Source organism: Deltaproteobacteria bacterium, from assembly GCA_016933965.1.
Taxonomy (GTDB): domain Bacteria; phylum Desulfobacterota; class Syntrophia; order Syntrophales; family UBA2210; genus JAFGTS01.
The window spans coordinates 1-57,671 of record JAFGTS010000045.1 but is presented as its reverse complement, the minus strand read 5'-3'; the positions used below and the strand labels follow the sequence as shown (position 1 = coordinate 57,671).

The following is a 57,671-nucleotide window of genomic DNA, read 5'->3' as shown; positions in this document are numbered from 1 at the left end:
CCCGGGTGCGTATATGCCGACCCGGTCGAGGGGCCTGATGACCTGCCCGACGGTAATGCCTTCCTCATCCCGGTCGAACCACGAATCGGCGCGTTGCCGCCGATGGAACCGCTCGATCCGTGCAGCCGCTGTTTCCAGGATATGGCGGTGCTCATCGGGAAGATCCTCCAACGCCCGCCCGGCCTCAGCGGCTGAGACCTCGACCGTCGCCGCATCAAGGGCATGGCCGTCATATTTCTCCGTGTATTCGAACAGGGCCTCGTCACCCCGAACGGCCACATCCTGCAGAATGTGCTCGACGGTCTCCACGATGGAACGGTCGACCTGCGTCCCCCGTCTGCGTATGCGGTTGAATTCCCGCTCAAAACGTCTGTCGTCGGAATTGAGTATTTTCATGGATCATCCATCTTGTTCTTTTATTCTCCTGATATCGGCCCCCAGGAGCGACAGTTTTTCCTCGATCTTTTCATATCCCCGGTCGATGTGATAGACCCGCGACAGCTCCGTTCTTCCCTCCGCCACCAGTCCCGCCAGCACCAGTGACGCCGATGCCCGCAGGTCGGTGGCCATGACGGGAGCACCGCGCAGCCCGGGTACTCCCTTCACGATGGCGCTGTTCCCCTCGATGGTGATGTCGGCACCCATGCGCAGCAACTCCTGGACATGCATGAACCGGTTTTCGAAAACCGTTTCCGTCACGACACTGATCCCGTTGCCACGGGTCATCAGCGCTATTATCTGCGCCTGGAGGTCCGTCGGAAAACCGGGATAGGGCAGCGTCTTCACATCGATACTGCGAAGGGGGCCATCACCGGTCACCCTGAGCCCCCCATCGACCGGTTCTATGACCAATCCCGCCTCACGGAGCTTCATTATGGGAGCGTCGAGATGGGACGGTTCACATCCGCGGATGACGATATCCCCCCCCGTGATCCCGGCGGCCATCATGAAGGTGCCCGCCTCAACCCGATCGGGAATCACGGCCGCTTCAACGGGATTCAGGCCGTCCACCCCGTCAATGGTAATGACGTCCGTTCCGGCGCCGCTTACCTTCGCTCCCATCCGGTTCAGAACGTCGGCAAGATTCACCACTTCCGGTTCACGCGCGGCATTCTCGAGGACGGTCCTCCCCCGGGCCAGGGAGGCGGCCATCATTATATTCTCCGTACCGGTCACCGTTGAAATATCAAAATATATGCTCGTCCCGCGAAGCCGGGAAGCTTTTGCTTCAATATACCCGTCCTTCAAGGATATATCGGCACCCAGGGCCTGAAGGGCTTTCAAGTGAAGATTGACGGGACGGGCCCCGATGGCGCAGCCGCCGGGAAGCGATACCCGCGCCTTTCCCTTCCTCGCCACCAGCGGACCGAGCACGAGGACCGATGCCCGCATGGTCTTCACCAGGTCATAGGAGGCTTCACAGTGATCGACGTTCTCCGCGTTGACCTTCAGAACGCCTTTTCCATCATCAATCATCACACCCAGGCTCGCCAGCAGTTTCTTCGCCGTCCTTACATCGACGAGGGCCGGGATATTCCGAAAGGTGTTCCACCCCTCCGTCAGGAGCGACGACACGATGATGGGGAGGGCGGCATTTTTCGATCCGCTGATCGTGACCTCACCCTTCAGGGCATTGCCGCCTTGAATAATGATCTTATCCATCTGCCGTTCCCTTTCTCCGGGCTGATACCACGCGGACGATACCGGCAAGGTCACGGTAAAAAACAATGCCGTCGTATCTTCCGTCCTGCTTCAGCATTGATCCGATGCGTTTGTGCTGCCCCGCCCCCATTTCCATGAAAAGCCATCCGCCCCCTGTCAGGCAGCCGGCGGAGGAATCGATGATGGACCGGTGCATTTCCGTCCCCTCCTTACCGCTCACCAGCGCCGCCTTCGGTTCGAATATCCTGACATCATCGGCAAGATGAGAAAACTCCTCCTCTGCGATATAGGGGGGATTCGACAGGACTATATCAAATTTTCCGGTCAGGGGCTCACATAAATTGCCGCAGACGAAATGTACCCGGTCCGTTACACCGTGCCGGCGCGCATTGAGACGGGCCATCCGAAGCGCCGCGGGGGAAATATCGACGGCGACCAGGGACGCACGGGGACGTTCAATGGCAATAACCACGGCAACGGCACCGCTCCCCGTGCCTACTTCGAGCAGCGTCAAAGGACCGTCTTTCATGCCGGTGCACTCCAGGACTTTCTCGACAAGCAGTTCCGTTTCGGGCCGCGGGATCAGCACGTGGCGGTCGACCGTGAAATCAAGGGACCAGAATTCTTTTCTTCCCGTAATGTAGGCGACGGGCTCCCGGTCGAGACGCCGGGCGATCAACGCATCGAAACGCCTTGCCTGCCTTTCCGGAAGTTCCGACCCGGCCTCGTGGAAGAGAACGGAGCGCTCAACACCGAGACAGAACGCCATGATGACCTCCGCATCGAGCCGGGGATTGTCTATTCCCTGTTCTCGAAGGGCTTGTTCGGCCTTGTTCAGAGCTTGTCTGATATTCATCATCGATCCGCCGCGCCAGTCGGTCCCGCGGTATCCCGCCGGAGCGACGGCACGGGAAACACGGTATTGATCTGCATATATATCATGGAAAAAACTTCCCGGGGAGGGCTCACGTTTTGTGATCGCGGGTTACAGTGAGGCGGTTTTCAGGCTTTCCGCCTGGTAGTGGGTCATGAGGGCGTCGATGATGTCGTCGATGTCACCGTCGAGGATGTTCTCAAGGTTGTAAAGCGTGAGGCCGATGCGGTGATCCGTCATTCTGCCCTGGGGGAAATTATATGTCCTGATCCGCTGGCTCCGGTCGCCGCTTCCCACCTGTTTTTTCCGCGACTCCGAAATGGCCGCCTCCTGCTCTTCTTTCATCCGGTCAAGAAGCCGCGCCCTCAGAACCTTCATCGCCTTCGCCTTGTTCTTGTGCTGCGATTTTTCATCCTGGCAGGTGACGACGAGCCCCGTGGGAAGGTGGGTTATCCGCACCGCCGAATCGGTTGTGTTCACGCTCTGACCGCCGTGGCCGGTGGAGCGATACACATCAATCCGCAGTTCGTTGGGATCTATGGTGACCTCGACCTCCTCCGCTTCGGGAATGACGGCGACCGTCACGGCCGAGGTGTGTATTCTGCCCTGGGCCTCCGTCACGGGTACCCGCTGAACCCGGTGGACGCCGCTTTCGTATTTGAGCCTGCTGTAAGCGCCCGCCCCTTCAATAAGGACGATGATCTCCTTGAATCCCCCCGTGCCCGATATATTGGAGCTCACCACCTCCACGTTCCATCCGAGTTTCTCCGCATACATGGCATACATGCGGTAAAGGTCCGCGGCAAAGAGCGCCGCTTCCTCACCGCCGGTCCCGGCCCGTATTTCAAGAAAAACGTTCCGGTCGTCGCTCTCATCCTTCGGGAGGAGGAGAATCTTCAACTCTTCTTCGATACCGGCGATCGTCTCGCGAAGGTGCAGGATATCATCCTTGATGAGCGCCCGCAGCTCTTCGTCGCTTTCTTTCAGAAGCTGCTGATTTTCCTCGATTTCCTTTCTTGCCCGCTCATACTTCCTGAAGGTCGTGACGATATCGTTCAGGCCCGAGTGCTCCTTCGCATACTTCTGGTATTCGCCGTAATTTCCGATCACGGCGGGGTCGCTCAGAAGCCGTTCCAGTTTGGTGTATCGTGATTCTATTTCCTTTAATTTAGAAAACATCTCTCATTCACGATGATCTCTGTTGGGATGGGATTTGTTCTGTGCAGCGTGTGAGGACAACACCGCCGACGGCGGTCCTTGTCCTTTGACGGGACATGAATCCGTTGAAACGGTGATCGCTATGAAGATTTTTTTGCCTTTTTCCCCTGTTCCCGGTCCGCGTATTTCCTGCGGAACTTTTCAACCCGGCCCGCCGTATCAACGATCTTCTGCTTCCCCGTGATGAAGGGATGGCATTTTGAACAGATTTCCACCTTGATGTCCTGTTTCGTCGACCGGGTTTCAATAACATTTCCGCAGACACAGGTTATGGTTGTTTCTTTATATTCGGGATGAATATCCTTTTTCATCGTGCCTTCGTTCCTCCTCAATTATTGAAAGGGCGCTATTATAGTCATCTGAATTGAAATTTCAAGGAAAAACTGTCGTCTTGCCGGGCTTTTTCCTCCGCCGCGGGGAGAACGACCACGCACCGCCCGGCACCTCCCGGGATCGGCCGTCCCTTCCTACTGATTCATCGAATCGAGAAAATCCTGGTTCGTTTCGGTCTTTTTTATCTTGTCGATGATGAATTCCATGGCGTCTATGGGGGTCATCTCCTGCAGCAGCCTTCTCAGTATCCAGATCCTGTTGAGATTGTCCTTGGGTATGATGAGCTCCTCTTTCCTGGTTCCCGACCGTATCAGGTCGAAAGCCGGGAATATGCGGCGGTCGGCGATCCGGCGGTCGAGATGGAGTTCCATGTTTCCCGTTCCCTTGAATTCCTCGAAGATAACTTCATCCATCCTGCTCCCCGTGTCGATCAGGGCCGTTGATATGATCGTCAGGCTTCCCCCTTTTTCAATGTTCCGGGCAGCCCCGAAGAACCGTTTCGGCTTGTGGAGGGCGTTCGAATCGACACCGCCGGAAAGGACCTTGCCGCTCGGCGGGACCACCGTGTTGTACGCCCGCGCCAGCCGGGTGATGCTGTCAAGCAGGATAACGACGTCCTTGTTATGCTCAACCAGCCGTTTGGCCTTTTCAAGCACCATTTCAGTAACCTGGACATGGCGCGATGCCGTCTCGTCAAAGGTCGAGGACACGACCTCGCCGTCAACGCTCCGCTCCATGTCGGTGACCTCTTCCGGCCGTTCATCGATGAGCAGGACCATAAGGATGACTTCCGGATGATTCACTGAAATACTGTTCGCGATATCCTTCAGAAGGACCGTCTTCCCCGCCCGGGGAGGCGACACGATAAGACCCCGCTGCCCCTTGCCGATAGGGGTGAACAGATCCATGACCCGGGTCGAGTAATTCTCAGGGTCCAGCTCAAGGTTTATTTTTTCGTCGGGATACAGCGGGGTGAGGTTGTCGAAGAGGATCTTGTCCCTCACCACTTCGGGCGATTCAAAGTTGATGGAGTCCACCTTGAGCAGGGCGAAATACTTCTCACCGTTTTTCGGCGGTCTGACCTCGCCCGATATGGTGTCGCCCGTCCTGAGACCGAACCTGCGTATCTGCGATGGCGACACATAGATGTCATCGGGACCGGGCAGATAATTGTAGTCCACTGAACGGAGAAAACCGAACCCGTCCGGCAGCGTTTCCAGGACCCCCTCACCCGTTATGACCTCGTTCTGTTCAGATTGGTACTGCAGGATCGCAAAAATGAGATCCTGCCTTCGCATCTCGCTCGCACCTGGCAGATTGAGCTGTTTTGCAAGCTCGTTCAGCTCGCTGATGGATAATTTTTTCACCTCTGCAATATTCATAACCGTTCCTCTGGCTGATTATTTTCCGTGACCGGGACCATCAGGGCGCACTTCTCCTGCATGCACCGTCGTGCACTTCGGCAGACCGCATCCCGTCCGGGGGACTGAAGAATTTTTCACTGGACACCACGACTCTGTCTGATCTTTATGAAATATCCGGAAATACCGATTTGAGACTTATTCAAGACTCCCTATCGCAACAGTTTCTCTAAAACAGGATACCCCGCTTGTTCGACATGATCTCACGCGTGATCCGGGATCGTGAACACATAATGTTACAGGCTTCGGAATTGTCAAATTATCAGGAGTACCAGCAATGCTTTTTCCAATGTTCCTTATGTGACTCGGCAGCTAAGTTGAACCTTTGATATACGAGGATAAGGAAGGAATCTGGCTCACAGATTTCCCGAGTTTCTCACTTCACATCGCCTCCGGGACCGCTTTCAGGACCCGGGGCACTTCTCATTGACGCGAATCACCGGGAAACTTAGGGAATCACATTTATCTCAATCACCGACACCTGTCAAGATAATTTTTACCCTCTTTCCGGCCGATTATTCCGTTACTTCCGATGTCATCGTCAAAAAACCGCAATCCGCTCATGAATACGGTGGATTCGACCTTATGTCCGCAGGTCCGGCACGTGCATCCCGGGGCATGGGGCATACACACACATGCACGGCGATGATGAAGGATAAAACGGGGCTCGGCGCATACATTTCTTACGACCCTGTCATCATTATGAAACTCAATTGCCGCCCCGTCCCACCCGGTTCCCCTCGATGAGAGAAGAACATATCAGTCCGGCACGCCGTGCAGACGCGCGCGACGGCAATGCGCTCGGGATCAACGCCGGATGCCGTGAGCTGCCGCCGGTTCACCTCGACAAGGTCCATCATCCATCTGCCCCGCCCGGTAACGGGACGGAACAGGAGCTCGTCACGACCATCGTCACCCATGGCGTCACGGACCCGCTCATCCACTTCATAACAGCAGGGCCCGATGGCGGGACCGATGGCGACCAGAAGTTCGGAGGGCTTGACAGAAAAGGTTTCACGCAGCATGCGGACGGCCTTTCCCGAGATATTCAGGGATGTCCCCCGCCACCCCCCGTGAACGGCGCCGATCACCCGCCGGGCCCTGTCTGCAAGAAGGATCGGCACACAGTCAGCCGTTTTTATGCCGATGGCCAGTCCCGCACGGGTCGTGATTATCCCGTCTCCCGCAGCAATCTCCGGCGTATCAGGGTCATCCGTGACGACCATGATCTCCTGACCGTGCACCTGGTGAAGCGTGACGAACCGGTCCCGCCGGACACGAAAGGCGGCGGCCAGCATGGACCAGTTTTTCTCGACGACCCGCCCGTCGTCTCCCTCGGCGGCGCTTACGTTCAGATCGGCGAAGGCGCCCGCGCCGGCACCTCCCCACCGGGTGCAGAAGGCGTGCGTGACGCCGTCACAGGCATTGAGCAACGATGCCTGGAGGAACCACACACCGCCGGACCGCCTCAGAACGAATCCCTCCGGCGGGGAATATTCGAAAGCGCGCGTTTTCACGGTCATACCACGGAAGTCCTGTATGCGTTCAGTTCCCGTAACAGGCGGGCCATATCATCGGGCAGGGGGGCCTGGAATTCAAGATAGCGGCCGTCGACGGGGTGCGTAAGACCGAGCAGACGGGCATGGAGCGCCTGGCGCCCGATGCCCCCGAGAACCGCCCTGACCCTTCCATCCCTGAGAGATTCCGTCTGTTTTCTCGAATTGCCGTACCTGTCGTCACCCACGACGGAATGACCCATGGCGTGCATATGGACCCTGATCTGGTGCGTCCTTCCCGTTTCGATACGAACATCAAGAAGGGTGACCGGCCCGAACCGCTCGACCACGGTCCACCGGCTCAACGCTTCCTTCCCGCCGGCCCTCCCGGCGGACATCTTTTTTCTGTCCCCGGGATGCCGCCCCACGGCAAGATCGACGACTCCCGAATCCCGGCGCACGTTTCCATGGACGAATGCCGCGTATATCTTTGTAATTTCATGTTTTTTGAACTGTTCCGCCAGGCCAAGGTGGGCATCATCGTTCTTTGCCGCCACGATAAGGCCCGAGGTGTTCTTGTCGAGGCGATGCACGATACCGGGACGTTGAACCCCGCCGACACCCGAAAGGTCCCGGCAATGATGAAGAAGCGCGTTCACCAGCGTGCCCCGGTAATTCCCGGCGGCGGGGTGGACCACCATACCGGCCGGTTTGTTCACAACGATCAGATGTTCATCCTCGAAAACGACATCGAGAGCGATGTCCTCGGGCTCCGCCCGCGCCGGAAGGGGAGGTTCCTTCTCCACTTCCACGGCATCATGTTCCCTGACACGGTACGCGGCCTTCACCACCGTGCCGTTGACCCGCACCCCTCCACGCTCGATAGCCCGCTTGATCTGCGATCGGGTCGGGAAGACACCCTGCCGGGCGAGGAACACATCGACCCGTTCGCCGCCGGACGCACCGGAAACGCCGAACGTGAATCGTTCCCTCTCTTCGGTCATCGGAAAGCTCCTGCCGGAACGGCCGTTCCGAAGTGAACGGGCGGCGTTCTACCGCTTTCTCCCCGCGATGGAACCAAGGCCCGTTTCAATGAAGGGAAATTCTTCCTCCTCGATGGTCCGCAGGTCGAGGAGGATCTCATCCTCATGGATCCTGGCGATTATGGGAACGTCCAGGGCCCGGAATCGTTTTTCCATGCCGCTCGCGGAAAGGGATTTCGATGTAACGGCTATCAGGGCCGTGGGGATCTCCTGGGTCGGCAGTGAGCCGCCCCCCGCCAGGGATTTCCCCTCTTTCAGGGTAAAGGTGAAATCCTTCATTGATAGGGATCGCAGCCTGTCAAGCAGCTTCCTGGCACGTTCGCGGACGGCAGTGAGCGGTTCGGTCAGCGACCGAAGCACCCTCAGCCGTTCATAGCCGCCTCGCTCATCAAGATATGCCTTCACGGTACCTTCCAGGGCGGCAAGGGTCAGCTTATCGATACGAAGGGCCCTGTTGAGGGGGTTCTTCTTGACCGCCCCGATGATATCCCGTTTCCCCAGGATGACGCCCGCCTGCGGACCGCCGAGCAACTTGTCCCCGCTGAAGGTGACCACGTCGACACCGGATTGCAGGGCCGCCTGGACGGTCGGCTCCCGCTCAAAACCGAATTGCTCGAGCTCCACGAAACAGCCGCTTCCCAGATCGTTCATGACGGGGACCCCGTGCCGGAAACCAAGCTCGACAAGGCTCTTAAGGCCGATCTCTTCAGTGAATCCCACGGTCCTGAAATTACTGGTATGGACTTTCAAAATGACGCCCGTCCGCTCCTGTATGGCATGCTCGTAATCCGACAGGTGAGTCCTGTTGGTGGTTCCCACTTCGCGCAGGATCGCCCCGCTTTTCTCCATGACCTCGGGGATCCGGAATTCGCCGCCGATCTCTATCAGTTCCCCCCGGGAAACGATCGCCTCCCTGCCCTGTGACAGGGTGTTGAGCACCAGGAGAACGGCGGCAGCGTTGTTATTCACGATAAGGGCATCCTCGGCCCCGGTGAGGGCGCAGAGGATATCCGTCACATGATCGTATCGGATCCCCCGCTTTCCCGCGGCAAGATCGAATTCGAGATTCGAATATCCCCGGCTTACCTCGATGATCCGCTCGATCGCTTCTTCGCAGAGCGGGGCCCGTCCAAGGTTGGTGTGAAGCACGATGCCCGTGGCGTTCACGAGACGGCGAAGGCTGAAGCTCCGGTATGACGTAAGCTTCTTTTTTACCTCTTCCGCAACGTCAACGGCGCTCTTTTCCGCTACGACCCCGCCGAGAATGGCTTTTCTCACATCCCCCACGGCCCGGCGGCATGCGTCAACAAGCATATGCCGGGGAAAACCCTTCCAGGCTTCCTCTCCTTCAAGAACGAGCAGGACCTCGTCGATCTTGGGAATCCGCCTCAAGGCCATTTTTGTCTTTTCTTCCATGATCATCCCCGCCGCGCCGGACCCGGAAACATCCCGGCCGCACGGTTTCTTCAGGGCATCCTGTTCATGCAGAAATCCCTGAAATTATTCACCGCTGTAAAAAACTCGCGCATCATGATGACCCAGAAATAACGGCCACGCGCCGTACAATGCAACCGGCCGTCGTCGTATGAAAGCCCCCCCGCCAGGACAAAAGCGGCGATATCGCTCCAGAGCAGCCGGTACAGGGCGGTGCCGTACTTCTCTTTCAGCGATTGCAGATCCAGTTCCAACCCGAAGAGCTTCATGACAAAATCATAGCGGGCCCGGTCCCGCATTGAAAAGGACCGCGACGCCATGAGGGGGATCCGCCCTTTCTCCACCGTCTCGATATAGGCGGGAATGGAAAAGGTGTTGGCATAACATATGCCGTGCATGTACCCGATAGAACCGCTGCCGAGGCCGGCGTACTCATCGTAATCCACAATGTATTCATCAATCATGGCCTCTTCCCGCGAAAAGCACCATGCCGAAGCGAAGCGGTACCGTTCGCCCAGTCGCTCAGAGATACGGGAATAATACCGTCGCTCTCTCCCGTAATCAACACGGCCGAGGGTATGTTCGACACGCCTGCGTGTGGAATCGGACACCATCAGGGGATAATAGGTGATCTGTGCCGGCCCCGTTTTCAGAAGGACCGCAAGGTCTTTCTCGAGAATATCCGCCGTCTGGGACGGCATGTTGAACATCATGTCCACATTCAGGGTTTGAAACCGGCCCTCCATCTCTGCGAGGCGCCCGGCTATCTCGTCGCCTCCGCCGTAACGATCCCGGCCCATTACCCTGAGCAGCGTATCATCAAAACTCTGAACCCCCACGGACAGCCTCTGTATCCCGGCCCGTTGCAGGGCCGCGACATGACGGTCCGTCAGGTGATTGGGATTCGTTTCGACCGATATCTCCCTGATACTGAAGGTGTCGCGGGCCCGGAGCAGCAGTTTCTCCAGTTCATCGATCATCACCGTCGGCGTCCCGCCTCCCACGTAAAGGCCGCCGAAATCATAGCCCGCCTCTCGATAGAGACCCATCTCACGGCCAAGTGCCTCGAAGTATCGACGGCAGAGCGACTCGTCAAAAAGCACTCTGTTGAACGAGCAATAGGGGCAGAGAGCCTCACAGAAAGGGATATGAACATAGAGAAGGCGGTCGGGCTTTCCATCGCCGGGCGGCAGTGACGGTTCCCTGCCCTGATCGAACCTGATCGCCCGGGAAAATTCTTTTTTCGCTGCCGCCGATAGTATCGTTTCAATCAAAGATGCGCATCCTGAAAGTATGTGTGCATTCCCGCAACGGGGAAAGCCGGAGTGAAACGCTATCAGATATCGGGGAAACTATCAAGCTTCATGGCGATCGGTCCAAGGACATTGAAAAAGGCCTCTCGTAATGTTATAAATCGATGAAAAAAAGAGGACATCGGAAGATCGATCATGCCGGAGAACAAGACCTGGAAGCTGTGGGAAGACGAGAAGGTAAAGGAAAACGAGGCGCTCCTTCTTCGGAAACGGGCATCGGAACTGCCGATCCCGTTGGATAATGAAGCCAGAAAGGACGTAGAGACCCTCGTCAGCACGTTCCTGCGGCGCGACGACGCGGCAGGGCTTGCGGCACCGCAGATCGGGATCAGCAAACGCATCGTGGTCTTCAAGACCAAAAACATTCAGAGCGGTGAGCCGGTGAAGGATGACAGTGAGTACGAAGTACTGATAAACCCCCGCATCACCCAGGTCAGGGGTGATCGCGAAACGATGCGGGAAGGCTGCCTTTCCTGTCCCGATATCAGTGTCGAGGTACCCCGGTACCCGTCGATAAAGGTGAAAGCTTACGACCGGAACGGCAATAAGATCAACAAGCGTTATTCGGGATTCCTGGCCCGGGTGGTCCAGCACGAGGTGGACCACCTGGAAGGCAAATTGATCATCGACCGGGGAACGACCATTTATTACCCGCAGGAAAAGGAGCTTTTTTTCGAATCCCTTTTCAAGAAATGAAGAATGACGACTTTCACGTCATGGTCCCGGACGCTTACCGAAAGGGCATGGGTGTAACTATGGAAATCACCGGAACCCAGCTTGAAAGATACGCCGACGTGCTGCTCTGGGGGCTTGGAACGGCCCGGACGGAGAAATTCACGAAGGGTGATATCATCATGGTCCGCTACGACGCGCCGGCGGTCCCCCTGGCGGAAATACTTCAGCGGAAGATCCTTGAACGGGGAATGCATCCGGTCATGCGGGGTACACCCACCTGCGCCATGGAGCGGAATTTCTTCGAGAAAGCGAACAGCCGCCAGCTGGTGTTTCAGCCACCCGGAGAAAAGACACTTCTTGAGAACCTGAACGGAAGCATATACCTCCATGCGCCGGAAAGCCTCACCCACCTGAGGCATATCGATCCGAAGAAGATCGGAACGGCCCTGGTGGCGCGCAAGGCCCTGCGGAAAATTCTCGAAAAACGTGAGGAACAGGGGCGGTTCGGCTGGACGCTGTGCACCTTTCCCACACCGGAACTGGCAAGGCAGGCACGAATGACATTATCGAGCTACGCCCGTCAGATCATCAGGGCCTGTTACCTCGACCGGAAAAACCCCGTAGCGGAATGGAAGGCGATCCACTGGAAGGCGTCGGAGATCAAGGACCGGCTCAACAGCCTTGACGTAAAGGAACTGCACGTCCGGTCCGCATCCATGGACCTTCGAATAACCCCGGGACGGAAGAGGAAGTGGATCGGCATCTCGGGACACAACATTCCCAGCTTTGAGCTCTTCATGTCCCCGGACTGGCGGGGGACTGAAGGTGTCTATCGTGCCAACCAGCCGTCCTTCAGGAGCGGGAATTATGTTGAAGATGTTCTCCTGACCTTTCGCGGAGGAACGGTAACAGCGGTCCAGGCGCGGACCGGCAGGGAATTCATTCAAAAACAGCTCGCCATCGACGCGGGGGCGAACAAGATCGGTGAATTTTCGCTGACCGACCGGCGTTTTTCCCGGATCAACCGGTTCATGGCAGACACGCTCTTCGATGAGAATTACGGAGGACGGCAGGGCAATTGCCACATAGCCCTGGGCTCTTCCTATTCCGACACGTACGATGGCGATCCGGCCCGGCTGACGGAGAAAAGAAAAAAGGACCTGGGTTTCAACGATTCCGCCCTCCACTGGGACCTGGTCAATACGGAACGGAAGACCGTCACGGCCCTCCTTCGGTCAGGGGAATCCCTTGTCATATATAAGGATGGTATGTTCCAGGTCTGACAAAGATGCACCGGACCGGATATGTCCCGCGGAGCCCGGCACACCCGGTAAATGGTCACATTCTTCATATTGACTTGTTTTCCCGTTTTGCTATACTGATTTCGACTCCAGTCGGCTTCAGCAGGGGATTTCATGTCATCCTGATTTGTTAAAACGGGGCGGGATCCGATTTTTCAACTCTCTCGCGAATTACTAACATGTCAGAGCACTCAGGTTTCGGGCGGCACTCCTGCAGGCCGCGACGGGAGATATGGTTTTTCTTTTCGCTGGCCTCGTAAAGCGGTCAGGGAAATACGAGCACCAACGCATGTCGGCGGTCACCATTGGGAACTCATGGTGAGGGAGTGGGAAGGCTGAGATCATCTTCTGTTCGAAATCATCGGTACCCGGAAATGCGCGGGGAAGGAGTTCGACATGGGTGACAAGAAAGCAGACAGCGGGAAGGAGCGGGTTTTTAAGATCGCCCGCGAACTGTCGGAGCGGAGAAAGCCTGGTTACGACCGACGGAAAAGTGAACAGATGTTCAAGATCATCCTGAGCGGATCACCGATACCCGCTTTCGTCATCGGAACGAATCACCGCGTCATATACTGGAACCGGGCCCTTGAGGAGCTGAGCGGCATCAAGGCGGAGGAAGTGATCGGCACCGACGGGTACTGGAAGGCCTTTTACAAGGAGGAACGTCCCTGCATGGCCGACCTCCTTGTCGATGACCGGATAGAGGAGATCGCCGGCTGGTATGAGGAAGGCTATGCAAAATCGCAGCTGATCGACGAGGCCTACGAAGCGACCGATTTCTTCCCGGCCCTCGGAGAGAAGGGGCGCTGGCTGCGGTTCACCGCCGCGATACTGCGGGATTCCGATGGGAAGATCGTCGGTGCCATCGAAACACTCGAGGACATTACGGATCGGAAGATCGCTGAAGCGGCGCAGAAGGAAAGTGAACAGAAACTGAACGCGATCCTCGAAGGATCGCCGATCCCGGCCTTCGTTATCGGCACGGATCATCGGATCATCTATTGGAACCGGGCGCTGGAGGAACTGAGCGGCATCAAGGCCCGGGATATGATAGGAACCAACAGGCAATGGATGGCTTTTTACGATAAGAACCGTCCCTGCATGGCGGACCTTCTCATCGATGGCCACGAGGAGGAAATTCTCACCTGGTACAGCGAAAAATATAAAAAATTGAAGTTTCTCGGCGAAGCCTATGAAGCGACGGATTTCTTCCCCGCCCTGGGAAAGCGGGGACGCTGGCTGCGGTTCACCGCTGCCCTTCTGAGGCTTTCCGAGGGGACACCCGTAGGCGCCATCGAAACCCTTGAAGACATCACCGAACAGAAATGCGCCGAAGGGGCGTTGATCGAGAGCGAACAGCTCCTGCGCGTTGTGATCGGGGGGTCTCCCATACCGACCTTCGTCATCGGCAACGATCATCGGCTCATATACTGGAACCAGGCCCTTGAGGAACTGAGCGGTATCAAGGCCGATGACGTGATCGGCACGAAAAAACACTGGATGGCATTTTACAACCAGGAGCGTCCCTGCATGGCGGATCTCCTCGTCGACGGCCGCCTTCACGAAGTTCCAGCCTGGTACAAGGATAATTACATGGAATCCCGCCTGATCCCTGATGCCTATGAGGCCACGGACTTCTTTCCCGCCCTGGGGAGCAACGGGAAATGGCTTCGGTTCACGGCCGCGACCCTGCGCTCTTCGACGGGGCTCATCATGGGGGCCGTTGAAACCCTTGAAGACATTACCGACAGGAAGCGGGCCGAGGAGGCCCTGATAGAGAGCGAACAGCGGTTCAAGCGGCTGAGCATCACCGACACCCTGACATCCCTCTTCAATTCCCGGCATTTTTATCACCAGTTGCGGTCGGAGATCGAGCGTGCCAACCGGTATAATCACCCCCTGTCCATGCTCCTGCTCGACATTGATAATTTTAAGGATTACAACGACACTTATGGCCACCTCGAGGGTGATTCCGTTCTGATCAGACTGGGGGAGGTCATCCTGCGATGCCTGCGGAAGACCGACTCTGCCTACCGATTCGGCGGCGAAGAATTCACGGCACTGCTGCCTGAAACAAAGGGCGAGGCGGCGGTCGTGCTGGCGGAACGTATCCGTCATGAGTTTGAACACGAGGATTTCACTCCCCGGGACGAAACGCCGGTTCACCGGACGGTGAGCATCGGCGTGGCCCAGTACCTGAAGGGAGAGGAATTGACAACCTTCCTCAAGAGGGTCGACGAAAACATGTATGTCGCCAAGCGGGAGGGGAAGAACCGGGTCCTTTTCAGGGAAGAATGACAGCTTTGAGGGCATGTTTTACCTGCATCTCTTTTTTGCCGGCCCGAAGCGTTTTTGATACATCTATGCGGCTTGCTCCGGGCGATCTCAAAACTCGCCTCCGGCTCAGACAGTTGAGATCGTCTATCCTCCGCTTCGCCGAGATGTATTGCAAAAACGCTTCAATGGCCGCTGCAAAAGGGATGCAGGCAAAAAGGGATCTACGTTTGGAAGACAGTCCTTTCAGACTTTAGAAGAATGACAACCGCGTAACAATTCCACACCCCATAGATCCTCGGACCACCACCATGATGTATTGCATTTGCGGTGGTTCTGTGATAGCCGGGTTTCTGGTGCGATATTCCCCGACATCCCGTTGCAGAAGGAGCGATAAGATACCGTGATCCCCGCCATCGGGGTCTCCCGGTGCGGCACGACCGCCTGCAGAGCGAGGAATGGCCGGGGGGAACAAAACGCCGCACATCGCCGGAAGATCTGATGAAGCGAAACAAGACCAACAGTCACGGAAACCCTCCGATCCGCTCCTTCGCCGACATAGACCGGCTGGCCGCCCGGAAAGGTCCAAAGCGGCTTGCCGTGCTTGCCCCCGATGATGAAGAATTCATGCGTGCCGTGAAAATCTCCCACGATCGAGGCTACATAGAACCGGTCCTCATCGGCAACCGGGAAAGGATCGAAGAAACGGCCCGGTCCGTCGGTTTCGATATGGCCGGCATTCAGGTGATATTCGAGGATGACCGCCAGAACATTGCAAACCGGGGAACGGCCATGCTCTTCGCCGGTGAAGTCGATATCGCCAGCAAGGGCCAGCTCCCCACGGTCTTTGTATACCGGTCGATCATCCGCGAGAAAGTGAAGGCGGGATGGGAAAAAACGATCTGTGTCATTTCACTTTGGGAAATTCCCGGCCTGAACCGGTTGATCGTTCTGACCGATACGGGGGTCAACATACAACCAGATCGCGCTGAAAAGGCCGCGATCATCAAGAATGCCGTGTCCTTTCTCAACATGTTCGGCTATCCACGGCCCCGTATCGCCGCCCTGTCGGGGAAACGGGAGATCGACGGCTCCAGTGCATCCTACCGTGACGCGACAGAGCTGCGCCTGCTGGCGCAGGCGGGTGAACTCGGTCCCTGCGAGTTCATGGAAGAAACATCCTTTTCCGAAATATTCTGTATCGGCCGGGAGACACCGCTCGTGAAGCCGGACGATATCGACGTGAACCGCATCCCCGACATCATCCTGATACCACACCTCGACACGGGGAACATCCTGGTAAAACTGGACTTTTTCCTTGATGTGACCAGGCGCTCCCTGGTATCGACGGCACGGGGACCCATCATCATACCGTCGCGCTCAGACCCCTGCGACCGCATCGTGGGCGAGCTCGCGCTGGGAGTAGCGGCGGCGGACCGAATTCACGAAAGCAGGGGGGAAGGATGATCGGCTTTTTCCGGGATATGGTCGCCGAGGCGCGCCGGCGCGGGCCGAAAGAACTTGTCTGCGTCACCGACGGGCGTGGAGACCTTCTTGATACCCTGAGCGAGGCGGCGTCACTGGGTCTGGTGTCGCCGGTTCTCATCAGCCCGCGGCAGACAGCTCAACCGGAGAAGCTTTCCGCCGGCGCTGGGGAATGGATACCCTGCACCTCCGAAGCCGAGGCCCTGGAAGCGGCCCTTGCCAGGGTCAAGAAGGAAAAAACAGCCGTTCTCATGCAGGGCTCCGCGGATCAGAAAACCTTCGTCGATACCCTTCTCGATCCCAAGCGCGGGCTGCTCATCCGCAAGAGGGCAAGTTACGTGTCTCTCTTTGAATCACGCAACAAAAATAAATTGTTCATGATAACGGATAGTTATATAAACAATTTCCCCACGCTGCGTGAAAAGCAGCACATTATCGAAAATTGCCTCGATGTGGCACGTGCCTTGGGTATCGAGGAACCCCGGATCGCTGCCCTGGCCGCGATAGAGCAGGTGAATCCCAACATCCCGTCCACGATGGATTCGGCCGTCCTGTCGAAAATGTCCGAGCGGGGACAGTTCGGCAGGGCCATCATAGACGGTCCCATCGATATCGACTGCGCCCTCACCGGGGACGCGGCGGCGAGGAAGGGGCTGAAAAGCCCCGTCACCGGCAGGGTGGATATCTACCTTGTGCCCGACATCGAATCGGGATATTCTCTGGTGCAGCTTCTCACCTTTATCGGGAAGATGGAGACCATCGGGGTCCTGGCGGGAACGACGGTACCGGTGATTCTCGACACGCCCCAGGTAATGAGGAAAAACAGGATCCCGGAGATCGCGCTCGCCGTGCTGCTCTGCGGAGAAAAGGATGACTGAAGACAGGCATTTTCTCATTCTTGTCATCAATGTCGGCTCCACCTCGACCAAGGCGGCACTGTACCGGGACATGACCCCGCTGGTGGAGGAAACGATGACCTGCGGTCCGGTGAAAGTCGATGAGGAAGCGGATCCGGTATCCCAGCGTCCGCTGAGGGAAAGGGAGCTCCGCCGTTTCATCGGGCGCAACGGGATCAATCTTCACGAGGTTGATATCATCATCAGCCGCGGCGGCCTGTTGCGGCCCTGTCCCTCCGGTTCTTACGAGATCACCCCGACCATGTGCGACGAGCTCCTGGGGGGCAGGTACGGAAAACATGTTTCGGCGCTGGGTCCCGCCATGGCCCTCTCACTTGCACGGGAACACGACCTGCGCGCCGTCATCATCGACCCCCCCAGCACCGACGAATTTCAGCCTGAAGCGAGAATATCGGGCGACCCGTTGATCGAGAGGCAGAGCGCCTTTCACGCTCTCAACCAGAAGGCCGCGGCCCGGCGTGCGGCCCGCCTCATGAACACCGCCTACGAATCGGTCAATCTCATCGTCGCGCACATGGGCGGCGGTATTACCGTCGGGGCACACCGTCGGGGGCAGGTCGTGGACAGCACCCACGGCCTTAGCGAAGGTCCCTTCACGCCGGAACGGACCGGAAGCCTGCCGACGTTTGACCTGCTCGGCCTTCTGTCCATGGGGCGGTCCGTCGAAGAGGTTCAGAAAAGACTGGTGGGGGGAGGTGGACTCATCGCCTACCTCGGCACCAACCGCGCCGAGGAAGTGGAAAGAATGATCGAAGAGGGAAACGATCGGGCACGTCTGATCTATCGGGCGATGGCCTATCAGATAGCGAAGGACATCGGCGCCATGAGCACCGTTCTCGAAGGCTCTGTGGACGCCATCGTACTGACCGGGGGGTTGGCCAGGTCCCGGATGCTTGCTGGATGGATCGAGGAAAAAACGGGGTTCATCGCCCCCCATGTCGTCCTCCCCGGTGAAGATGAGATGGATGCCATGGCGGAAGGAGCGCTCAGGGTCCTGCGGGGAGAAGAAACGGTCATCCCATGGGACTAACCCGCCGCGGAGGGGAGCAGGGATCCCGGAAGCGAACCGCGGGAAGGACCGGGACCCCCCATCGCACAAAAGGAAGGAGGGACTATGCGTATCGTTGTTCTGGGCGGAGCCGGAGACATGGGGAGCCGAGCCGTAGAGGAACTGGCCCGGACGGAGGGCATCGATCACGTTACCATTGCAGATAGAAATCTCGACGCGGCTCACGAGATAGCCAGGAAGCTCAGGGAACGGAAATCATCGGTCGATGTCGCTTTCATAGACGCCGATGACCACGGAAGCCTTGTGTCGGCAATGGAGAACTGCGACATCGCCGCTTCGGCGCTGGGTCCCTTTTACCGTTTCGAAGCGAAGCTGGTTCGGGCCGCTCTCGACGCCGGCGCGCATTACACGAGCATAAACGACGACTGGCTCGCCGCGGAAGAAGTATTGAACCGCTTCTCCACAGCGGCCCGTGAAAAAGGCATCACGGTCATCACCGGTCTCGGCACCAGTCCGGGGATCTCAAACGTGGGTGTCCGCTATTTCGCCGAGAGGCTGGACCGCCTGAAAAAGGTGGAGATCGCCGTGTACCTTCCCCTGAACGGCGGCGGCGGTGAAGCCGTCATCGGCCATACCGTTTTTATCACCAGCGGCCGTATCGCCCTCTGGCGGGAAGGGAGGCGACAGATGGTGCCCGCCTGCAGTGAAGAGCGGCTCCTCGCCTTTCCCAGGTTCGGCATGCAGAAAGTATGGAACATGGGGCACGGCGAGCCGGTAACGGTGCCCCGGTTCATGGAAGGCGTGGAAGAGGTCAATTTCTTCATGGGTTTCGGCAAGGGCTCGGGGTGGGTTATCACACCGGCGAGACTGGGGCTCTTCAACAGCGAACCCCGGAGGCGGTTCTTCACCCGTCTGCTTCACAGATTCAGTCACATCGGCCCGGACCGGGAACCCGACTGGGGTGCCGTTCGAATCGATGTATGGGGGACCAAGGACGGTGAGGATGTCAAAAGGCAGGCATTCGGGATCGGCCAGATGCGGGAAGCAACCGGCCTGTCCCTCGCGGTCGGCACGATCATGCTGGCCCGCGGGGAACTCCTGACCGGCACGGGGGGCGTCTTTGCACCCGAGGCATGTCTTGAGCCGGTAACATTCCTTACCTATATGAAGGATCGGGGCATCCCCTCGTACTTCGACCTTGAAATGAAGCAGCCCGTCGTGTGATCCGTGCACCGCGGGTAAACAACTGTGTGTCCCCTCATGCGTGCACCGGGCATGGGTGGGGAACTCCGTCGGAACGGGGGAGGAAACAAGGTGGATGGAAGAAAAACGGTTTCTTCGGAAGACCTGAAACAGTATTTTTCAAAGGACCTCTTCGCGCAGCATGTGGGCATAGAGCTTGTCGACGCCGGTGACGGCCGGGCCCGGGCGAAACTCTCCGTCGCGGACCACCACCTCAACGGTGTCCGGGGGATTCACGGCGGTGCCATTTTCACCCTGGCCGACCTCGCCTTCGCGGCGGCGGCGAATTCACGGGGCCGTGTCGCCGTGGCGATCAGCTGTTCCATACAATTCATCAATGCCGCGGCAGGAACCGTCATATACGCCGACGCCCGTGAAATATCGCGAAACAAGCGTCTTGCTTCCTATACGGTAACCGTAACGGACGAGTCGGGAACCATTATTTCCCTATTCCAGGGAATGGCCTACAGAAAAAAGGACCCTCTCGAGCACCTCGGGGATGCCTGAGCCGTGGATGAAGTGCGAAAATGTATGATTGACGGTAATAAACACATGATACACTCATGAAAAGGACCGGCAGGCCGCCGTGTCCCGCTGTTTCCGGACAGATTTCGTTCTACGATAGAAAAACCGGGTATCGACCGGAGGGAGGAATATCATGCCACTCACGCATTCAGAGAAACTTATCAAGGAACTCGACGACATTTTCAACCCGGCCTCGATCGCCATTGTCGGACTCCCCAAAGGAATGAAAGCGGGCAAACTCTTCCTCATCGCCCTGCTCGACCAGAAATATCCGGGCGTAATATACCCCGTCCACCCCGATGCGAAAGAGATAGACGGATTCCCCGCGTACCCCACCGTGTCGGACATTCCCGGTCCCGTTGATCTCGCCATTATTCTTGTATCCCAGGAACATACCCTGGATGCCGTCAGGGAATGCGCGGCGAAGGGAGTGAAGGGGGCCGTGCTTTTCACCGCCGGGTACAAGGAAACGGGAACGGACGAAGGACGGCACCGTGAAGAAGAACTGGTCAGGGTCGCCCGCTCCTCGGGGATGCGCCTGATCGGCCCGAACTGTATGGGACTGTATTCACCGAGATCGGGGCTTGCCTTCTTTCCTGACGTACCGACCCGGCAGGGACCCATCGGGCTCATCTCACACAGCGGCTCACTGGCGAACATCATCTGCCACATGGCACCGGAAAAGGGATTATATTTCAGCAAGGCCGTCAGTCTGGGTAATGAATGCGACCTGACCGCCACGGACTTTCTCCGGTATCTGGGAAAAGACAGCGATACAAAGGTCATCGGCACTTACCTGGAAGGGATAAAAAATGCGCCGGCCTTTCTTGAGGCGCTGAGGGAGACATCACCGGTCAAGCCGGTGATCCTGTGGAAGGTGGGGCTCACGAAAGAGGGGAGCCGCGCGGCCGCCTCGCACACGGGGGCGCTGGCACTTTCACGGACCATCTGGGAAAACGCCCTCCGCCAGGGAGGGGGTGTGCCGGTCTCCGGTTTTGAAGCCTGGATGGACGCGCTTATCGGCTTCTCAATGCTTCCTGATGGCCTCGGTGACCGGATGGCCATCATTTCCGGACCGGGCGGCCTCGCCGTTTCGGCGGCTGAGGCCTGCGGCACCATGGGACTGAGACTCGCCGATCTGTCACCGGAAACCGCGAAGAAACTGGCCCGCTTCGTTCCGCCCACGGGAACGAGCCTCAGGAACCCCATCGACGTTGGATTGACGGCGTCACTGCAGATGGACATCTACATCGAATCGGCCCGGGTCGCCGCAGCCGACCCCGGCGTGGATGCCGTCGCCGTGTCCGGGATCGGCTTCGACGCCGAAACGAACCGGATCTATTCGGAAGCCATGATAGACATACGCAACAGATCGGGGAAAGCGTTCCTCATCATCAATATACCCGGTCTCGATCCCGACACGCCCCGGCGGTTCTTTGACGCCGGTGTTCCCTTCTTCGATTCGGCCGAGCGGGCGATGAGAACCTACGCACAGGTTCTTCAGTACCAGCGGTGGCGCCAGGCCCACTCCAGCCGCTGACGGGAGAAAAGTCTTTACATCTCATGCCTGATTTACTATTCTCTCCACCGTCCCGGGGAACCTGCGGTGAGGAATATCCCCAGGTGACAGGGGCCGTCCCCCGATCCCGGGTCCGTCCCAATACAGGAACGAGGATATCATGAACACCGGCATTGCCTTCGACAACGAACAGTATCTGAAAGAACAGGAAGAGGCGATCCTTGAACGGGTCACGAGATTCGACAACAAGCTCTACCTCGAGTTCGGCGGGAAACTTTTCTATGATTACCATGCCGCCCGCGTCCTGCCCGGCTACGATCCGAATGTGAAGGTACGGCTCCTGCAAAAGCTCAAGGACACGGCGAGTATCCTTTTGTGCATTTACGCCGGCGACATCGAACGCAAGAAGATCCGCGCCGATTTCGGCATCACCTATGATTCGGACGCCATGAAGCTGATCGACGACCTGAGGAACTGGGGACTCGACGTCCTGGGCGTCGTCATTACCCGGTTCGAAAACCAGCCCGCGGCGGTTCACTTCAAGAACAAGCTCGAACGGAGAGGCGTCAGCGTCTATACCCACCGTTTCACCAAGGGATATCCCACAGACGTGGATACCATCGTCGGCGATGAGGGATACGGGGCGAACACCTATATTGAAACGAAAAAGCCGCTGGTCATCGTTACCGGTCCCGGACCGGGGAGCGGCAAGCTCGCCACCTGTCTCTCGCAACTCTATCACGATTATCGGAGAGGCATACAATCGGGATACGCGAAATTCGAAACATTCCCGATATGGAACCTCTCGATCAAGCACCCCGTGAACATCGCCTATGAAGCGGCGACCGCCGACATACGGGACTTCAATCTTATCGATCCCTTCCACCTCGAGGCATATGACCGGAAGGCGGTCAATTACAACCGCGACGTGGAAGCCTTTCCGGTACTGAAACGGATACTCGAGAAGATCACCGGCGGCGAGTCCTTCTATAGATCTCCCACCGATATGGGTGTGAACCGGGCGGGATTCGCCGTTATCGATGACGCGACGACCTGCGAGGCAGCGAAACAGGAAGTGATCCGACGTTTTTTCCGTTACCGCTGTGAGTACGCGATGGGATTCACCGACCGGGAAACGGTCCAGCGGGTGGAACTGTTTATCAAGAACTTCGATCTTGAACCGGAGTATCGCTGCGTCGTCGGACCGGCGAGAAAGGCCGCCGAAGAAGCACAGAATCAGAACAAGGGGAATGAGGGCATTTTCTGCGGTGCCGCCATCGAACTGAGGGACGGTGCGATCATAACCGGGAACAACTCTCCGCTCATGCACGCCGCGACGAGCCTGGTCATTCACGCCATCAAGTACCTGGCCGAAATCCCGGAAAAGATAAAACTGCTGCCTGAAAGCATTACGGAATCCGTCCGGAACCTGAAAACGGACATTCTCGGCGAGACATCAGTCAGCCTCGATCTCAATGAGGCGCTCATCGCCCTCGCTATCAGCGCCGCGACAAATCCCGCGGCCCAGCTGGCGATCGAAAAGCTGAAGGAGCTGCAGGGCTGTGAAGTCCACATGACCCACATACCCACGCCGGGAGACGAAGCGGGACTCAGGCGCCTGGGAGTGAACCTGACCAGCGACCCGAATTTTTCCTCAAACAATCTTTTCATCGTATAACCGAACGAGACACGACATACAGACATGAAAAAATACCTTGAACCAACGTTTACCATTGACTGCAACAGTGAAAGGATCATCACAACGGCCCGGGAACTGACCGAATCATGCGGCAGCGACCGGGAAAAGGCGTTGAAACTGTTCTATTTTGTGCGGGACTCAGTGAGGTACAACCTCTACATGATCTCCGTTTTCATTGAAGACTTCAAGGCTTCACGGGTGCTCGCGTGGGGCAAGGGGTACTGCGTGCAGAAAGCGGTGCTTCTCACGGCCCTGGGACGGGCGGCGGGTATCCCGAGCAGAATGGCCTTCGCCATGATACGGAACCACCAGGTCCCTCCCCACGTCCTGGAGAAGAGAAATTCAAACATTTTCCCCCGTCATGGATACAACCAATTCTTCCTTGACGGGCAATGGATCAGTGCCGCCGCCACCTTTGACAGGGGCCTGTGCGAAAGAAACGGGCTGCCAACGGTGGAATTCGACGGTCTGCATGATGCCATGCTTCCGTCCGCCACACGCGACGGCAGGCCCTATATCGAATATCTGGAAAAATTCCCCCCCCGCGATGACCTTCCCTTCGACTGGATCCGGGACACCCTCGTAACGATCGTCGGACCCGATAAGCGCCCCTGGCTCAATAAAGAGGCCCAAACGCAGCGGGACGGTGCATCGTCGGGCGAGAAACGTAGAAACAGCAGAAAGGAAACGGAATGATCACAGTGACATGTCTCGGCGGGGCCGGTTCCGTAACCGGTTCCTGCTATCTTGTTGAAACGGACCGCGGCTCCCGGGTCATGGTCGATTGCGGTCTTTTCCAGGGCAGCCGGCAGATGGAAGAACGCAACCGGCATGCCTGGGGATTCGATCCGCCGGACCTCCCGAACATCCTGCTCACCCATGCGCACATTGATCACAGCGGCAGGATCCCCCTGTTGTTGAAGGACGGGTTCAAGGGACGCATCATCACCTCTCCCCCCACGGCGGAACTCTGCGAGATCATGCTCCTCGACTCGGCCCATGTCCAGGAAATGGACGCTGAGTGGCAGACCAGGAAAAACCGAAGGCAGGGGGACGATGATATTACCCCGCTGTACACGACGGATGATGCCCGGGAAAGTCTGAAATATCTCCACCCCGTCGAGCGGGACCGGGAGTTCCCGGTGGGGCCGGGCATGCGGGCCCGGTTCCGGAACGCGGGGCACATCCTCGGCTCATCGATCGTAGAACTCTGGGTCGAGGACGGATCGGATGAAGTGAAGGTCGTATTCTCCGGTGATCTGGGAAACAAGGACCAGTTGATCATCAAGGACCCCGATGAAATTATCTCGGCGGACTATCTCTTTGTCGAATCGACTTACGGGAACCGGCTTCACAAGAACTTCGACGACAGCGCGCGTGAACTGCTCGATGCCATACGGCATGCCGTATCTCACGGAGAGAAGGTCGTTATCCCGGCCTTCGCCCTTGAGCGGTCCCAGGAGATCCTCTACCTTCTCGGCGAGTTCCACCGGAAGGGCGAGCTCCCCGACATCCCCGTGTACCTCGACAGCCCCCTGGCCATCAAGGCTACGGAGATATTCCGCAAAAACAAGCAATATTACGATGAAGAGGCCCGGGCGATTGTGGAACAGGGATTTGATCCCTTTGACATGCCGAACCTGCATCTGACCGCCACGACGGAAGAATCGATTGCCATCAACGCCCGGAAGGGGCCGGCCGTCATCATATCGGCCAGCGGCATGTGCACGGCGGGCAGGATCAAACACCATCTGAAACACAATCTCTGGAGACCCGGCGCCAGTATCATCATCGTAGGATTCCAGGCCCAGGGGACAACGGGACGAAAAATCGTGGATGGTGAAAGAAGCGTCAAGATATTCAGGGAGGATGTAGCCGTCCGGGCAAAGGTGTTCACCATCGGCGGCTTCTCCGCCCACGCCGACCAGAAGGGGCTGCTCGACTGGTTGAGCAATTTCACCCAATCGCGACCCCGGGTGTTCGTCGTTCACGGCGAGCCTTCGACGAGTGACATCTTCGCGGGGGAAATACGGGAAACCCTCGGCCTTGAAACCCACGTACCCGCCTGGCGGGAGACGCTGTTCCTCGAAAAACGGGCGCCCGGGATACGCTCCGAAGCCTGGACCGGGGAATCAGTCACCGTCGACATGAGCCACGACCTGCTGGCTGTTGTTGCCGATATGGAGCGGGAACTCAAGAAAATCAAGAAACGGGCAAAGACCAGGACCGGCGACCGCACGCCGGGAGAAGGAGAACTGGAAGCGCTGCGACAGCTCAGGAAGAAACTCCAGTCGGTCATGGAGCCGTAAGAGCGCTCCCGCACCATGGAACGGCGGGGACCGGCATGTTTTTTCCATTGACAGGGTCCCGCGGAGTCTATATGGTGCGGAGCACACTTCTCCAAGGATACAACTGTATATGAAGGATAAATATTCCATTATCGGGCCTCTCTATGATTTCCTGGCGATGGTGTACAGCGCGAACCAGATCGACCACTGCAAAACGGCCATGCATGACCGGATCCGGCCGGACAACTCGGTCCTTTTCGCCGGGGTGGGCCACGGTATTGATGCCCTCGCGGCGGCGGAGCGGGGGGCAAAGGTGACCGTCGTCGACCTTTCCGATACGATGCTGAAGAAATTCAACAGAAAGATGAAGGACAGGGAATTCAGGCACCCGATACGCCAGGTTCATCAGGATATATTGAAATTCAGCGAGTTGAACCAGTACGACATGGTATTCGCGAATTTCTTCCTCAATGTCTTCCCCGAAGAGAAAATGGTTGAAATCCTGTCCCACCTTGTGGAACTGGCCAAGCGCAGGGGCTTTGTCATTGTGGGAGATTTTTCCCTTCCCGAAGGAGGTCCGGTCAGGCGGGTATTCCAGGTCATATACTGGCGCATCGCCGATCTGGTATTCTGGATGACGGCCGGCAATGCTCTCCATCCCGTCTATGATTATGCGTTCCACATGAAGCAACTGGGGTTGAAAATAAAGACCGTCCGGTATTTCAGGTTTCTCTTCGACAACCGGTACTATTCCATTCTGGGGCAGAAAAAGTAGTGACTCAAATTAGTTATCGTGAGCGGAGCGGCATGGACGTACGAACCCATCGATCATTTTCACCTGTCCGTTGTCAAAACCGGACGCCTCTATAATACGAGGTTTTTGCTGATACTCGGCTTGTATATATTTAGCAAGATTTTCCCACAGGAATATGTCTTAATACGATCATACAATTACGCGTTACGTCAGTTTCGGTTTGCTTGAAAAGGTTGGTTACGGCAACGGGAAACCCGTATCCGGGTAAAGAGAGCGGTGACCCTGCGAATTTTGCAGGGTCATTCATTTCTGGCCGGGAATCAGAGGCCGGTCCTTTCTGCCGCAAGGATAATGTACCTTTATTTCTTGCACTGGAATTAGTGAGAGATTACTATGGCACCTTCCGAACAATCGACCGCACTTATTGATTACCGGGGCACTGGGACCGCGAGAGTACCCCAAGCTCGACTTCATGCCGTGATTGGAAAGACCATGAGTGGCTCCTTCAGCCTTGAAGAACGGCTTCAATATCTCAGAGAATACGGCTGCCACTGCATGTCATATTCCGCCCTCCAGCCGGGGATGCATTACTTCGATGTACCCGGCAAGGGATATCTGTCGTATATGTACCGCTGGGGCACTCGAGCCGTGCTGGCTGATCCGATCTGTCATGAGGCGGATCGCCTGGACATCCTTCGTGCTTTCATCAGCGAAAGCCCCAATTGCGGTTTTGTCCAGGTCTCACAGCCCGTGGCGGAGATGATCCATGAACATTTCAATTTCTACGCCACACAGTTCGGCATTGAATCGGTGGTCGATCTGAGAACGTGGAACCTGAAAGGCAAGAAAAAACAGATCCTCAGAACCGCGGCCAATCAGGCATTAAAACAGGGGGTTACCGTCACCGAAGGGTATGATGAAACACGTGATTACGAACTGTCACGACAGTGGCTGCAAACCAGGAAAGTGAGCAGAAAAGAGATCATTTTCCTGATCCGGCCCATGAGCATGGACTATAACGTGGGCACCCGGAAATTTTACGCTTACCGGGGAGAGGAGCTTCTGGGTTTCATCTACTTCGATCCCGTTTATAGGGGGAACCGTCTTATCGGGTACGTTCCCAACATTTCACGGTTCGACCAGGCGTTCAGGCAGGGAATATTCTACACCATCATGGTTCACGCCATGGATGTTTTCAAGGAAGAGGGCATCGAAGAACTGCACCTCGGCCTCGCGCCCCTCGTCACCGGCGATGATGACAGGCCCTACGAAGCATGGCTTGTAAAAAAGATCATCCGTTTCCTCTATGAATACGGGAACGGTATTTATAACTTCAAGGGTATCTATTTTACAAAATCCCGTTTCAACGGGGTCGATTCACCGACCTTCTGCTGTCATAAGTCATCGGTACCCTTGAAGAAGTTTCTGACTGTGTTCAAGATTTCCAATGTCTTTTAGGAGGGAACCATGGAAATACCAGCGCTGATTCTGAAGCAGCTGTACGCGATGGGGAGCCTTATGAACGTCGATGAGGGAGTCCGCTTCGGCATAAAGAACCCCCTCGCCGACGCCACCCTGACAGGCGTATCCCGCGTCGAGATCAACGGCAAGGAAGTGCCCCTCGACAGGGTCGTAGCCAAGATGAACGGCACAACCATCAGGGCCACCGAGGTTGATGAAAAGAACCTCATACCCTTTCCCCTCGGGCAGGTCATTGATGTCTATGCCCACATAGATTCACTCGAAAAGGACAAACAGCACAGTATCAGCATCGCCTTTGATACGGAGCCCTTCGGTTCGCTGAACCTGGAGGTCGAGGACATGATCTCGGAAGAAACGGCGGAACGGATCGCCATTCCCTCCGACCGGGCCCGCAATTATCAACCTGAAATAGTACGAAAACGGCAGGAGTTCATTCAGGAATATTCGGGCGTGCACCTGGAGCATCTCGACAAATACTCCTTTGATCCCTCTCTGACGCAAGGGAACATCGAGAATTTCACCGGCGTGGCACAGGTACCGGTGGGGTTTGCCGGTCCCATCCGCATTAACGGTGAGCATGCCCAGGGTGATTTTATCATCCCCCTGGCTACAACGGAGGGGACCCTGGTAGCATCGTACAACCGGGGCATGAAGGTGATCAACCTCTGCGGTGGTATCAAAACGACCATATCCGATGATCGCATGCAACGGGCACCGGTCTTTGTCTTCGATTCAGCCAGGGAAGCCCGCACATTCGCCCACTGGATCGATGACGCCTTTGACGACATCGCGAAGCAGGCCGAGTCGACCTCATCGGTCGCCCGGCTCATCAATATCCAGAAATTCCTGGCCAGCAAGTTCGTGTACCTCCGGTTCAACTTCACCACCGGGGACGCCGCCGGCCAGAACATGGTCAACCATGCGACCTTCGCCGCCTGTAACTGGATCGTCAATCACTATCAGGGGATCCGTCACTACTATCTCGAAGCGAATTTTGCCACCGACAAAAAGGCTTCCCAGGTAAATATCATGCACACCCGCGGCAAACGGGTGACGGCGGAGATCACCATCGACCGGGAGGTGCTCATCCAGCATATGCGGGTCGACCCGGAAACGCTCTGCCGTCACAGCAATATCGCCAACGTGGGTGCCTTCATGGCCGGCGTCAACAACAACGGCCTCCATTCGACGAACGCCATCACGGCCCTCTTTATCGCCACGGGCCAGGATGTGGCGAATGTATCGGAATGTTCCGCCGGCATGCTTTACACGGAGGTGACCCCCGAGGGAGATCTCTATGGTTCGATCACGATCCCTTCGCTTATCGTCGCCACCCACGGAGGCGGAACGGGGCTACCCACACAGCGGGAATGTCTCGAGATCCTGGGATGCCATGGAAAGGGAAAGGTGAGAAAGTTCGCGGAGATCGTTGCCGCCGTGGTAGGAGCCGGCGAGTTGTCCCTGGCAGCGGCCATATCCTCCCTTGACTGGGTATGGAGCCACGAGCGGTACGGCCGAAATCGATAAATTCAGAAACCTCCGGCCATTCCTTTACCCCCACTCGGCCCGGAGGAAGCAGGAGAGCTCAGGGGGCGGTTCCCAGCCGTTCCTTGAGCCTTTGTATTCTCAGAAACGAGCGATCGATCCGTTCAGGCGTGATCTCGCCACGGTCGACCATTTCCTCTATCAGGCGCTGGGCGCGTGCGGCGATATCCTCTTCATAGATCGAATTATTCGCGAACAGAAGAATGTCACAGCCTGCCTCGATGGCCCTTCGAATTACGACACCGGTCTCATAAAACGACCTGATCGCCTCCATCTGCAGGTCGTCCGAGACAATGACCCCCTGAAATTGCATATCCTCACGGAGGATCCCGCCGACAACCTTCGTTGAGAGCGTTGCGGGCCACCGGGAGTCCAGTTTTTCATTGAAGATATGCGCCGTCATGACCATGTCACAGAGACCGTTTTCCACGAGGGTCCGGAAGGGGATCAGTTCCAGGGACGACCATGTGGCGGTCACATCGACAAAACCCTTGTGCGAATCCCCCCGTGAACTGCCGTGGCCCGGAAAATGTTTGACCGCCGACAGAATACCGAAGCGGTGAAAGGTCTCGATCATTGTCCGGGCATGCCGGGTCACAAAGGCCGGGTCTGCCGAAAAACTCCGCTCCAGCCCGCCGATGACCGGGTTATCGGGATTGACATCGAGGTCCACTACGGGGGCGAAGTTTACGTTCACACCCACGGCAGCCAGGGTCTGCGCCGTTCGTTCCGCGTACCGCCCGGTCAGCTCCAGGTCATCACGGTCCCCCAGAAAACGCTGGGAAACCGTCGGGGGAAACCCGAACCTCTCCTTCAAGCGGTTGACCCTGCCTCCCTCCTGGTCCAGGGCGATAAACAGGTGGATGGGCGCCGCCTTTTGAAGGTCCCCGGTCAATCTTCTGAGCTGTTCCGGTGACGCGATGTTTCTAACGGGCCGTCCCGCGGGGACATCATGGTCAAAAAGGATCACGCCTCCCACGCGACCGGCCCGTATGTCGGTGATGACCGGAGTTTCATCATCCACGGCAAGCCCGCGGAAACCGACCATGATCATCTGGCCGATCCGCTCCTTCAATGTCGCGCTGCACGCCTCGTCAGCGGCCCGGCAGGACGGCACACCCGTACACAGCAAAAGGGCAAGCAGATGGGCGCAGAAGAAAAGGCAGGCCATGAATAACCGTACCCGTCCCGGCATGCTCCGGAAAGCCGGGTAAGTCTCACACCCCGTGAACTTTTTTTTCACTGCGTTAAGGGCTAACATGGTTTAACATGAACTATCACAGGCCCCGCGCAAATACCAGTCATATCCCGTTTGACAAAGCGCCGGCGTTCCGATAGATAGATTGCATTCATGCGAAATGATGCGTGCCGAAGGGGCCTTTTCAAAGCGTTATGGAGCGTCACAGAGAATATAATGGAACCCTGTTGCTCATCGGAACAGTGGTCCTTTTTCTGGGAACGGGGATCTACCTCGTCAGCCGTCCCGGCGACAGCGCCTATTTTCTCAGGTACAACCCCTTTGACATGCCGTCTCCGCCGGTCATTCCGGGCACCCTCGGCGACATTGTCCGTGCGCTCCCCTCCTTCACGCATGTGTTCTCCTTCATCCTCCTCACGGCGGGACTGGTTCGAACGGGGAACCGCGGACACATTGTCATATGTGCCGGCTGGTGTATCGTCGACTGCCTCTTTGAAACGGGGCAGAGATACGGAACGGTCATCGCCGCGATCATTCCCGACTGGTTTCAGGGGATCCCCTTTCTGGAAAACACGGCGAATTTCTTTCGCCTGGGGACCTTTGATCCCATCGACCTGGCGGCGACAATTATTGGAACAGCAGCGGCCTATGTGGTAATAAGGATGTTAACAAATAAAAAAGATAAGGAACTGTCATGAAGGGCGTACGAATAACCATGAGGAAATATCTTCGAAGGCTCAGTCTTGTTGTCCTGGTCCTCTTCGGATGCATCGCGATCATCGCCAGCGGTGAGGAAGACACGAAACCGGTGCCCGAAAAAAGAGAAACCGGCGTGTATAACTACATCATTACCGATTACACCGACGGTGAAGGGCGGATAACCAGGACCTGGAGCAGGAAATATGACGAAGCGGAAGTACTCCAGATGGAAAAGAGTGAATACTACAATACCGATGAAAATCTGGTCAAGGAAGAGGGGGACGACGACGGTGATGGCACTCTCGACTGGGTATATACTTACACATACGAAGGGCTCAACCTGACATTCGCCGTCTATGAAGATATCGCCGATGCATCAACCAACGCGGCTCGCTATTTTTACGATGATCATGGAAACATCACTGAGCGGCAGGCGGACCTCAGCTACGACGGTGCCGAGTTCAGCGCCGACCAGGTCTATGCCTACACCTACGAGGACATCGACGGCGAGTGGGAAATGGTCCTCGAACGGCTTGACGAGGATGACGACGGCGATTGGGATTATACAAACATATTCAGCTACGACGAAAACGGTAATCTCGAAAAGGTGGAGTATTATTTCGGCGACGAAGCCGAAGCGTACACCACCTCTTCCTACACCTATGTGCTCATCGCTGATGAATGGTACATGGAGGTGACGCTGACCGATCTGGACAACAACGGGGAAACTGACTTCTCCTACGGGTATGACTATGATGACGACGGCAATATGACGAGCATGGAAAGCTTCCTGGGAGAGCCTGAAGACGGGACCCTCGTGACGGGCAATTACTATTCTTACGACGACGAGGACCTTCTTATCAAGGAAGAGATCGACGACAGCGGGAACGGGAAGATAGACAACGCGATCTACTATGAATATTATGCCGACGGGAACCTCTGGAAGAAAAAATACGATTACGACAACAACGACCCGGAAGAATGTGACCTTATATACATCTGGACCTATGAAACGATCGTGGAAGGGGAATAGCCGAAGGCAATCTTTCACAGTACTTTTGCCCGAATCTTTTTTGAAGCGGCCATTGAAAAGGTCTTATGGGGTTCAAGGGTTTTTCCCCTCCCTTTGTAAATAAAATCCCCCTTGATCCCCCTTTGCTAAAGAGGGAACTGAAGGAACACTTGATATCACAGGTTTCACGATGTTCGCTTTGTCACTCTGTCGCTGTGCCCCTTTGCCACTGCTGAAAAAACGTTTCAATGGCCGCTCAAAAATGATTCATCCACAATCATTCATCCACAGAGAGCAGTCTATCAAACAAAAAAAGCGCCGGTCCAGCGGGCCGGCGCTTTTTTTGTACATTCTTCCAATCTCAGGCCTTTTTCGGCGGCCGTGAAACCAGAGTGATGACCGCACCCAGCAGGCAGGCGACACCGGCTATGATAAAGGGGGTGATCCAGATGGAAGGATCACTGCCGCCCTTGGCGGCGTCCTTGAAGAACCCCGCGACCTGAGGACCGATCACGCCGGCGATACCATAGGAAACGAAGACATATCCGTAATTCAGCCCCACGTTCTTATTGCCGAAGTAGTCCGCGGTGACCGCCGGGAAAAGGGCGAAGTTGCCGCCGAAGTTGAACCCGATGATGCAGGCCCCGATGATGAGGGTCACACCGGCACCGCCCATCTTGTAAAAGAGCAGCATAATGATCCCCTGGAAAAGGCACATGAGGAATATGGCCATTTTTCGACCGATCTTATCGGAAACGGTCCCCCAGACGATCCGGCCGAGACCATTGAATATGGCGTACCATGCCATTGCCGTGCCGGCGATGGCTGATGCGGTCGCCGTCTCAATGCCGCCGGCTGAGAGCTTGTCAATACCGAAAAGCTTGATGCAGTATATGACCATCAGGCCTGCTATCGCCGAAAAGAGAAAGGTTACCCAGGTCATGTAAAACTGGGGGGTTTTCAGCATTTCTCCGGGAACAAAATCGACGAGACCCGACGCGGAAGCTCCTTTCGCGCCCGCATTGTTCACGGGCGGGGTCCAGCCCTCAGGACAATATCCCGCCGGTGGATCGACCATGACGATGCTGCCAAGAACAACGGCGATGAGGAAAATGATGCCGTAGAGGAAAAAAACGCTCTGTACTCCCCCCAGGCCGAAGAAATCGAGCCTGTTCAGAAGATCGAACCAGGAGCCGGCCGATTTGACCCAGATGGTGGCGCCGAAACCGAAACCAGCGACTGCCAGGCCGGTGACCATACCCTTCTTGTCGGGGAACCACTTGACACCCACGGCAATGGGTACCACGTAGGCAAGGCCGATGCCGGCACCGCCGATAATGCCGATAAAGATCAACTGGGCCGGGAAAGTGCTGCCGAAGAGCCCGCCGAGCATGTATCCTACACCAAGGACGATACCACCGAGGGTCGCGAGCTTTCTCGGCCCCATCTGCCCGATGATCCGTCCTGATATGATCATCACCACGGCAAAGACAAGGAGACCCACGGAAAACACCCAGGCCGCCTGGCTGGCGCTGAAATTATACATCCCTCCCTGGAGTGTCAGCTTCGGGGTGAACACGGACCACGCATAAATGGCTCCGAGACAGAGCTGGATCAGGATCGCTCCGATGACCACATACCATCGATTCATTACTTTCTGTTCCGCCATGAATCCCTCCTTTTCATGTCAAAATGCAAAAGACACCGATAATTCACCATTATAGTAAATTCTGGAAACCACTATCCGATACAGCTGTGTTTGTCAACTAAAATCAATCGGGTAAGGGTATTGCCGACAGGTCCTCCGGCGTGTTCACATTGAAAAACATCCGCGGCCCGCCCTCGAAGGAATCGATGACGTGCCCGGGAATAACGGTCATTCGGGATTGTTCGTAAAATCCGGTGATCTTCAGGCGGTCCTGGTCAATGAGCCGCTTTATCCGGGGCAGGCACCGCCGCGAATAGATGGCATGGAGGGGTTGAAATCCTTCAGGAACACGGGGAACGATCACGTCGGCCGAGCCGTCGGCCTGCCGCACCATGTGCATGATGAAATCCCTCCGTATGAAGGGCATATCACAGGCCGTGACGAATACATACTCACAGGAGGCATGCAGGAGACCGGTATAGATACCCCCCAGGGCGGATTTCCCCTTTATCACGTCCGTCACGACCGCGACGCCCAGGTCGAGATACTCCAGGGGGGTGTTGGTGACCAGTATGATCTCCGTGAAAACATCCCTGAGTATTCCAATGGTTCGGTCGATAAGTCGTTCTTCACCGATCTTCAGAAAGGCCTTGTTCGACCCCATTCGAACATTTTTGCCGCCTGTCAGAATAATTGCAGTCATTGCAACCGGCATGTCCCCGTTCCTGTTACCTGCAGATGTCAAGGATATCGGCGATCACCTCCCGTGTATAATCGTTCAGCCGCCATACCCGTGCGAGCTCTTCCGCGTTGGCGGCTATGTTCCCGATGTCCGTCGCCGGGATGTTCGCCTCCGCCAGCGATACGGGACTGCCGATGGAAGCGAACCAATTCTTCAAATGATCGATCCCCGCCCTGCCCGCCGTCGCATCATCCGGCTGGGTGACCCCGAAAACCTCACGGGCCAGGCGGGCGAATTTGGCAGGCCCTGCCTGAACAGTGTGGCTCATCCATGCCGGGAGAACTATGGAAAGACCGGCGCCGTGCGCGATATCATAGAGGGCACTCAGGGAATGCTCTATCATGTGGGCCGGCAGCATGACCCGTCCCATGCCGGCAACGGTCAGCCCATTGAACCCGATCGTCGCGGACCACATCATTTTCGCCCGTCCGTTGTAATCCTCGGGATCCCGGAGGACCGCTTCGGTGCTTTCCATGAGGGTTTTCATGATGCCCTCCACCAGCCGGTCCTGAAGGATGCTGTCCGGTTCCTCGTTGTTGAAATATCCCTCGAGCATGTGGGTGATGATATCGACGGCGCTGTAAGCGGTGTAGGCGGGACTTACTGTGAAAAGGGCCGATGGATCAAGGATGGAGGCCTTCGGCCTGATGAACGGTGAATTGATGCTGAATTTATGGGCGCCTTCTTCGTTCGTTATGACGGCCGCCGGATTCATTTCCGAGGCGCTCGCCGAGAGGGTGAGGACCGTCAGGACGGGAAGGGCTGCCTTGATGACCCGGGCGCCGATAAAGAAATCCCATACGTCATGATCGGCTTTCGTTCCCGCCGCGATCGTTTTCGCCTCGTCGATCACGCTCCCGCCGCCCACGGCAACCACCGCGTCAACGTTCTCCTCACGGGCGAGAGCGATCCCTTCACGGGTATGGGACAATACCGGATTTGACCTGACACCTGAAAATTCAACAACGGAGATCCCCGCTCCGTTCAGTGAGTCCAGCACCTGGTCATAGATGCCGTTTGTCTTGATACTGCCTCCCCCGTAGACAAGCAACACCTTCTTCCCATACCGGGCCGTCTCGGGACCGACCTTTCTGATCTGCCCCCTGCCGAAAATGATCTTTGTCGGATTTTCAAAGACGAAATTCTGCATGACCTGACCCCCTGCACACCTGTTCTCGCCGGGCACAGCCCGTTCCATTTGCCTATACATGACCTCACCGGGTCTGTCAATTCGGCAACACAAAAAGCGGCTTTGACATAGCCCCGGCAGTGTAGTATGTCCGATGCATTTACGTGTCAAGGGCCTTTCGCCCGAATCCGCTTTTTGCCGGTTCGAAACGTTTTTGATACCTGAAACGCCGGTAGCAAAGGGGCAAAGCGAGAGAGCGAGAGAGAAGTCCGGGGAAAACCCTTCACTTCTGAAATGTGGAACACGGCCCATACGCGGCAGCCATACCGTGTACGGCGAGGATTTTCAATCCGGTGACGATGATGAATGATACCTGGAAGAGAGCGATCCGCGACGGCGTTCTCGGCGCCTGGCCGATCTGCCTCGGATACCTGGCCATCGGCCTCGCCTTCGGGATAATCGCCCAGAAGGCGGGGTTGAACTGCCTGGAGATCGCTTTGATGTCACTCCTGGTATATGCGGGAAGCGCCCAGTTCATCGCCGTTTCCATGCTCGGCGCGGGGGCCGGTATTCTTCCCATCGTGGCAACCACTTTTACCGTCAATCTGCGCCATGTGCTCATGAGTTCCTCCCTCGCCATTCATCTCAGGAATATCGGGCCCGGTTGGCTTTCCCTTTTCTCCTACGGTATCACCGATGAGAGTTTCGCTCTGAACATCGCCAGATTCAGGGACGGCGGCTGGGACTGGCGGCGGGCCCTGGTCCTGAACCATACGTCGAACCTGACCTGGGTCCTCTTCACGGTCCTGGGCGGCTACACGGGCCACTTCATTCCGTCCGGAGCCTTCGGAATCGATTACGCCCTGATCGCCATGTTCATCTGCCTTCTCATCTTGCAGATCAGAGGGCTCATATACGTAATCGTCGCTCTTGCAGCAGGGGTCTGCGCCGTCATACTTTCCCTCCTGTTCGAGGGGAATGCCTACATCGTAATCGCCTCGATCGCGGCCGCCTCGCTGGGTGTTATCCTCAAAGGAACTTCACTGTTCAGGGAAAAAGAGGTGGGGTCATGATCGAGCGCGATTACATCCTTGTGGTCCTCGGCATGGGGGTCGTTACCTATGTGCCCCGGTTGGTTCCTCTCCTTTTTCTCTCCCGCCGGGCACTTCCACGGTGGTTCACGGAATGGCTCGAATACATCCCGGCCGCCATTCTGAGCGCCCTGATCCTGCCCCTGCTCCTGACGACCGGAGTTCCCCGGCACCTTGACGTGACGACACCGGAGCTGCTCGTCGCTATTCCGACGTTTCTGGTGGCATTGAAAACACGCTCACTGGCGGGGACGGTCCTCGCGGGGATGTTTCTCTACTGGCTTGCCGGTCAATTCCTGTAGGGAACTGCAACGGTCATGATGGTATATGTAAAACTCCTTTTCACGGCCCTGTTCTGGGGCGGAACCTTCATTGCGGGTCGGATCGTGGCGCAGGACGTGAACCCTTTCAGCGCGGCATTTCTTCGTTTCACCATTGCCTCCTTTTTTCTTGTCATCGCGACCCGGCACATCGAGGGATCGCTGCCGCGGCTGAAGCGGCACCAGGTTCTGCCGGTTCTCCTGCTGGGAATGTCGGGGGTCTTCGCCTACAATGTCTTTTTCTTTTCCGGCTTACAGATCATCACGGCAAGCCGGGCCTCTCTTATCATTGCTTCAAATCCCATTTTCATCGCCCTTTTCGCGGCCCTGTTCTTCGGAGAACGCCTGGGGACGACATCCGTCCTCGGCATCCTCCTCTGTGTCTCGGGGGCGGTCATAGTCATAACCAGGGGCGCTCCGCTCACGATCCTGCAGGGCGGCCTCGGAACAGGAGAGCTTCTGATCCTCGGGTGCGTGGCAAGCTGGGTGCTTTACTCTCTCATCGGAAAGGCCGCCATGAGAGACATCTCACCGATGGCGGCGGTGACCTATTCATGCCTCATTGGCGCCGTTGCACTATTCCTTCCGGCCTGCACTGAAGGATTGATCCGGGACATCACGACCTACTCGACGACCGACTGGCTCGGCATCGCCTACCTGGGGTTGTTCGGCACCGTCATCGGCTTTTCCTGGTATTATCAGGGTATCAAGAAGATCGGGGCGTCCCGGGCCGCCGTATTCATTAATTTCGTTCCCGTCAGCGCCATCATCCTCGCCGCTCTCATCCTGCAGGAACGGCTCGACTGGTCCCTTACCGCCGGCGCGGTCCTCGTCATCGGGGGCGCCTACCTGACCAACAGGCGGCGCGGGGAAGATGGCACGCCCTGCCCCGGAAATGAGGCCGCCGGAACACGCCGGCATGGGCTTCCCGGCACGCCAAAGCAGGAATAGAAAATAACTTCTGTTGACTTATAGGCACCATTGGTGTCAAATGACGCTCGATCCATTGAGGGGGTCTTCTCCATAGATGAACCGCTTTATTCGATTCGCAATTCGACATCCCATACCTGTCTTTATCATCCTCGCTCTCATCACCGTGATCCTCGCGCCGGGCATGTTGAAGCTCAAGATCGACAATTCCATTGAAACCATCATGCCCAAGCATGACAGCAAGTATATCTTCTACAACAAGTTGAAGGAGACTTACGGGGATAACGGCCAGTTCGTAGTCATGGCCGTCTCTGCCGACGACCTCTGGAGCCCCGTGACGATCCGAAAATTTCACGAGCTTTTAAGGGACATCGAGGAATTCAAGGACTTCTCCTTTCAAAGTGAAAAAAAACGCCTGCAGCGGCTCACCGAGATCACAACGGGTGTGCATATCAGCGGGGCCGAGCTTTCCGCCGCTTTTACCGACGCCCCCCCCTTCCGCCGGCTCCTGGAACGAAAAATAACAAAACTCTTCGGCACCAAAAAGATCCTTACTACAAAGAACCTGCAAAAACTCCGCGCAGAGATCGAGCGGGTCACGGCCCTGAAACAGGAAGAATTCATCGACGAGATCGTTTCCCCCCTGACAATGAAAGACATCAAGGGCGCTGAAGACACCCTGGAGGTGGTAGATCTCATAGAAGAAGACGAGGAAGGAAACAGGATACTGCCGGAGACCGGCGAAGACATCACCTCGTTCAGGAAACGGCTGGAGAGAAACCCGTCCTTTGAGAACGCCCTCTACAGCCGCGACCCGGTCACGGAAGAGATCAGCGATTTCGGTGTCATCATCAAGTTCATCAATGTGGAAGACCGGGACCCCGTGGCACGGGAACTCATCGAAATAATCGAGGGACACCGGGACCTCAGGATCGTATCCACGGGAATGCCCATCGTCTATGTCCGGGTCGTCAACTACATCCGCTCCGATTTCATCGTGCTCGTTCCCCTGGTCATGCTCGTGGTCATGGCCGTTTTCTACATCAACTTCCGAACGGTCCGCGGCGTCATCCTCCCCCTGGCATCGCTCAGCCTGGCCGAATTGTGGCTCCTGGGCCTCATGGGACACCTGGGATTTAAGATCACCGTCATGGCCTCTTCGCTCCCGACGCTGATGATCGCCGTGGGAAGTTCATACGCCATTCACATCCTGAACCAGTATTATGCCGACTTCGACATGATAACAGCGGCGGGGAAGGAGGAGGGACTTCGTGTATCCATGACCCACATTTCCCTGACGGTCCTTCTGGCGGGACTCACGACCTTCATAGCCTTTATGACGCTCGTTCCCAGCCAGCTCTCATGCGTCCGGGAGTGGGGCTTTTTTTCGGCGATCGGGGCACTCTTCGCCGTTATTACAGCCAGTTCCCTCATTCCCGCCAGCCTCTCCATGCTGCCCCACGAACGGCCCCAGGGGCTCTGGAACCGGCGGAAACAACCCCGCGTTACGATCGTGGACCGCATCATCGCCCTCATGGCCCGGGGTGCCATTCGACATCACCGGAAGGTCGTCGTGGCCATTGTCATTATCCTGGTCATATCCATCGCCGGTTTTCTCCAGCTCGAAGTCGATACGGCCTATGTCAGCTATTTCAAAAAAGGCAGTTCCGTCAGGAAAGATATCAACACCATCGGTGAAAAGTTCGGCGGCGGCTGGGGGTTCGATATCCTGATAAATTCCGGTTCCGTCGACGGGGTCAAATCGCCGGAGTTTCTCAACGCCCTCGAAGCCTTCAGAAACTGGCTCGAGACGGATGAAAACAGGGACCTGAAGATCGGCAGGACGGATTCTTTTTCCGACTTCATCAAGACCATGCATATGGCCATGAATAACGACGACCCCGCAGCCTACGCAATCCCGACGAACAGGACGGACATACAGGATTATCTGGAGATCTACGCAGGCGATGACGATGATTCGGACGGGCGTTTTGATGAATTTGAACCTTTTGTCGATATTGACTACCGCACCTGCGATCTCCTGGCACGGCTCTGCCGCAAGGAAGGACAACCGGTCGGCACCGCTGAGATCGACGCGATCGGGAAGAGGATCAGCGGGTATCTTGACCGGAACCTTCCACCGGGAGCATCCTATACTATCTCGGGATTTCCCATCATCGAAGTCCAGGTGTCCCACTACCTCATCACGGGCCAGCTTCAGAGCCTCATACTGTCCCTGGTTGTTGTCGATATCATCGCCATACTGCTCTTCCAGCATTTCGCGGCGGGCCTTCTGGCACTGATCCCCATGGGGGTGGCCGTTCTCATCAACTTCGGCATCATGGGCTGGCTGGGTATCGCCCTTGATATGCCCACATCGGTTATCGCCGCCGTCACCATCGGCATCGGTGTTGATGACACGATCCATTTTCTCAATAATTTCAGGCATAACAGGGCGAGGGGATACGGTGTGGACGAAACGATCGAACGGACTCTGGCCGTGACGGGGAAGGCCATTATCTTCACTTCACTGGCGCTTATCTGCGGGTTCTTCGTCTTTCTGCTCTCCAGCTTCATTCCCATCATGCTGCTGGGAATTCTGCTGGCGATCACCATGACGGCGACGACCGTCGGCGCCCTGCTCATCCTTCCGTCGGTGATCAAGGCAAGCAGGGTCGACCTGAGCGAACCCGCGCGGGAAACATGGATGGGCAGATATTTGAATATCGGGAAATGGTTCGGATTGGGCGAGGAAGAATACGGAACGAACAACGTGAGTCTTCAGGACGGACTGTCCTCACTTCCCCCGGAAAATCCGGGGGATGGAAGCACTATGTCTAAGGATTGAAGCTCCACAACCAGATGAGGCAGAAGATACCCCACACCCCGAGAAGGAACATGATGTCGCAGATGGTATGATATCTTCTATAGAGGAATCTCACCGGTCTCACCTCCTTTCTTTTGCCGCCATTATCTCATAATTTCCTTTTCATGTATCACTAATTGATCGCATGGATAATACGAGCCTGATTCTAGTACTCATGAGTACCGCTTGCCGGGCTCTCCGGGCATCATAACCGCTTGCATAAGAACCGGTTTGACCCAATCATGCATTCCTGTTATAACACATTAAATATGTTACCTTTTTTAAGAATTCTACCGTAAAGGATACCACCATGAAATGCACCGTCTGCGGTGAACCGGCCCGCATCAATGCCCCGCGTCATAACTCGAAGTTCTGCGAGCGCCATTTTCTGCGTTTCGTCTTCCGTCAGGTCTGGCGGACCATTGAAGAGTACCGCATGTTCACGCACAGGGACACCCTTCTTCTCGGCGTATCGGGCGGCAAGGACAGTATGACGGCATGGGATATCCTGGCGGAGCAGGGCTATACCGTTCATGCCGTCCATATCGACATGGGTTTCGGAGACTACTCGCGGCGCTCGGAGGAGATCGTCCGGACCTTCGCGGCGGCACGGGATCTCACCCTTTCGGTTCACACCTTTCAAGAGCTCATGGGTTTCACCTTTCAGCATGCCCTGCGGATCCACCGGAGAAGGGCCTGCGCGCTCTGTGGAACGGTGAGACGCTATTTTCTGAACCGGCTGGCCCGGGACCTGGAATGTACCGTGGTGGTCACCGGGCATAATCTCGACGACGAAACAGCCACGCTCCTGGGGAACGTTCTGCACTGGCAGATGGGGTATCTCGAACGGCAATACCCGGTCCTGGAACCAAAGGCCGGGCTGCTTCGAAAGGTCAAACCGCTGGTAAAGCTCACCGACGAAGAAACGGGATGGTACGTGAAGCTCAGGAATATTGATACCGCTACGGGAACCTGCCCCTACTCACGTGGCGCTACCTCACCGGTCTACAAGGACATCATGGGGGAGATCGAAAAAAGAATGATCGGCATCAAGGCCGATTTCTACTTCAACTATCTGAATCGAATGCGGGAACAGCTCTCGTCCGGAAGCAGCGGCAGGGCGGATGAAACCCGTTTCTGTCCCGAATGCGGATACCGGACCCTCAAGGGGGAGCTGTGTTTTGTGTGTTCCCTGAAAAGGCGGGCGGCGCGAGGGAGTGACGGTTCATCACTGCCAGCGGATTGAAGCTGCCTTGAAAATTACGAACACCTCGTTACCGGGAATGAGCCGCAATTCTTCCGTTGCGGCCCTCGTCACGCTGCAGTGCAGTGACAGGTCAGCCACGGACACCGTAACTACCAGTTTTTCCGATGAATTATCCCGTGTCATCTGGATGATGGTCCCTCGAAGAACGTTTCTGGCCGAAAGGCCGCCGGGAGGTGTAACGGCCACAAGGATATCGGATGGTTCCAGAAGCGCCGTTCCGGCCGTTGTTTCGGGAGGCGTCGCGGCCGTTATCCTCTGCCCGTCACCCAGCGTTTTTTCCCACAAACCGTCAGGCCTGGAACTCCAGGGTCCTTCAATGCTGTTTTCTGGCCCGCTGCGACTGACACGGCCACGGCGGACCGTATATACCTCGTCGGCCACCTCGCCGAGCCACGCCATATCGTGGCTTGCCACGATGAGAGACATACGCGACCGGGACCTCATGGTCCAGATCGCCTCCTGTATGAGCAGGGCGCTCTTCTGATCGACGCTGGCCGTGGGCTCATCCAGGATCAGCACCTCCGGCTCCAGTACGAGCCTCGACGCCAGGGAAACCCGTTGCGCTTCACCCCCGGAAAGTTCGTGCCACCGCCGCCGGGCGAATTCCCCGGGAGCAAGGCCCACCAGTTCCAGGGCCCGGAAGACGCGTTCCCGGAGATGTTCTGTTTCATGGCGGACCTTCAGACCGTAGGACACGTTCTCATACACGGACCGTTTGAGAAGGTAGGGTTCCTGAAGGAGCATGGTAACCTTTCGCTGCACTGCGGACACATCGCCGCCGATGCGTTTCCCCTTGAAGAAGACGCTACCCTCATGAGGGGTTTCAAGAAAGGCGAGGAGTTTGAGAAGTGTTGTTTTTCCACCCCCGTTGGGTCCGACAAATCCGATGGAAGTATTCCACCCGATGGAAAGATCGGGGACGGAAAGGGTGAAACGCCGGTTATAGCCGAATTTCACCTGCTCAAGGGTATACAGGGGCGGAGTATTCATGCCATTCGTCTCTTCAGGGCCGTCAGGGCGAAATTCACGAGGAACGCAATCGACAGGAGGACGATTCCCAGGGCGATCCCCATGGCGAACTGCCCCTTGCCTGTTTCTAGGGCGATCGCCGTAGTGATCGTTCTCGTGTGCCATTTGATGTTGCCGCCGATCATCATGGAAACGCCCACTTCCGAAATGGCCCTGCCGTAAGCGGTGACCGCGGCGATCAGAACGGCATATCTCGCTTCGAGGAGACTGGCCATGATGATCTGTCTTCCCCGGGCACCGAGGGTCAGGATGGTCGTTTTGAGCCTCCTGTCCAGGCTCTCGATCGCCGTGGCCGTCAATGACATGACGATGGGCAGGACCAGAATCATCTGGGCAATGGCGATACCGGGAATGGTGAACAACAGTCCGAATTCACCGAGTGGACCTCGACGAGACACAAAGGCATACACGAAGAGACCGACCACGACGGTGGGCAGGGCGAGAAGCGTGTCCACTATGGCCCGTAACTGCCTCTTGCCGGCAAACTCATAGTACCCCAGAAAGAACCCGGCGGGGATCCCGACGATCAGGCTCCCCGCAATGGACAGGCTTGATACTTTCAGGGACGTGAAGACGGCCGAATAGGTCTCCACGTCCCCTGAAAAGAGCAGGATAAAGGCGTGACGCAGACCGTCAAGAAGATAATCCATTGTCCCCCGTTATTCACCGGCATTCGGTGTGAACAGCTGCTTGCCCATGAGTTTGAATTCACCGATGCTCTTCTGGACTTTCGCCGATGCTATCCATTCCCTGAACTTCGTCGCCAGGTCATACTTCACATTGTCACACCGCTTCGGATTCACAGCAATGACACTGTACTGATTTCTCAGCGATCTGTCACCCTCAACCAGTATGATCAGGGGCGGATTCCCCTTCCAGTTATCCTCATACTTGATAAAGGTCCCCCGGTCCGTCATGGTATAGGCATCGCGCTCTGCCGCGATGTTGATCGTGTTGAGCATGCCCTGACCTGTCTGGATATACCACTCCTCTTTGTCAGGAACGGTAATTCCCGATTCACTCCAGAGCTCGAGTTCCTTTTTGTGGGTCCCCGAATTATCGCCTCTGCTGGCGAAACGCGCCTTCTTATCCACAATGGTCTTCAGCGAGTCGACCACACGTTTCCCCCGGATACCGGCAGGATCAGCGGGGGGTCCGATAAAAACGAAATCGTTGAACATGATCTGCTGCCGGTCAACGCCGTATCCATCGGCGACATACTTCATTTCGGCATCCGGCGCATGAACAAGCAGTACATCCACATCGCAGTTCTTGCCCAGTTCAAGGGCCTTGCCGGTCCCCACCGAGACCCACTGCAGTTCAACCCCCGTATCGGCCTTGAACTGGGGGACCAGGTAGTCCAGGAGACCTGTGTTATCCGTACTCGTTGTGGTGGCCATTCGCAGAACCGGTTCATCGGACCAGGCGGTCACGCCGAATCCGACGGTCACTGCAATGATCAGCATTAATGCGGTGATAATCTGACTCATGTGCTTCATACGTTTACACCTCCTTTTCATACTGTTCGTTATCTTATGATTTCAACCACCTTCTGTTGCATAAACGGCAGGACATCCCTACCATCCCTTTAAAAAGCAAGACGCAATACCAAACATGCATCTCGAAAAGTTACATATACTAACTATTTATTACAATATCAAACGCAAAAAAGGTCGGGGTACCGACCTTCTTCATAACGTTCCGTCGCTTTTCCAGTGTGTTTCGTTGGGGTCTTGAGAGATGTCGGGACACAGGGGAATATGTCCCGTTCGTAGAAGAACGCAACAGCCCCTTTCCCCCCGACACCGGGAGGGAAAGCGGCTGCAACAAGTTTTTCCAGAGGCGACCGCCAGTTGATATCAGGCGTCGCCTCCCTGGTTCGCGACGAATCCCTGGCTCTGAAGCCCTGTCTCAGCCGGCGTGCCGGCTTTCTGGGCAAGGTAGGCGGGGCCGAGTTTCTTGACGTGCTCGCTCACATTATCGAAGTAATTGAAGTGAATCTGCTCTTCATCAATGATGGTCTCAAAGAGCTTCATGCTGATACTGTCACCGTTATCGCGGCAGACCAGGAGGAAATCATTGTAGGCATCCATGGTCTCGTCCTCGAGCCGTGCATCGAAAGGAAAGACCGCCTCGACACCCTGCCCTTTTTTGACCTTCCCGGCGGATTCCGTCGTCGGTTCACCGCCCAGTTCCTTAATCCGCTCAGCGAACATTTCCGCATGGCGCATCTCATCGATCGCTATGAGCTTCACCTTTGCGGCCAACTCACCATAATCCATGTCGTCCAGGTTATAGTGCTGGTTCATGTACTGGTGGATCGCCTGCAGTTCCATCGCACGGGCCTTGTTCAGAACCTCGATGACCTCGTCTTTCCTGTTCTTGACTTTACGAACCATCGGACACCTCCCTTTGAAGATCCTGCTGTGGGTTCATGCTTCACATCCGCCGGTCAAACCCCGGGGTGTCGCCGCAGAATCGTTGTTCGGGTGTTTATTCTTCAGATTCCGTTTCAGCCGCGGCTTCTTTCTTTTTCTTCTTCTTTTCCTTTCCCTTTTCGGCTGCTTTCTGCGATTCTTTTTCTTTCCCCTCCTTCTTCGTTTCTGTTCCAGCCTGCCTGTCGGCCTTCATCTTCGCCAACTCCTCGGTCCTCATCCCGATGGCAGCGATCACCTTCAGCTTGGCGTTCATCTTCCTCATCTTTGCCCGTATTTCCTTGACACGGGTATCTTTCTCGATCTCCGCTGCCGCGAGGCCCTGCTCTGCCAGAAGGGCCCGTCGCTCCTGCAGTTTTTTCTCGAAGTAGTTTTTGTGTACCAGTACCGTTTCTTTCTGTTTTGAACCCATCCTTTGCAACCTCCCTGAATCCGGCATTCCGGAGTACTTTTTCCACGGACCGGCCGTCACATCGGCGGTGCCGGTCGACCGACAGATCAATGTCCCTGCTTCTATCAGGGTTTCATTATAAAAGCTACTGATATATCGGGATTAATGACCGCCGGAAATCATCCGGCGAGAAACTGTCAGGATTCAGAGTCAGCTGTATGAACCGCCGGGGGCATCACGGAAGGAATGCATCGATCGGCGATATAACCTTCACATATTCTATTCGCCGAACTGGGAATTGTTCACGATCCGAACAGTTGCACTTTTTGTGACAGCATATACACCATCACCGGGCGTAATGTCCAGTTGGTACCCGGCGTTGGATTACCACATTTTGCCGCGGCCGTTGTTTTTGCTGTGGGAGCGTGTGAAGCTGCTATGGAAACGTCCGCCCTGTCGTTTGCCGAAACTGCGAACAAATGTCTTCGCGACGGACTGGGTAGAGCGGAACGCCTCGTCGCTATGATAGGCGTGTTCCATCTCTGCGGGCACCGGCCTACCCAGCAGCCGTTCGATTTCCCGCAGATAGGCCCGGTCTTCGGCACAACAGAACGAAATGGCATCACCGTTCGCCCCCGCCCGGGCGGTCCGCCCGATGCGGTGCACGTAAGTCTCGGCCTCCGCGGGAAGGTCGTAGTTGATCACGTGAGTGATATCGTCCACATCCAATCCCCGTGCCGCCACATCGGTGGCGACCAGTACCCGGTAACGGCCCTGCCTGAATCCATCAAGCGCCCTGGTACGGGCAGCCTGGCTCTTGTTGCCGTGGATGGCGGTGCCGTGGATACCCGCCGCGCACAACTTTTCCGCCACCTTGTTAGCGGCATGCTTCATCTGGGTGAAAATGAGGGCCTTATTGATCGTGGGATCACCCAAGAGGGAGACCAGCAGCGCATCCTTGTTCCTTTTCCCCACGAAGAGCACCTTTTGAGCAATGCTGTCCAACGTGGGTTTGTCGGGCTCGATGGCAACCCGCACCGGGTTGTGGACCATGGTGTAGGCCAGCTCCATTATTTTCGGTACCATGGTTGCCGAGAAGAACAGCGTCTGTCGCTCGGCCGGGAGTTTGGACAATACCCGCTTGATGTCGGGAATAAAGCCCATGTCGAGCATCCGGTCCACTTCGTCGAGAATGAAGACCTCCACCTCATTCAGGTGGATGAAGCCCTGCTGCATCAGATCAAGCAACCGGCCGGGGGTGGCCACGAGTATATCGACTCCCCTGTTCAGGGCCTTGACCTGGTTGACCTGGTTGACCCCTCCGAAGATCACGGTATGTCTGAGACGAAGAAATCGCCCATAGGTCCCGATGCTTTCTTCTATCTGCGCCGCGAGTTCGCGGGTAGGGGCAAGAATGAGAGCTCGGGGTGTCCCTTTCCGGGGACGGTGGGATCTTCCTGAAAGCCTCTGCAGGAGCGGCAAGGCAAAGGCCGCCGTTTTACCGGTACCGGTCTGGGCGCTTCCCAGCAGGTCCCGTCCTTCCAGCAGGTGCGGTATGCACTGTTCCTGGATGGGCGTCGGGGTAATATACCCCTCGGCGGCAACGGCTCGCTGGATCTCCGGGATCAGGGCGCCAAAGACGCCTCGTGAAAACTGTGAGTGGGAGTGATGTGTGGAGGTGGAGGTACTTTCGTGCGCGCGCGGCGCATGTGTGTGTTCTTTCATTTCTTTCCTGGTCCGGCGTTTTACAAATCTCTACCCGCCGGACGCGTGGAAAAGAAAGGACCGCAATGATCGCGGCAATCGGCCATCCCTGTTTGAAAGCCCGGGATGCACTGTTTTAACTTATAAAAAGTCGCTTCATGGGCGGTATGGACACACCCCGCGAAATCGTCATAAGACACCATCTTCGCTGCAGTGCTCATACCGGATCACGAACAAGAACGCAAGAAGAAAATATTTTATTTTACACGTTTGCCTGTCACAAAATGAACAAAGGGGTTGCGGCATGACCCGTAACCCCTTGATTTTCATGGTAGGCGGTACTGGATTTGAACCAGTGACTTCTAACGTGTGAAGGGATTTTTCGAATATAAATATCCTGATTTATTCAATAGTTACACATTTTCTGTGTACGCAAAATACGCCCTGGTGACGGCTTTTTGAACCAAAACCGCTACCAAGACCCACCACCAAATTTTCAGCTTACATCTTATTTATGATCATCCCATGTGTACCCGATCATTTTTTATCCGTGCGCGTTTTTCCCGATGATTGTCCAATTTCAATGAGGTAATTACCGTATTTTGTAATCGATGCTTTCGAGCCCGGCATGATTAGCACCGTGGTCGTTGGTTCCTCAATGATGGCAGGAGCGGGAATCTTTTTACCCGGCTTCAGTTTTGATCCGTCATAGACCGCGGTATCCACTCTTCCTCCAAGTTCGCGGAAATATGCTTTCCTCTTTCCTTTAACAGCGCCATCAGCACTTTTCGAATCTGCAGGCAGTTCCGGCATTGCTACCCGAGTCGGCTTACCGATCGCCACGGCGCGCCAGTATATGAACTCTACGGGTTCTTCAGGTGCTTTCACCGTGAAGACCTTCTCGTGGGTATTGTGGAAATCGTTCACCAGCCGTTCAAGTTGATTCTGACCGCTGATTCTATTGCTGCGCAGGGGTATTGGGATGTCCCATACCTGGTTGGGGTACCGTGCATCCGTATAAAATTTTATTTTGCGTAATTTCTTCGGCACCCCCATGCGCTGCAGGAAGTCCGCTGCCTGTTTTTCCAGGTTCTCCAATATCTCACCGATGCCTTCATAGTCAAAAGTCCCACTTTCTGTGAATTTGCTGGCGCTGAACTCTGAAGTGATCTCCGCGAAGGCTCCTCCATAGGCACTGAGAACACCAGCCACCCGCGGGATTAACACTTTCTTCACGCCCAGATCCGAGGCAATAGCCCCTATATGCAGGCCTGCCGCGCCTCCACCGGAAACGATCATGTACTCACGCGGATCAATGCCCTTCCAGATAGTGATATCCTGTATCAAATTGCACATCTCAACGTTCACCGCCCCCCAAATGGCATAGGAAGCTTCATCCACTGAGAGTTTTAAAGGTTTCGCAACGCTTTTATTAATAGCTTCTGCAGCCAGGCCGGCGTCAAGTTTCATTTTTCCACCGAGGAAGAAACCGGGGTCAAGATATCCCAGAGACACATTCGCGTCGGTGACTGTCGGCTCGGTACCTCCTTTGCCATAGCAGGCGGGACCGGGCATGGCCCCTGCACTTTTTGGACCGACATGCAGTAACCCACCGCTGTCCACCCAGGCTATACTGCCTCCGCCGGCACCGATTGATTTGCTGTCGATCTTATTAATGCCCAGCATATGGGTGTCCACCAGCGATTCACGGGTAACGGCCAGTTCACCGTTCGTGATGCAGGCCACATCAAAACTTGTTCCTCCCATATCCGTGGTAATGATGTTATCAACCCCGAATTCATGTCCCGCGATCAGTCTCCCGGCACTCGGCGCCAGTGCCGGCCCGCAATCCACGCTGTAAACAGGCCTTTTAACAAGCTCATCAACCGACACGACACCGCCGCTTGAGGTAAATAACGAAAGCTCCCCCTTGTAGCCTATTTCAGCCAGCCGTTTTTGTAACATGGCTACATAGCTGCTTATAAGCGGCTTTAAAGAAGCATCTATGGCAGTCGATGACGTTCGCCTGTATTCTCTGATGCATGGATTTACCTGGTGACTCAGGCTATAGGGAATACCCGGCCAGACTTCCTCAATGAGTTCTCCGATTCTCAGCTCGTGCGCGTTATTTGCTATCGACCAGAGTAATGCAACGGCTATGGCATTTACTTTGAAGCCTTTCAGCTTTTTAATGGCATCACGCACCTCTTTTTCATCAAGGGGCCTCTCAATTTCACCTTCAGAATTCACCCTCTCCGTAACGGGCACGGTCAGGTATCGTGGAATATAGGGAAGCGGATACTCCATTTGCCAGTTGTAGGGTTCCTCCTTGCCGCCCTCCCGTCCGGTCAGGACATCACGAAAACCATGTGTGCAGATGAGTCCGGTCTTCGCAACCTTTCCCTCAATGATGGCATTGGTGCTTACCGTGGAACCATGTGCAAAGTAGCCTCCCGCCGAGGTGCTGCATTCCTCCATGAATCTTTCCAGGGGAATTTTGTAGGAACCGGCCGCCTGTTTGAGAACGTCGATAAATGCATCGGCATAATTATCCGGAGTGGTCGGCGATTTATATATATTCACATGTCCTTTTCTGTCTACTACAACAAGGTCGGTAAATGTCCCTCCGATATCGATACATAATCTGTAACTCATTTTACGGCCTCCCTGTTCTTTTTGAGTTCCTTTCGTAATGTTTTGGTGGCTTTAAGGTCAACTGCATACAGCTCAGGCCCGGTATCAAGGACAACACCGTAGACCTCCCGCGCCGCTTCCAGAGAAACGTATTCCTCGCGCACATCATATCTGACCCTTTCAGGATCACGCTCGAGAGGATCCCCGAAACCACCGCCGCCGCAGGACTCCGATACCAGCATTTCCGTCGGCTGCACCATTTCCAATGAGATTTTGGGCAAATCGGTTTTGGACTCCTCACCCTTACTGATATCGTATTTCCATACATCGGAAGGCCGTCCTGCCTGTCCACCGTTCACGCCCTGGGCAGGATTGTAGTGCCCATCGCTGATAAAACCCCATGAACCGGCGTCATGCCGTGGACGTTGACGGCACTCTACACCGGGTGCGCCACGCCACCGGCCTGCTCCTCCCGAATCCGTGATGAGCTCGTGTTTTTCAATGAGAATAGGTAACGCCAGTTCGTCCACTTCCGCCGAGTCGAGATGGACGACGCCCCCGGTCACAGGTATTCCATAACCCAGCCACCCATCGTAACCGTAATGCCCGGGACCACCCATAGCACCCATAATAAGCTGGCGAACATAGACAGCATTGTTTCTGCGCCAATCCACGCCGAAAATGCTCCCTGCGGCAGCAGGCATGCCCAGCCCGCCATCCGCCAAGCCCAGATCATCCCGCACCTTGGCAAAACAGGACTGGACCACATTAATCACGCGATCAGCAATGTTTGTGCTTGCCATTGAAGCGGAAACGGGGTGAGGTACCCGACCGACCACGCTTCCCTCACGCATGGTAATTAATATACGGCTAAAGGCACCCCAGTTATGGGGGAGCGTGGGATCAAGGTTGTTCAGAACGCCGGCGACGGCACAGGCTATAACGGATGCCTCAGACATGTTTAATCCGGCAGGTATGCAGTCGATGTTATCGGTGAAATCAAGCTTGATATAAGCCTCTTCAGGATCTATCTCCATCCTGACTCTGACGGGCACTCCATCGGGGACGACGAAAATAAGCGGGTCATGCCGCGTCTCATTCTCCCAGACACCTTTGGGAAGGGCCCGTATTGCTTCGATCATCCTTCGTTTGCCATACTCCTGCCATTGCTCGGCAAAGGCCATCACGACATCGAGGCCGTATTTATCACACATTTCCATAATTCTTTTCTCGCCCGTCCTCACCGCGCCGAGCTCTGCCAGATAGTCACCGTACCATTGCTCAGGTGCGCGTATCCTGACTTTGGCCATCCTGATTATGTCCTGCTCGTCCTTGTAGTTCTGCTGTATGCGGACGCAGGGAAAGACAATGGCGCCTTCATCGTAAATATCCCTGGCAAAGGGAACATATGCGGATGGGTCATGGTTACCGATGTCGGCCTGGTGTGCCCTGGCAATGGTGGTAAAAATATGCTTTCCTTGATAAAATACGGGTACCATTAACGTGTGGTCGGCGTTATGGTTGTTTCCGTGATAGGGTGAGTTATGGATGAAACAGTCACCCGGACGAATGTCGTCAGAGACATCGGTCATGTACTTCGCCGCCAGTCCCGCCCCGCCGATGTGGACGGGCAAACCTTCATCAAGGCATACCATTCTCGCCTGCGCGTCGGTTATGCCACAGGAGAAGTCCTTCGCCGTATTGATGTTCCCCGAGCGGCCCGTGCGTAACATCGTATTTGCCATCTCGCGGCTGATGGCCTCGAATCTTTTCGATAAGACCACCATCAATAACGGGTCTATTTTTATTGCTTTGCCTTTTTTCGCCGTCATACCTGAACCTCCCATCTCAATTATTTTCTCATACAGTTAGGGCAGCCTTCAGTATTTGACCCGGTGTTCCGGACAATCCATTGCCCTATGCCGTTGGACTTTCTTTCATTTTGATACATTGCTTTTCATGAATGAAAGAGTTCATTGATGAAGTGAATCAGTACACGCTCGCGTAATTCAGCAGGCAGTATGTTGAGAATCTCATTAATATCCGCCATGCTCTCCGGCAGCTGATTGCCTTCAACGCCTACCATGCCCATCAGATGGGAGATATCCTCATCCCCTATCACTTCCCCGGTGTTGCTTATAAGTATCTGCTTTACATCGTTTACAAAATTGCTTGAGCTGATTGTTTGTGCCTTTTCAACACTTGCACGCAGGTCGGACAGGAATTCATCTATAAGACCGGCGTTTGATTCGTTTATCGAAATGTGAATGTTCTTTTGTGAACCTTCGCATTCAAGCTGCGGTTGGATGTACCAACCATGCTTTTTCATCTCGTCAATAATATGAAATACATTGATGGTATCCGACGTGAATGAAAACATGCACATGTCGGGTCGAGCCATAATGCGGAGTCCCTCGATTTCCTCTATGCCGGCGACCATTTTACGGGTTGCTGCAAGGGTATGACGTGCAATCTCAAGGTATCCTTCGTCACCGATGAAATGAAGAACGGCCCATGCGGCGGCCAGAGGTCCTCCTGACTTACTGCTTTGTGCCGCAGTGTTGACAACGGTATACCCGGGCCAACGCGAGCAAGCGAAAAGCTGGTATTTCCGCAGTTCCTTCGTGCGATAGAAGACCATGGAGGCATTCTTCGGTGTGTATGCGTATTTGTGCAAATCCATCGATATCGAAGTTACACCTGGGACACCGAAGTCGAAGTCCGGAATCGGTTCCCCGAGGCGCCGGAAATAGGGAAGCATGAATCCGCCGACGCAGGCGTCCACGTGAAAGAGCAATCCCTTTTCCAACGCCAAAGCGGCAATATCCGCGATCGGATCTATAACACCGTGGGCATATGACGGGGCCGAACCGACGAGAAGAATTGTGTTCGGACCGATTGCTTTGGCTATTTCACCGGCATCGGCCCTGAAGGTCTTGCTGTCAACGGGAACTCTCACGGGGCGTACATCCAAGTACTCTGCCGCCTTGTAAAAGGCAGCATGCGCCGTCATGGGCAGAATCATTTCCGGTTCTTTGATATGGGGTTTCCGAGCCCTGAAGTAATCACGGGCTGTTTTTACCGCGAGAATGATGCTCTCCGTGCCCCCGCTCGTGAAGTTTCCGACAACGTCGGCATCTCCGTTTAAATGGGAGGTTGCCATTGATACCAGATCGTTTTCGAGGCGCAGAAGGCTTTGGAAGATCGTGGGATCAAGGCCGTTTTCCGTGAGAAACATCATGTACGCTTCTTTTCCCACCGCTTCTGCCTCACGCCCGGCGTCATATATGTAACCCATAACCCGCCCGCTGCGCCAATTCACATCATCGGAACGATATTCTTCCAACAGATCAAAAAGCTCTTTTTTCCGCATCCCTTTCTTCGGGATTTTCATGGTTTGCACCCCCTTTCTTTCTACATGACGGACTAATCTCCGGACCGGCCGGTTTCAAAGCCTCCGCTCACTTGAGAAATCTGGCCGGTATCCGTTGGCGGGCGAATATGTCTGCAATGGTTTCTCGTTCCTGGACGATATCGACCTTGCTACCATTGACCAGCACCGAGGCAGGGCGGGGGATACTGTTGAATTGGTTTGCCGCGACCTGGTTGTAGGCACCCACATCGAGAAAGATGAGAAGGTCACCCCGTTCCATGCGGGGCAATCTCCTCCGGGGCTGAATTATATCTCCGGAACAGTTGGGACCGACCACATCGGCCACTTCCTCTGCCCGTGCCCGTGCCCGGGCTCCTGCCAGCAGATGGTAGCTCATGCCGTTGTGACGTTCCACCGACGGCAGGAAATTGCAGGAGGCGTCAACATGGACCCACGTACCGATGCCGGGTGTGCGTTTCACGTTCCCGACACGACTGATCATGACTGTCGTTGTCCCGATGAGATGACGCCCCGGTTCGATCCACAAACGGGGATGGGGGAAATTAAAATCCCTGCACCCCTGACGGATTCCCTCGCCAACCTGCCGGGCATAGTCTTCAATCGGCGCCGCCAGCTTTGACAGGTCATGGCTTGAAGGATCGCGTTTTTCGGCAAAGCCCCCGCCGAGGTCCAGAATGTGCGCAGTAATGTCTGTATCACGCCCGAATCTGCTGCACAGCTCCACCATGTCGTAAGCGTATCCGTACCAGTGATCGGGAAGATGCACGTCTCTACCAATATGTGAATGAATTCCTTCTATCATGACATGAGGAAACTGGTGCGCAGCGTGCGCTATTTCCACTGCCTCGTCATAGGTAACACCGAACTTCAGGTTGAGGACTTCCAAGGGGAGAGTGATCCCCGGGGCAAAAGTCGACTTTACGGATTTAAGACTCGGCAGTTCACACTTGACCCGTATGAATGCTTGAACCTGCCTGTTGTACTCACGGGCAAGCGCCTCGACGATGTATAAGTCATCCAGATGATCCAGGGTGATACGCATGCCGATTTCAATGGCCATGCGAAAAGCCTCTTCGCTCCGGTCGGAACCGTTCAAAACAAAAAGCTCGGGGTCCGCCCCCGAAATAAAGGTGGCATAAATTTCTCCAGGACTGAAACAATCTCCTCCCACACCTTCTTCGTTCATGATCTTCCGAAAGGCTAACGTGGTATTTGATTTAATGGCCCACATCACGTTGACTTCATTTTCGGTATAGGCGTTGATGAAAGCCGCTTTGACCGTTCTGATATTTTCGCGGAGTTGTTGTTCCGAGGTGACAAAGAGAGGCGTTCCGTATTCTTTGGCCAGGTCCGTACAATCGCAGGATTCAATCATGAAGTGACCGTTCTCATCGACAGTGAAATGTGTTCCCAGGGTGTCAACGATCCACGAAGGGTCCTTAATAACAACCAGGTCCGAAACGTACGTGTCGAAAAGGCTCATGGCGGCCAGGGCCGCTCCCATATCCCCTTCAACCGAGAGCTTCTTGGCAAGGAAAAGGGCAACGGGATCGGCCATACCGGTGGCAATACCGATCCATTCTTCTTTCCCGGTCTTGATCACGGCATCGGTATTTTTTTTCAAGGAGTCTGTTACAGAACACCCGCCACCGCGAACGGAAAGGGTCCATTTGATGTCCTCGATATCAAAGCCGAGGACAACCGTGATGGTGGCATCCGCTTCGCCGGACCGGAACCGTGCCGGCATCGTTTCGAAAATCTCACGGATAACGGTGTCTGTTCCCATCCATTTCCTCCTCGTTATTGTTGTTTGAGTATTGTCAGGGCCTTTTCTTTCAAATACAGACCGAGTTCACGGTACGTCCTCCTGCCGCCGCTGATGTTCCGGTAAAAACTGAGTCCTTCCACGAGTGCGATGATGAAGTCGGCATCCTTTTGAGGTTCCGTTTCTGCAATGATTCCCTCTTTCATGCACATTTCAATTTCATGGATCAGGTAGTTTCGAAAGCGCATGTACATCTTTTGAAATCGGACCTTTACCCTTTCGTTTCTGAGACTGAGGTAGTAGCACGCGTAAAAGGCCTTGGTGTCTACAAGACTGATCCAATCAACTCCGAAAATAGTGTTGAGGAGCGCTTCAAACCGCTGGGCCGGATCGTGAATTTCATCGAGTTTTTTAACAAAGGTCGTCTCATACTGCTCCAATATGAAATCCACCAAGGCTATGATCATTTCTTCTTTTGAACTGAAATAATGGATCAGAAGGCTGGGGTGGGTTCCCATGCGGTTTGCGATTTTCGCGATGGATGCCCCCTCAACTCCCTCATCGACAATGACATTCTGAAAATGCTCGAGAATTTCCTTCCTTCGAATTGGTGCTTTATCTTTTTTCCGTGCCATGATATCCTCAGAATTAATTAAATGAACGTTCAATTAATTAATAGATGAGTCGGATTGTGTCAAGATATTTTTTCAGCAGGACCGTAGTGATGAATAACCTACTTGAATTGCTGGGTATTATTGGGGCATGGAGGTAACGGATATGAGATTTGAAAGTTTTTTCCGGGGTAAGAAGGTACTCATAACCGGCGGGTCCAGCGGCATCGGTCTTGCGCTGGCTCAAAACCTGTCTACTCAGGGGTGCCATATTCATCTCTTGGCACGGAACCGTGAAACGTTGGATAGTGCCCTGGAAATCATCAGAAGCATTCAAAACAATCCGAGCGTACATATCGGGGCGGTTTCAGCCGACGTCCGGGATCCCGATTCGATCAATGAAGCCATAGACCGGATGAGTCGAGATGCGGGCCTCCCCGACTTTGTAATTAATTCTGCAGGTGTTTCGCATCCCGGTTGTGTTCAGGATCTGGATCTGGAAATATTCAGACGGACGATGGATGTCAATTATCATGGAACCGTACATGTCACCAAGGCAGTCTTGCCGGGGATGATTGAACGGGGGTCCGGTCATATTATAAACATATCATCGGTTGCAGGCTTTCTCGGAGTTTTTGGATATACGGCTTATTGTGCTTCCAAGTTCGCCGTGATGGGTTTCTCCGACACATTGCGCGCCGAAGTAAAACCGCTGGGTATCAGGGTATCCGTCGCACTGCCACCGGATACAGAGACACCGATGTTTGTCAATGCGGAAGCATTAAAGCCTTACGTAACCAAAGCACTGTCGAAAAATGTCAAGGCCATGTCGGCAGAATCGGTGGCTGCCATCATTCTGCGGGATATTGCACGCGGGAAATATCTGATCCTGCCCGGGTTTGAAACCAAAATGCTTTATTTTCTCACAAGAATATCGGGCACCATGATCTATCCGATCATGGATTATCTCATAGCCAGGGCCGCAAAAACGACTGAACGGAAAAATTTTAAATAACGTCTCACTCATATCATTAAAGGTTTGGATAGTAATCGAAGATATGCATAAAACCGGGAAAGAGAGCTTGCGGGGCTGTGACTCTCATTCTCTGAAACCAATCCTGAAGCCGCATCAAGGCTTGAGGAGACCTTCTCTAACGCTACCGGTCACAAAATGTGGTCACATACAAAGAAAAAGGGGCTCCGGGATGACCCGTAACCCCTTGATTTTCATGGTAGGCGGTACTGGATTTGAACCAGTGACTTCTACCGTGTGAAGGTAGCACTCTCCCGCTGAGTT

General features: G+C 55.5%; 48 protein-coding genes (1 of these 48 running past the window's edge). 23 read left to right on the top strand and 25 right to left on the bottom strand.

Features of this window, described 5'->3' with window-relative positions:
* From hisD to JXO48_11450, 10 genes are all read right to left on the bottom strand, one after another.
* Window positions 1-396, bottom strand: partial view of a histidinol dehydrogenase gene (gene hisD / locus JXO48_11495; protein MBN2284504.1) — the start only. It extends 900 nt beyond the left edge of the window; only the first 396 of its 1,296 coding nucleotides appear in the window; the start codon lies at window positions 394-396; its stop codon lies off the left edge, out of view.
* 3 nt (window positions 397-399) lie between these two features.
* Entirely contained in the window at window positions 400-1,662 is a 1,263-nt protein-coding gene (gene murA, locus JXO48_11490; protein ID MBN2284503.1) for a UDP-N-acetylglucosamine 1-carboxyvinyltransferase, read from the bottom strand.
* A complete protein-coding gene (gene prmC, locus JXO48_11485; protein ID MBN2284502.1) occupies window positions 1,655-2,521 on the bottom strand; it encodes a peptide chain release factor N(5)-glutamine methyltransferase in 867 nt (288 codons plus the stop codon). The genes murA and prmC overlap by 8 nt, the downstream gene beginning before the upstream one ends.
* A gap of 126 nt (window positions 2,522-2,647) precedes the next feature.
* Window positions 2,648-3,715 carry a peptide chain release factor 1 gene (gene prfA, locus JXO48_11480; GenBank protein ID MBN2284501.1) on the bottom strand — a complete coding sequence of 356 codons (1,068 nt, stop codon included), beginning with the start codon at window positions 3,713-3,715 and terminating at the stop codon, window positions 2,648-2,650.
* Between the two features lie 119 nt (window positions 3,716-3,834).
* Window positions 3,835-4,065, bottom strand: a complete 231-nt coding sequence (gene rpmE, locus JXO48_11475) for a 50S ribosomal protein L31 (protein MBN2284500.1) — start codon at window positions 4,063-4,065, stop codon at window positions 3,835-3,837.
* A gap of 156 nt (window positions 4,066-4,221) precedes the next feature.
* Window positions 4,222-5,469: a transcription termination factor Rho gene (rho, locus tag JXO48_11470; protein MBN2284499.1), complete on the bottom strand. Its 1,248-nt coding sequence runs from the start codon at window positions 5,467-5,469 to the stop codon at window positions 4,222-4,224.
* A gap of 722 nt (window positions 5,470-6,191) precedes the next feature.
* Window positions 6,192-7,031 carry a peptidoglycan editing factor PgeF gene (pgeF, locus tag JXO48_11465; protein MBN2284498.1) on the bottom strand — a complete coding sequence of 280 codons (840 nt, stop codon included), beginning with the start codon at window positions 7,029-7,031 and terminating at the stop codon, window positions 6,192-6,194.
* Window positions 7,028-8,008: an RluA family pseudouridine synthase gene (locus JXO48_11460; protein ID MBN2284497.1), complete on the bottom strand. Its 981-nt coding sequence runs from the start codon at window positions 8,006-8,008 to the stop codon at window positions 7,028-7,030. The genes pgeF and JXO48_11460 overlap by 4 nt, the downstream gene beginning before the upstream one ends.
* 48 nt (window positions 8,009-8,056) lie before the next feature.
* On the bottom strand, window positions 8,057-9,445 hold the full coding sequence (locus JXO48_11455) for an L-seryl-tRNA(Sec) selenium transferase (protein ID MBN2284496.1): 1,389 nt from the start codon (window positions 9,443-9,445) through the stop codon (window positions 8,057-8,059).
* A 68-nt stretch (window positions 9,446-9,513) separates the two neighbouring features.
* Window positions 9,514-10,755: a coproporphyrinogen III oxidase family protein gene (locus tag JXO48_11450; protein MBN2284495.1), complete on the bottom strand. Its 1,242-nt coding sequence runs from the start codon at window positions 10,753-10,755 to the stop codon at window positions 9,514-9,516.
* Between the two features lie 174 nt (window positions 10,756-10,929).
* On the opposite strand from JXO48_11450, the gene def reads away from it, so the two are divergent.
* The 15 genes from def (at window position 10,930) to JXO48_11375 (ending at window position 29,491) form a co-directional block, all read left to right on the top strand.
* Window positions 10,930-11,490, top strand: a complete 561-nt coding sequence (gene def, locus JXO48_11445) for a peptide deformylase (GenBank protein ID MBN2284494.1) — start codon at window positions 10,930-10,932, stop codon at window positions 11,488-11,490.
* A gap of 59 nt (window positions 11,491-11,549) precedes the next feature.
* On the top strand, window positions 11,550-12,752 hold the full coding sequence (locus JXO48_11440; protein ID MBN2284493.1) for an aminopeptidase: 1,203 nt from the start codon (window positions 11,550-11,552) through the stop codon (window positions 12,750-12,752).
* A 414-nt stretch (window positions 12,753-13,166) separates the two neighbouring features.
* Window positions 13,167-15,068, top strand: a complete 1,902-nt coding sequence (locus JXO48_11435) for a diguanylate cyclase (protein ID MBN2284492.1) — start codon at window positions 13,167-13,169, stop codon at window positions 15,066-15,068.
* Window positions 15,069-15,545: 477 nt separating this feature from the next.
* Window positions 15,546-16,511: a phosphate butyryltransferase gene (locus JXO48_11430; protein ID MBN2284491.1), complete on the top strand. Its 966-nt coding sequence runs from the start codon at window positions 15,546-15,548 to the stop codon at window positions 16,509-16,511.
* Window positions 16,508-17,407, top strand: coding sequence for a phosphate butyryltransferase (locus JXO48_11425; protein MBN2284490.1), 900 nt, complete (start codon window positions 16,508-16,510; stop codon window positions 17,405-17,407). The genes JXO48_11430 and JXO48_11425 overlap by 4 nt, the downstream gene beginning before the upstream one ends.
* Window positions 17,400-18,476, top strand: coding sequence for a butyrate kinase (buk, locus tag JXO48_11420; GenBank protein ID MBN2284489.1), 1,077 nt, complete (start codon window positions 17,400-17,402; stop codon window positions 18,474-18,476). The genes JXO48_11425 and buk overlap by 8 nt, the downstream gene beginning before the upstream one ends.
* An 84-nt stretch (window positions 18,477-18,560) precedes the next feature.
* Window positions 18,561-19,679 (top strand): saccharopine dehydrogenase NADP-binding domain-containing protein, encoded by a 1,119-nt coding sequence (locus tag JXO48_11415; protein ID MBN2284488.1) that lies wholly within the window; start codon window positions 18,561-18,563, stop codon window positions 19,677-19,679.
* Window positions 19,680-19,730: 51 nt separating this feature from the next.
* Window positions 19,731-20,204, top strand: a complete 474-nt coding sequence (locus JXO48_11410; protein ID MBN2284487.1) for a hotdog fold thioesterase — start codon at window positions 19,731-19,733, stop codon at window positions 20,202-20,204.
* 151 nt (window positions 20,205-20,355) lie between these two features.
* On the top strand, window positions 20,356-21,762 hold the full coding sequence (locus JXO48_11405) for a CoA-binding protein (protein MBN2284486.1): 1,407 nt from the start codon (window positions 20,356-20,358) through the stop codon (window positions 21,760-21,762).
* A 139-nt stretch (window positions 21,763-21,901) separates the two neighbouring features.
* A complete protein-coding gene (locus JXO48_11400; GenBank protein ID MBN2284485.1) occupies window positions 21,902-23,419 on the top strand; it encodes a DUF1846 domain-containing protein in 1,518 nt (505 codons plus the stop codon).
* A 24-nt stretch (window positions 23,420-23,443) separates the two neighbouring features.
* On the top strand, window positions 23,444-24,136 hold the full coding sequence (locus JXO48_11395) for a transglutaminase domain-containing protein (protein MBN2284484.1): 693 nt from the start codon (window positions 23,444-23,446) through the stop codon (window positions 24,134-24,136).
* Entirely contained in the window at window positions 24,133-25,749 is a 1,617-nt protein-coding gene (locus JXO48_11390; protein ID MBN2284483.1) for an MBL fold metallo-hydrolase, read from the top strand. The genes JXO48_11395 and JXO48_11390 overlap by 4 nt, the downstream gene beginning before the upstream one ends.
* Window positions 25,750-25,858: 109 nt before the next feature.
* Entirely contained in the window at window positions 25,859-26,503 is a 645-nt protein-coding gene (locus JXO48_11385; GenBank protein MBN2284482.1) for a class I SAM-dependent methyltransferase, read from the top strand.
* A gap of 471 nt (window positions 26,504-26,974) precedes the next feature.
* A complete protein-coding gene (locus JXO48_11380) occupies window positions 26,975-27,940 on the top strand; it encodes a DUF2156 domain-containing protein (GenBank protein ID MBN2284481.1) in 966 nt (321 codons plus the stop codon).
* Between the two features lie 9 nt (window positions 27,941-27,949).
* Window positions 27,950-29,491, top strand: coding sequence for a hydroxymethylglutaryl-CoA reductase (locus JXO48_11375; GenBank protein MBN2284480.1), 1,542 nt, complete (start codon window positions 27,950-27,952; stop codon window positions 29,489-29,491).
* A gap of 58 nt (window positions 29,492-29,549) precedes the next feature.
* Here the strand turns inward: JXO48_11375 and JXO48_11370 are convergent, their stop codons facing one another.
* Window positions 29,550-30,704 (bottom strand): glycoside hydrolase family 3, encoded by a 1,155-nt coding sequence (locus JXO48_11370; protein ID MBN2284479.1) that lies wholly within the window; start codon window positions 30,702-30,704, stop codon window positions 29,550-29,552.
* Window positions 30,705-30,901: 197 nt separating this feature from the next.
* Between JXO48_11370 and JXO48_11365 the strand changes: the two genes are divergently transcribed.
* Both JXO48_11365 and JXO48_11360 read left to right on the top strand, forming a co-directional pair.
* Window positions 30,902-31,405: a hypothetical protein gene (locus JXO48_11365; protein ID MBN2284478.1), complete on the top strand. Its 504-nt coding sequence runs from the start codon at window positions 30,902-30,904 to the stop codon at window positions 31,403-31,405.
* A complete protein-coding gene (locus JXO48_11360) occupies window positions 31,402-32,439 on the top strand; it encodes a hypothetical protein (protein MBN2284477.1) in 1,038 nt (345 codons plus the stop codon). Before JXO48_11365 ends, JXO48_11360 begins: the two co-directional genes overlap by 4 nt.
* Window positions 32,440-32,779: 340 nt before the next feature.
* Here JXO48_11360 and JXO48_11355 read toward each other — a convergent pair whose 3' ends face one another.
* From JXO48_11355 to JXO48_11345, 3 genes are all read right to left on the bottom strand, one after another.
* Entirely contained in the window at window positions 32,780-34,087 is a 1,308-nt protein-coding gene (locus tag JXO48_11355) for an OFA family MFS transporter (GenBank protein MBN2284476.1), read from the bottom strand.
* Between the two features lie 103 nt (window positions 34,088-34,190).
* Window positions 34,191-34,781, bottom strand: coding sequence for a molybdenum cofactor guanylyltransferase (locus tag JXO48_11350; GenBank protein MBN2284475.1), 591 nt, complete (start codon window positions 34,779-34,781; stop codon window positions 34,191-34,193).
* Between the two features lie 13 nt (window positions 34,782-34,794).
* A complete protein-coding gene (locus JXO48_11345; protein MBN2284474.1) occupies window positions 34,795-35,958 on the bottom strand; it encodes an iron-containing alcohol dehydrogenase in 1,164 nt (387 codons plus the stop codon).
* Between the two features lie 341 nt (window positions 35,959-36,299).
* On the opposite strand from JXO48_11345, the gene JXO48_11340 reads away from it, so the two are divergent.
* The 5 genes from JXO48_11340 (at window position 36,300) to JXO48_11320 (ending at window position 42,390) form a co-directional block, all read left to right on the top strand.
* Window positions 36,300-37,010 carry an AzlC family ABC transporter permease gene (locus JXO48_11340; GenBank protein MBN2284473.1) on the top strand — a complete coding sequence of 237 codons (711 nt, stop codon included), beginning with the start codon at window positions 36,300-36,302 and terminating at the stop codon, window positions 37,008-37,010.
* Window positions 37,007-37,330, top strand: coding sequence for an AzlD domain-containing protein (locus JXO48_11335; GenBank protein ID MBN2284472.1), 324 nt, complete (start codon window positions 37,007-37,009; stop codon window positions 37,328-37,330). The genes JXO48_11340 and JXO48_11335 overlap by 4 nt, the downstream gene beginning before the upstream one ends.
* Window positions 37,331-37,345: 15 nt before the next feature.
* Window positions 37,346-38,299 carry a DMT family transporter gene (locus JXO48_11330; protein ID MBN2284471.1) on the top strand — a complete coding sequence of 318 codons (954 nt, stop codon included), beginning with the start codon at window positions 37,346-37,348 and terminating at the stop codon, window positions 38,297-38,299.
* Window positions 38,300-38,375: 76 nt separating this feature from the next.
* The gene (locus JXO48_11325) at window positions 38,376-41,126 is read left to right on the top strand and encodes an MMPL family transporter (GenBank protein MBN2284470.1); all 2,751 of its coding nucleotides are present in this window, start codon (window positions 38,376-38,378) and stop codon (window positions 41,124-41,126) included.
* 328 nt (window positions 41,127-41,454) lie between these two features.
* Complete coding sequence (locus JXO48_11320; GenBank protein ID MBN2284469.1) at window positions 41,455-42,390, top strand: adenine nucleotide alpha hydrolase family protein; 936 nt, start codon at window positions 41,455-41,457, stop codon at window positions 42,388-42,390.
* Here JXO48_11320 and JXO48_11315 read toward each other — a convergent pair.
* From JXO48_11315 to JXO48_11265, 11 genes are all read right to left on the bottom strand, one after another.
* The gene (locus JXO48_11315) at window positions 42,373-43,401 is read right to left on the bottom strand and encodes an ATP-binding cassette domain-containing protein (GenBank protein MBN2284468.1); all 1,029 of its coding nucleotides are present in this window, start codon (window positions 43,399-43,401) and stop codon (window positions 42,373-42,375) included. The genes JXO48_11320 and JXO48_11315 overlap by 18 nt on opposite strands.
* Complete coding sequence (locus tag JXO48_11310) at window positions 43,398-44,090, bottom strand: ABC transporter permease (protein ID MBN2284467.1); 693 nt, start codon at window positions 44,088-44,090, stop codon at window positions 43,398-43,400. Before JXO48_11310 ends, JXO48_11315 begins: the two co-directional genes overlap by 4 nt.
* 9 nt (window positions 44,091-44,099) lie before the next feature.
* Window positions 44,100-44,939 (bottom strand): substrate-binding domain-containing protein, encoded by an 840-nt coding sequence (locus tag JXO48_11305; protein MBN2284466.1) that lies wholly within the window; start codon window positions 44,937-44,939, stop codon window positions 44,100-44,102.
* A gap of 360 nt (window positions 44,940-45,299) precedes the next feature.
* Window positions 45,300-45,839: a bacterioferritin gene (locus tag JXO48_11300; protein MBN2284465.1), complete on the bottom strand. Its 540-nt coding sequence runs from the start codon at window positions 45,837-45,839 to the stop codon at window positions 45,300-45,302.
* Window positions 45,840-45,933: 94 nt separating this feature from the next.
* Window positions 45,934-46,287 (bottom strand): hypothetical protein, encoded by a 354-nt coding sequence (locus tag JXO48_11295; protein MBN2284464.1) that lies wholly within the window; start codon window positions 46,285-46,287, stop codon window positions 45,934-45,936.
* Between the two features lie 363 nt (window positions 46,288-46,650).
* A complete protein-coding gene (locus JXO48_11290) occupies window positions 46,651-47,991 on the bottom strand; it encodes a DEAD/DEAH box helicase (GenBank protein ID MBN2284463.1) in 1,341 nt (446 codons plus the stop codon).
* Window positions 47,992-48,507: 516 nt separating this feature from the next.
* The gene (locus JXO48_11285) at window positions 48,508-50,625 is read right to left on the bottom strand and encodes a hydantoinase/oxoprolinase family protein (GenBank protein ID MBN2284462.1); all 2,118 of its coding nucleotides are present in this window, start codon (window positions 50,623-50,625) and stop codon (window positions 48,508-48,510) included.
* Window positions 50,622-52,436, bottom strand: coding sequence for a hydantoinase B/oxoprolinase family protein (locus tag JXO48_11280; protein ID MBN2284461.1), 1,815 nt, complete (start codon window positions 52,434-52,436; stop codon window positions 50,622-50,624). Before JXO48_11280 ends, JXO48_11285 begins: the two co-directional genes overlap by 4 nt.
* A 125-nt stretch (window positions 52,437-52,561) precedes the next feature.
* Window positions 52,562-53,998 (bottom strand): aspartate aminotransferase family protein, encoded by a 1,437-nt coding sequence (locus tag JXO48_11275; GenBank protein ID MBN2284460.1) that lies wholly within the window; start codon window positions 53,996-53,998, stop codon window positions 52,562-52,564.
* A gap of 67 nt (window positions 53,999-54,065) precedes the next feature.
* Window positions 54,066-55,784 (bottom strand): SCP2 sterol-binding domain-containing protein, encoded by a 1,719-nt coding sequence (locus JXO48_11270; GenBank protein MBN2284459.1) that lies wholly within the window; start codon window positions 55,782-55,784, stop codon window positions 54,066-54,068.
* A gap of 14 nt (window positions 55,785-55,798) precedes the next feature.
* Window positions 55,799-56,398: a TetR family transcriptional regulator gene (locus JXO48_11265; GenBank protein ID MBN2284458.1), complete on the bottom strand. Its 600-nt coding sequence runs from the start codon at window positions 56,396-56,398 to the stop codon at window positions 55,799-55,801.
* A 142-nt stretch (window positions 56,399-56,540) separates the two neighbouring features.
* Between JXO48_11265 and JXO48_11260 the strand changes: the two genes are divergently transcribed.
* On the top strand, window positions 56,541-57,389 hold the full coding sequence (locus tag JXO48_11260; GenBank protein ID MBN2284457.1) for an SDR family oxidoreductase: 849 nt from the start codon (window positions 56,541-56,543) through the stop codon (window positions 57,387-57,389).
* Window positions 57,390-57,671: the final 282 nt, after the last annotated feature.

Bases quoted from the DNA above. Each gene is read 5' to 3' on its own strand.
- murA (MBN2284503.1), bottom strand. From the start codon at position 1,662: ATGGATAAGATCATTATTCAAGGCGGCAATGCCCTGAAGGGTGAGGTC.
- JXO48_11315 (MBN2284468.1), bottom strand. From the start codon at position 43,401: ATGAATACTCCGCCCCTGTATACCCTTGAGCAGGTGAAATTCGGCTAT.
- JXO48_11385 (MBN2284482.1), top strand. From the start codon at position 25,859: ATGAAGGATAAATATTCCATTATCGGGCCTCTCTATGATTTCCTGGCG.
- JXO48_11360 (MBN2284477.1), top strand. From the start codon at position 31,402: ATGAAGGGCGTACGAATAACCATGAGGAAATATCTTCGAAGGCTCAGT.
- prmC (MBN2284502.1), bottom strand. From the start codon at position 2,521: ATGATGAATATCAGACAAGCTCTGAACAAGGCCGAACAAGCCCTTCGA.
- JXO48_11365 (MBN2284478.1), top strand. From the start codon at position 30,902: ATGGAGCGTCACAGAGAATATAATGGAACCCTGTTGCTCATCGGAACA.
- JXO48_11305 (MBN2284466.1), bottom strand. From the start codon at position 44,939: ATGAAGCACATGAGTCAGATTATCACCGCATTAATGCTGATCATTGCA.
- JXO48_11345 (MBN2284474.1), bottom strand. From the start codon at position 35,958: ATGCAGAATTTCGTCTTTGAAAATCCGACAAAGATCATTTTCGGCAGG.
- JXO48_11375 (MBN2284480.1), top strand. From the start codon at position 27,950: ATGGAAATACCAGCGCTGATTCTGAAGCAGCTGTACGCGATGGGGAGC.
- JXO48_11415 (MBN2284488.1), top strand. From the start codon at position 18,561: ATGCGTATCGTTGTTCTGGGCGGAGCCGGAGACATGGGGAGCCGAGCC.
- JXO48_11440 (MBN2284493.1), top strand. From the start codon at position 11,550: ATGGAAATCACCGGAACCCAGCTTGAAAGATACGCCGACGTGCTGCTC.
- JXO48_11380 (MBN2284481.1), top strand. From the start codon at position 26,975: ATGAGTGGCTCCTTCAGCCTTGAAGAACGGCTTCAATATCTCAGAGAA.
- JXO48_11290 (MBN2284463.1), bottom strand. From the start codon at position 47,991: ATGAAAGAACACACACATGCGCCGCGCGCGCACGAAAGTACCTCCACC.
- def (MBN2284494.1), top strand. From the start codon at position 10,930: ATGCCGGAGAACAAGACCTGGAAGCTGTGGGAAGACGAGAAGGTAAAG.
- JXO48_11400 (MBN2284485.1), top strand. From the start codon at position 21,902: ATGAACACCGGCATTGCCTTCGACAACGAACAGTATCTGAAAGAACAG.
- JXO48_11265 (MBN2284458.1), bottom strand. From the start codon at position 56,398: ATGGCACGGAAAAAAGATAAAGCACCAATTCGAAGGAAGGAAATTCTC.
- JXO48_11425 (MBN2284490.1), top strand. From the start codon at position 16,508: ATGATCGGCTTTTTCCGGGATATGGTCGCCGAGGCGCGCCGGCGCGGG.
- JXO48_11455 (MBN2284496.1), bottom strand. From the start codon at position 9,445: ATGGCCTTGAGGCGGATTCCCAAGATCGACGAGGTCCTGCTCGTTCTT.
- JXO48_11330 (MBN2284471.1), top strand. From the start codon at position 37,346: ATGATGGTATATGTAAAACTCCTTTTCACGGCCCTGTTCTGGGGCGGA.
- JXO48_11270 (MBN2284459.1), bottom strand. From the start codon at position 55,784: ATGGGAACAGACACCGTTATCCGTGAGATTTTCGAAACGATGCCGGCA.
- JXO48_11405 (MBN2284486.1), top strand. From the start codon at position 20,356: ATGCCACTCACGCATTCAGAGAAACTTATCAAGGAACTCGACGACATT.
- JXO48_11285 (MBN2284462.1), bottom strand. From the start codon at position 50,625: ATGAGTTACAGATTATGTATCGATATCGGAGGGACATTTACCGACCTT.
- JXO48_11350 (MBN2284475.1), bottom strand. From the start codon at position 34,781: ATGCCGGTTGCAATGACTGCAATTATTCTGACAGGCGGCAAAAATGTT.
- JXO48_11395 (MBN2284484.1), top strand. From the start codon at position 23,444: ATGAAAAAATACCTTGAACCAACGTTTACCATTGACTGCAACAGTGAA.
- prfA (MBN2284501.1), bottom strand. From the start codon at position 3,715: ATGTTTTCTAAATTAAAGGAAATAGAATCACGATACACCAAACTGGAA.
- JXO48_11335 (MBN2284472.1), top strand. From the start codon at position 37,007: ATGATCGAGCGCGATTACATCCTTGTGGTCCTCGGCATGGGGGTCGTT.
- JXO48_11300 (MBN2284465.1), bottom strand. From the start codon at position 45,839: ATGGTTCGTAAAGTCAAGAACAGGAAAGACGAGGTCATCGAGGTTCTG.
- JXO48_11275 (MBN2284460.1), bottom strand. From the start codon at position 53,998: ATGAAAATCCCGAAGAAAGGGATGCGGAAAAAAGAGCTTTTTGATCTG.
- buk (MBN2284489.1), top strand. From the start codon at position 17,400: ATGACTGAAGACAGGCATTTTCTCATTCTTGTCATCAATGTCGGCTCC.
- rpmE (MBN2284500.1), bottom strand. From the start codon at position 4,065: ATGAAAAAGGATATTCATCCCGAATATAAAGAAACAACCATAACCTGT.
- JXO48_11340 (MBN2284473.1), top strand. From the start codon at position 36,300: ATGAATGATACCTGGAAGAGAGCGATCCGCGACGGCGTTCTCGGCGCC.
- JXO48_11295 (MBN2284464.1), bottom strand. From the start codon at position 46,287: ATGGGTTCAAAACAGAAAGAAACGGTACTGGTACACAAAAACTACTTC.
- JXO48_11310 (MBN2284467.1), bottom strand. From the start codon at position 44,090: ATGGATTATCTTCTTGACGGTCTGCGTCACGCCTTTATCCTGCTCTTT.
- JXO48_11460 (MBN2284497.1), bottom strand. From the start codon at position 8,008: ATGACCGAAGAGAGGGAACGATTCACGTTCGGCGTTTCCGGTGCGTCC.
- JXO48_11280 (MBN2284461.1), bottom strand. From the start codon at position 52,436: ATGACGGCGAAAAAAGGCAAAGCAATAAAAATAGACCCGTTATTGATG.
- JXO48_11390 (MBN2284483.1), top strand. From the start codon at position 24,133: ATGATCACAGTGACATGTCTCGGCGGGGCCGGTTCCGTAACCGGTTCC.
- pgeF (MBN2284498.1), bottom strand. From the start codon at position 7,031: ATGACCGTGAAAACGCGCGCTTTCGAATATTCCCCGCCGGAGGGATTC.
- JXO48_11355 (MBN2284476.1), bottom strand. From the start codon at position 34,087: ATGGCGGAACAGAAAGTAATGAATCGATGGTATGTGGTCATCGGAGCG.
- JXO48_11370 (MBN2284479.1), bottom strand. From the start codon at position 30,704: ATGCCGGGACGGGTACGGTTATTCATGGCCTGCCTTTTCTTCTGCGCC.
- JXO48_11325 (MBN2284470.1), top strand. From the start codon at position 38,376: ATGAACCGCTTTATTCGATTCGCAATTCGACATCCCATACCTGTCTTT.
- JXO48_11435 (MBN2284492.1), top strand. From the start codon at position 13,167: ATGGGTGACAAGAAAGCAGACAGCGGGAAGGAGCGGGTTTTTAAGATC.
- rho (MBN2284499.1), bottom strand. From the start codon at position 5,469: ATGAATATTGCAGAGGTGAAAAAATTATCCATCAGCGAGCTGAACGAG.
- JXO48_11260 (MBN2284457.1), top strand. From the start codon at position 56,541: ATGAGATTTGAAAGTTTTTTCCGGGGTAAGAAGGTACTCATAACCGGC.
- JXO48_11320 (MBN2284469.1), top strand. From the start codon at position 41,455: ATGAAATGCACCGTCTGCGGTGAACCGGCCCGCATCAATGCCCCGCGT.
- JXO48_11430 (MBN2284491.1), top strand. From the start codon at position 15,546: ATGAAGCGAAACAAGACCAACAGTCACGGAAACCCTCCGATCCGCTCC.
- JXO48_11410 (MBN2284487.1), top strand. From the start codon at position 19,731: ATGGGTGGGGAACTCCGTCGGAACGGGGGAGGAAACAAGGTGGATGGA.